At 68.9% G+C, this 55,508-nt stretch carries 50 protein-coding genes; 26 read left to right on the forward strand and 24 right to left on the reverse strand.

What is annotated here, in order from left to right; genetic code table 11:
- Positions 1 to 105: 105 nt before the first annotated feature.
- The 4 genes from pgl to tal form a co-directional block, all read right to left on the reverse strand.
- Positions 106 to 876, reverse strand: coding sequence for a 6-phosphogluconolactonase (pgl, locus tag NBW77_RS03845; protein ID WP_131746359.1), 771 nt, complete (start codon positions 874 to 876; stop codon positions 106 to 108).
- Complete coding sequence (locus tag NBW77_RS03850) at positions 876 to 1,859, reverse strand: glucose-6-phosphate dehydrogenase assembly protein OpcA (RefSeq protein ID WP_250279288.1); 984 nt, start codon at positions 1,857 to 1,859, stop codon at positions 876 to 878. Before NBW77_RS03850 ends, pgl begins: the two co-directional genes overlap by 1 nt.
- On the reverse strand, positions 1,856 to 3,388 hold the full coding sequence (gene zwf, locus NBW77_RS03855) for a glucose-6-phosphate dehydrogenase (protein ID WP_131746360.1): 1,533 nt from the start codon (positions 3,386 to 3,388) through the stop codon (positions 1,856 to 1,858). The genes NBW77_RS03850 and zwf overlap by 4 nt, the downstream gene beginning before the upstream one ends.
- Positions 3,389 to 3,459: 71 nt before the next feature.
- Positions 3,460 to 4,569 carry a transaldolase gene (tal, locus tag NBW77_RS03860; RefSeq protein ID WP_131746361.1) on the reverse strand — a complete coding sequence of 370 codons (1,110 nt, stop codon included), beginning with the start codon at positions 4,567 to 4,569 and terminating at the stop codon, positions 3,460 to 3,462.
- A gap of 593 nt (positions 4,570 to 5,162) precedes the next feature.
- Here tal and NBW77_RS03865 point away from each other — a divergent pair.
- Positions 5,163 to 6,089: a heme o synthase gene (locus NBW77_RS03865; RefSeq protein WP_131746362.1), complete on the forward strand. Its 927-nt coding sequence runs from the start codon at positions 5,163 to 5,165 to the stop codon at positions 6,087 to 6,089.
- Positions 6,090 to 6,285: 196 nt separating this feature from the next.
- On the opposite strand, the gene NBW77_RS03870 is transcribed toward NBW77_RS03865, so the two are convergent.
- Positions 6,286 to 7,299, reverse strand: coding sequence for a COX15/CtaA family protein (locus NBW77_RS03870; RefSeq protein WP_250279289.1), 1,014 nt, complete (start codon positions 7,297 to 7,299; stop codon positions 6,286 to 6,288).
- Between the two features lie 127 nt (positions 7,300 to 7,426).
- Between NBW77_RS03870 and NBW77_RS03875 the strand changes: the two genes are divergently transcribed.
- Positions 7,427 to 7,594 carry a hypothetical protein gene (locus NBW77_RS03875; RefSeq protein WP_175324683.1) on the forward strand — a complete coding sequence of 56 codons (168 nt, stop codon included), beginning with the start codon at positions 7,427 to 7,429 and terminating at the stop codon, positions 7,592 to 7,594.
- Between the two features lie 68 nt (positions 7,595 to 7,662).
- Here NBW77_RS03875 and NBW77_RS03880 read toward each other — a convergent pair whose 3' ends face one another.
- The 3 genes from NBW77_RS03880 to NBW77_RS03890 form a co-directional block, all read right to left on the reverse strand.
- Positions 7,663 to 8,493, reverse strand: coding sequence for an ABC transporter permease (locus NBW77_RS03880; protein WP_131746421.1), 831 nt, complete (start codon positions 8,491 to 8,493; stop codon positions 7,663 to 7,665).
- Positions 8,490 to 9,431 (reverse strand): ABC transporter ATP-binding protein, encoded by a 942-nt coding sequence (locus NBW77_RS03885; protein WP_250279290.1) that lies wholly within the window; start codon positions 9,429 to 9,431, stop codon positions 8,490 to 8,492. The genes NBW77_RS03880 and NBW77_RS03885 overlap by 4 nt, the downstream gene beginning before the upstream one ends.
- Before the next feature lie 85 nt (positions 9,432 to 9,516).
- Complete coding sequence (locus tag NBW77_RS03890) at positions 9,517 to 10,044, reverse strand: helix-turn-helix domain-containing protein (protein ID WP_502799433.1); 528 nt, start codon at positions 10,042 to 10,044, stop codon at positions 9,517 to 9,519.
- Between the two features lie 414 nt (positions 10,045 to 10,458).
- On the opposite strand from NBW77_RS03890, the gene NBW77_RS03895 reads away from it, so the two are divergent.
- Genes NBW77_RS03895 through NBW77_RS03930 form a run of 8 tightly spaced genes read left to right on the forward strand, consistent with a single transcriptional unit; the run spans position 10,459 to position 17,269 of the window.
- Positions 10,459 to 11,238, forward strand: coding sequence for a helix-turn-helix transcriptional regulator (locus NBW77_RS03895; RefSeq protein ID WP_131746363.1), 780 nt, complete (start codon positions 10,459 to 10,461; stop codon positions 11,236 to 11,238).
- Positions 11,235 to 12,659 (forward strand): Fe-S cluster assembly protein SufB, encoded by a 1,425-nt coding sequence (gene sufB, locus NBW77_RS03900; protein ID WP_131746364.1) that lies wholly within the window; start codon positions 11,235 to 11,237, stop codon positions 12,657 to 12,659. Before NBW77_RS03895 ends, sufB begins: the two co-directional genes overlap by 4 nt.
- On the forward strand, positions 12,659 to 13,906 hold the full coding sequence (gene sufD, locus NBW77_RS03905) for a Fe-S cluster assembly protein SufD (RefSeq protein WP_131746365.1): 1,248 nt from the start codon (positions 12,659 to 12,661) through the stop codon (positions 13,904 to 13,906). Before sufB ends, sufD begins: the two co-directional genes overlap by 1 nt.
- Positions 13,907 to 13,923: 17 nt before the next feature.
- The gene (locus NBW77_RS03910) at positions 13,924 to 14,223 is read left to right on the forward strand and encodes a non-heme iron oxygenase ferredoxin subunit (RefSeq protein ID WP_242605759.1); all 300 of its coding nucleotides are present in this window, start codon (positions 13,924 to 13,926) and stop codon (positions 14,221 to 14,223) included.
- 22 nt (positions 14,224 to 14,245) lie between these two features.
- The gene (gene sufC, locus NBW77_RS03915; protein WP_131746367.1) at positions 14,246 to 15,025 is read left to right on the forward strand and encodes a Fe-S cluster assembly ATPase SufC; all 780 of its coding nucleotides are present in this window, start codon (positions 14,246 to 14,248) and stop codon (positions 15,023 to 15,025) included.
- Positions 15,026 to 15,027: 2 nt separating this feature from the next.
- Positions 15,028 to 16,368, forward strand: coding sequence for a cysteine desulfurase (locus NBW77_RS03920; protein ID WP_131746424.1), 1,341 nt, complete (start codon positions 15,028 to 15,030; stop codon positions 16,366 to 16,368).
- Positions 16,365 to 16,826 carry a Fe-S cluster assembly sulfur transfer protein SufU gene (gene sufU, locus NBW77_RS03925; RefSeq protein ID WP_131746368.1) on the forward strand — a complete coding sequence of 154 codons (462 nt, stop codon included), beginning with the start codon at positions 16,365 to 16,367 and terminating at the stop codon, positions 16,824 to 16,826. The genes NBW77_RS03920 and sufU overlap by 4 nt, the downstream gene beginning before the upstream one ends.
- A complete protein-coding gene (locus tag NBW77_RS03930) occupies positions 16,823 to 17,269 on the forward strand; it encodes a metal-sulfur cluster assembly factor (RefSeq protein WP_502799430.1) in 447 nt (148 codons plus the stop codon). Before sufU ends, NBW77_RS03930 begins: the two co-directional genes overlap by 4 nt.
- 121 nt (positions 17,270 to 17,390) lie before the next feature.
- Here NBW77_RS03930 and NBW77_RS03935 read toward each other — a convergent pair whose 3' ends face one another.
- Positions 17,391 to 18,320, reverse strand: coding sequence for a type IV toxin-antitoxin system AbiEi family antitoxin domain-containing protein (locus NBW77_RS03935; RefSeq protein ID WP_131746369.1), 930 nt, complete (start codon positions 18,318 to 18,320; stop codon positions 17,391 to 17,393).
- A gap of 722 nt (positions 18,321 to 19,042) precedes the next feature.
- Here NBW77_RS03935 and NBW77_RS03940 point away from each other — a divergent pair.
- The gene (locus NBW77_RS03940) at positions 19,043 to 19,837 is read left to right on the forward strand and encodes a DedA family protein (protein WP_131746370.1); all 795 of its coding nucleotides are present in this window, start codon (positions 19,043 to 19,045) and stop codon (positions 19,835 to 19,837) included.
- Complete coding sequence (locus tag NBW77_RS22685; RefSeq protein WP_242605769.1) at positions 19,818 to 20,354, forward strand: substrate-binding domain-containing protein; 537 nt, start codon at positions 19,818 to 19,820, stop codon at positions 20,352 to 20,354. The genes NBW77_RS03940 and NBW77_RS22685 overlap by 20 nt, the downstream gene beginning before the upstream one ends.
- Positions 20,355 to 20,756: 402 nt before the next feature.
- On the opposite strand, the gene NBW77_RS03950 is transcribed toward NBW77_RS22685, so the two are convergent.
- Positions 20,757 to 22,172: a family 2B encapsulin nanocompartment shell protein gene (locus NBW77_RS03950; protein ID WP_250279291.1), complete on the reverse strand. Its 1,416-nt coding sequence runs from the start codon at positions 22,170 to 22,172 to the stop codon at positions 20,757 to 20,759.
- Positions 22,173 to 23,312: 1,140 nt separating this feature from the next.
- Between NBW77_RS03950 and NBW77_RS03955 the strand changes: the two genes are divergently transcribed.
- Positions 23,313 to 25,529: a family 2 encapsulin nanocompartment cargo protein terpene cyclase gene (locus NBW77_RS03955; RefSeq protein WP_131746372.1), complete on the forward strand. Its 2,217-nt coding sequence runs from the start codon at positions 23,313 to 23,315 to the stop codon at positions 25,527 to 25,529.
- 124 nt (positions 25,530 to 25,653) lie between these two features.
- Here NBW77_RS03955 and rfbB read toward each other — a convergent pair whose 3' ends face one another.
- The 4 genes from rfbB to NBW77_RS03975 form a co-directional block, all read right to left on the reverse strand.
- Positions 25,654 to 26,655 carry a dTDP-glucose 4,6-dehydratase gene (gene rfbB / locus NBW77_RS03960; protein ID WP_250279292.1) on the reverse strand — a complete coding sequence of 334 codons (1,002 nt, stop codon included), beginning with the start codon at positions 26,653 to 26,655 and terminating at the stop codon, positions 25,654 to 25,656.
- An 82-nt stretch (positions 26,656 to 26,737) separates the two neighbouring features.
- A complete protein-coding gene (locus NBW77_RS03965; protein ID WP_131746373.1) occupies positions 26,738 to 27,583 on the reverse strand; it encodes a transglutaminase family protein in 846 nt (281 codons plus the stop codon).
- Positions 27,580 to 28,524, reverse strand: a complete 945-nt coding sequence (locus tag NBW77_RS03970; protein WP_131746374.1) for an alpha-E domain-containing protein — start codon at positions 28,522 to 28,524, stop codon at positions 27,580 to 27,582. The genes NBW77_RS03965 and NBW77_RS03970 overlap by 4 nt, the downstream gene beginning before the upstream one ends.
- Positions 28,518 to 30,119, reverse strand: a complete 1,602-nt coding sequence (locus tag NBW77_RS03975) for a circularly permuted type 2 ATP-grasp protein (protein ID WP_131746375.1) — start codon at positions 30,117 to 30,119, stop codon at positions 28,518 to 28,520. The genes NBW77_RS03970 and NBW77_RS03975 overlap by 7 nt, the downstream gene beginning before the upstream one ends.
- Positions 30,120 to 30,411: 292 nt before the next feature.
- On the opposite strand from NBW77_RS03975, the gene NBW77_RS03980 reads away from it, so the two are divergent.
- The gene (locus tag NBW77_RS03980; RefSeq protein WP_131746376.1) at positions 30,412 to 32,025 is read left to right on the forward strand and encodes an ABC-F family ATP-binding cassette domain-containing protein; all 1,614 of its coding nucleotides are present in this window, start codon (positions 30,412 to 30,414) and stop codon (positions 32,023 to 32,025) included.
- An 86-nt stretch (positions 32,026 to 32,111) separates the two neighbouring features.
- Positions 32,112 to 33,089 (forward strand): cation diffusion facilitator family transporter, encoded by a 978-nt coding sequence (locus tag NBW77_RS03985; protein WP_131746377.1) that lies wholly within the window; start codon positions 32,112 to 32,114, stop codon positions 33,087 to 33,089.
- 73 nt (positions 33,090 to 33,162) lie between these two features.
- On the opposite strand, the gene NBW77_RS03990 is transcribed toward NBW77_RS03985, so the two are convergent.
- The gene (locus tag NBW77_RS03990) at positions 33,163 to 34,584 is read right to left on the reverse strand and encodes a hypothetical protein (protein WP_131746378.1); all 1,422 of its coding nucleotides are present in this window, start codon (positions 34,582 to 34,584) and stop codon (positions 33,163 to 33,165) included.
- A gap of 398 nt (positions 34,585 to 34,982) precedes the next feature.
- On the opposite strand from NBW77_RS03990, the gene NBW77_RS03995 reads away from it, so the two are divergent.
- The 3 genes from NBW77_RS03995 to NBW77_RS04005 all read left to right on the forward strand — a co-directional run bounded on the left by NBW77_RS03995 (position 34,983) and on the right by NBW77_RS04005 (position 37,935).
- On the forward strand, positions 34,983 to 35,201 hold the full coding sequence (locus tag NBW77_RS03995; protein WP_013873150.1) for a helix-turn-helix domain-containing protein: 219 nt from the start codon (positions 34,983 to 34,985) through the stop codon (positions 35,199 to 35,201).
- Between the two features lie 2 nt (positions 35,202 to 35,203).
- Complete coding sequence (locus NBW77_RS04000; protein ID WP_131746379.1) at positions 35,204 to 35,968, forward strand: enoyl-CoA hydratase/isomerase family protein; 765 nt, start codon at positions 35,204 to 35,206, stop codon at positions 35,966 to 35,968.
- Between the two features lie 74 nt (positions 35,969 to 36,042).
- The gene (locus tag NBW77_RS04005; protein ID WP_131746380.1) at positions 36,043 to 37,935 is read left to right on the forward strand and encodes an ABC transporter ATP-binding protein; all 1,893 of its coding nucleotides are present in this window, start codon (positions 36,043 to 36,045) and stop codon (positions 37,933 to 37,935) included.
- Positions 37,936 to 38,039: 104 nt separating this feature from the next.
- Here the strand turns inward: NBW77_RS04005 and NBW77_RS04010 are convergent, their stop codons facing one another.
- Entirely contained in the window at positions 38,040 to 38,186 is a 147-nt protein-coding gene (locus tag NBW77_RS04010) for a hypothetical protein (protein WP_165486008.1), read from the reverse strand.
- A 288-nt stretch (positions 38,187 to 38,474) separates the two neighbouring features.
- On the opposite strand from NBW77_RS04010, the gene pyk reads away from it, so the two are divergent.
- The 3 genes from pyk (at position 38,475) to NBW77_RS04025 (ending at position 42,858) form a co-directional block, all read left to right on the forward strand.
- Positions 38,475 to 39,890 (forward strand): pyruvate kinase, encoded by a 1,416-nt coding sequence (gene pyk, locus NBW77_RS04015; RefSeq protein WP_131746381.1) that lies wholly within the window; start codon positions 38,475 to 38,477, stop codon positions 39,888 to 39,890.
- A gap of 1,396 nt (positions 39,891 to 41,286) precedes the next feature.
- Positions 41,287 to 42,003, forward strand: a complete 717-nt coding sequence (locus NBW77_RS04020) for a hypothetical protein (protein WP_131746383.1) — start codon at positions 41,287 to 41,289, stop codon at positions 42,001 to 42,003.
- 45 nt (positions 42,004 to 42,048) lie between these two features.
- Positions 42,049 to 42,858, forward strand: coding sequence for a hypothetical protein (locus tag NBW77_RS04025; RefSeq protein ID WP_131746384.1), 810 nt, complete (start codon positions 42,049 to 42,051; stop codon positions 42,856 to 42,858).
- A 301-nt stretch (positions 42,859 to 43,159) separates the two neighbouring features.
- Here the strand turns inward: NBW77_RS04025 and NBW77_RS04030 are convergent, their stop codons facing one another.
- From NBW77_RS04030 to NBW77_RS04040, 3 genes are all read right to left on the reverse strand, one after another.
- On the reverse strand, positions 43,160 to 43,840 hold the full coding sequence (locus NBW77_RS04030; RefSeq protein ID WP_250279293.1) for a response regulator: 681 nt from the start codon (positions 43,838 to 43,840) through the stop codon (positions 43,160 to 43,162).
- Between the two features lie 94 nt (positions 43,841 to 43,934).
- Positions 43,935 to 45,971: a hypothetical protein gene (locus tag NBW77_RS04035; RefSeq protein ID WP_250279294.1), complete on the reverse strand. Its 2,037-nt coding sequence runs from the start codon at positions 45,969 to 45,971 to the stop codon at positions 43,935 to 43,937.
- 96 nt (positions 45,972 to 46,067) lie between these two features.
- Positions 46,068 to 47,264: an aminotransferase class V-fold PLP-dependent enzyme gene (locus tag NBW77_RS04040; protein WP_131746387.1), complete on the reverse strand. Its 1,197-nt coding sequence runs from the start codon at positions 47,262 to 47,264 to the stop codon at positions 46,068 to 46,070.
- 74 nt (positions 47,265 to 47,338) lie between these two features.
- Between NBW77_RS04040 and NBW77_RS04045 the strand changes: the two genes are divergently transcribed.
- Positions 47,339 to 48,241: a 2-dehydropantoate 2-reductase gene (locus NBW77_RS04045; RefSeq protein WP_250279295.1), complete on the forward strand. Its 903-nt coding sequence runs from the start codon at positions 47,339 to 47,341 to the stop codon at positions 48,239 to 48,241.
- 92 nt (positions 48,242 to 48,333) lie between these two features.
- Here NBW77_RS04045 and NBW77_RS04050 read toward each other — a convergent pair whose 3' ends face one another.
- A complete protein-coding gene (locus tag NBW77_RS04050) occupies positions 48,334 to 49,617 on the reverse strand; it encodes an L-2-hydroxyglutarate oxidase (RefSeq protein WP_131746388.1) in 1,284 nt (427 codons plus the stop codon).
- Positions 49,618 to 49,738: 121 nt separating this feature from the next.
- A complete protein-coding gene (locus NBW77_RS04055) occupies positions 49,739 to 51,571 on the reverse strand; it encodes a glycoside hydrolase family 15 protein (protein WP_131746389.1) in 1,833 nt (610 codons plus the stop codon).
- A gap of 219 nt (positions 51,572 to 51,790) precedes the next feature.
- On the opposite strand from NBW77_RS04055, the gene NBW77_RS04060 reads away from it, so the two are divergent.
- Positions 51,791 to 52,231, forward strand: coding sequence for a hypothetical protein (locus NBW77_RS04060; protein WP_131746390.1), 441 nt, complete (start codon positions 51,791 to 51,793; stop codon positions 52,229 to 52,231).
- A 1-nt stretch (position 52,232) separates the two neighbouring features.
- Here NBW77_RS04060 and NBW77_RS04065 read toward each other — a convergent pair whose 3' ends face one another.
- Complete coding sequence (locus tag NBW77_RS04065) at positions 52,233 to 52,730, reverse strand: PGPGW domain-containing protein (protein ID WP_131746391.1); 498 nt, start codon at positions 52,728 to 52,730, stop codon at positions 52,233 to 52,235.
- A 159-nt stretch (positions 52,731 to 52,889) separates the two neighbouring features.
- Between NBW77_RS04065 and NBW77_RS04070 the strand changes: the two genes are divergently transcribed.
- Positions 52,890 to 53,039 carry a hypothetical protein gene (locus NBW77_RS04070; RefSeq protein ID WP_502799431.1) on the forward strand — a complete coding sequence of 50 codons (150 nt, stop codon included), beginning with the start codon at positions 52,890 to 52,892 and terminating at the stop codon, positions 53,037 to 53,039.
- A 10-nt stretch (positions 53,040 to 53,049) separates the two neighbouring features.
- Here the strand turns inward: NBW77_RS04070 and NBW77_RS04075 are convergent, their stop codons facing one another.
- Positions 53,050 to 53,862, reverse strand: coding sequence for a carbon-nitrogen hydrolase family protein (locus tag NBW77_RS04075; RefSeq protein ID WP_131746392.1), 813 nt, complete (start codon positions 53,860 to 53,862; stop codon positions 53,050 to 53,052).
- A 63-nt stretch (positions 53,863 to 53,925) separates the two neighbouring features.
- On the opposite strand from NBW77_RS04075, the gene NBW77_RS04080 reads away from it, so the two are divergent.
- On the forward strand, positions 53,926 to 54,078 hold the full coding sequence (locus NBW77_RS04080) for a hypothetical protein (protein WP_165486009.1): 153 nt from the start codon (positions 53,926 to 53,928) through the stop codon (positions 54,076 to 54,078).
- 20 nt (positions 54,079 to 54,098) lie between these two features.
- Positions 54,099 to 54,872, forward strand: coding sequence for an enoyl-ACP reductase FabI (fabI, locus tag NBW77_RS04085; protein WP_131746393.1), 774 nt, complete (start codon positions 54,099 to 54,101; stop codon positions 54,870 to 54,872).
- 57 nt (positions 54,873 to 54,929) lie between these two features.
- Here fabI and NBW77_RS04090 read toward each other — a convergent pair.
- On the reverse strand, positions 54,930 to 55,508 hold a 579-nt coding region (locus NBW77_RS04090; RefSeq protein WP_250279296.1), incomplete at its 5' end, for an SDR family NAD(P)-dependent oxidoreductase.

Below are 55,508 nucleotides of genomic sequence, written 5' to 3' on the forward strand. Positions count from 1 at the left end.
CCTCACGGGGCCGTAGCTGTTCCTCAGCTGCCTAGCCGGTGTCGTGAAGGACCGTGCCTATTGGCATGGTCCTTCACGACACCGGTCCTTCAGCGCAATGGCCCCTTACGGCCGCGGCCACCTGGCCACGGCAGCGGTGTCCAGCAGCCACAGTGTCCGTGTCCTTCCGCGGGCGCCCACGGCCGGGATCTCGGCCGGGCTGGCACCGGCGAGCGCCCGGGCCACCGCGTCCGCCTTGCCCTCGCCCGCGGCGAGCACCCACACCTCGCGGGCGGCCTGGACCGCAGGGAACGTCAGCGTGATCCGGGCGGGTGGTGGCTTGGGGGAGTTCCGAACCGCTACCGCCGTCGCGGTGGCGTGGACGGCCGGGGACCCGGGAAAGATCGATGCCACGTGTCCGTCAGGTCCGACGCCGAGCAGCAGCACGTCGAAGGAGGGCACCGGCAGCCGTGCGCCCGCGGGCGCGTGGTCGGCGAGCAGCCGGGCGTAGGCGGCTGCGGCTGCGTCCACGTCCGGCTCCGAGCTGTCCGAACCGCCGTCCGCGCTGCCCATCGCGAACACCCGGGCCGGGTCGAGGGGCAGCGCGTCGAGCAGGGCGGCCCGGGCCTGGCCGTCGTTGCGGTCGGGCGAGTCGGCCGCAACGAACCGCTCGTCGCCCCACCACACGTCCACCCGCCCCCAGTCGACCGCACCGACGGTCGGACTCTCCCGCACCGCGCGCAGCGTGGCGCCACCGATACCACCACCGGTCAGCACCACCGATGCCTCGCCGCGGGCGGCCTGCGCGTCCACCAGGCTGGTGACCAGCCGGGCGGCGACCGAGGCTGCCAGCAGGTCCGCGTCCCGATGGACGACGACCTCGGGCGCCGCACCCATCAGTCGTCCGTCCCGGTGGCCGCGCTCGCCATCGGGTCACGCCAGATGTGTTCGCGCACCGGTGAGCGCGCGGTGAGGCCCGCCACGCCACTCCACGCCGACAGCGCGTCCGAGTAGGGCGGGTCGTCGTCGAGGCGGCGCAGCTCCTCGGCCAGCAGATCGCCGAGGCCACGTTCGGGCAGGGGTACGGCCCGGTCCGGTTGTCCGGGCCGACGCAGCACCGCCGTGTGGGGGTCGTGCCGGACGAGTGCCAGCTCGCCCTCGTCGAACGTGACACGTACCTCGGCCAGCCCACGGGGGGGAGCCTCGCGGACGGCCACAGGTACATGCAGCCGGTCGGACAACCAGCCGGACAGCAGGCAGACGCTGGGGTCCGCGGGGCCGCTGACGATGCTCACCGATCGCGGTGTCTCCGTGATCGAGTCGAAAGCGGCGGCGATCAGCGTTCGCCAGCCGGTCAGCCGGGTCCAGGCGAGATCGGTGTCGCCGGGCGCGAAGTCCGCCGCCCGTTGGCGCAGGGTCGCCACGGGATCCGTCGACGTGGTCGCGTCGGTGACCCGTCGGTCCGCGAAGACCCCGAGGGGGTCGTAGGCGATGCGGTCCGGGGACTCGCCCTGCCACCAGGTCACCACGGGTGCGTCCGGCGCGAGCAGGGGCAGCACCACCGACTCCGCATGCAGGCCGAGCCGTCCGTACATCCGCATGACCACGGCCTCGCCGGGCCCGAGTCGTCCACCGATGGAGACCTCGGCGTCCAGCCGCGAATTGGGCGCGTCCATCTGACGCCGTACGACGATGAGTAGCCGGCACGGGTGAGCCGACGCCGCAGCCGTCGCCGCGCTCTCGGCGACGCCGACGTGCTTTTCGTCCACCACGACCACGAGGGTCAGAGCCAGGCCGAAGGCGAGCGCGCCGGCCGAGCGCCGTTCGGCCGCGAGCGCCTTGACGACGTCGGAGCCGGTCGTGTCCCACAACGTCGTCATGGTCGCCTCCAGTGGCGCCCGTCACGGGCGAGCATCTCGTCGGAGGCGGCTGGTCCCCAGGTTCCCGCCCGGTAGCGGTGGGGGACGGTGCCGGCCCAGAACTCCTCCAACGGGTCGATCACCCCCCAGGACTCGATCACCTCGGCGTTGTTCGGGAACAGGGTCGCGTCCCCGAGCAGCACGTCGAGGATGAGCCTCTCGTACGCCTCGGGGAGGGCCTCGGTGAACGCCTCGCCGAACAGGAAGTCCATGGCGACGTCGCGGACCTCCATCGCCGAACCCGGCACCTTGGAACCGAACCGCAGTGTCACGCCCTCGTCCGGCTGAACCCTTATCACCAGCTGGTTGTGGCCGAGCTCGGTGGTGTCGGTGGCGTCGAACGGAAGGTGCGGAGCCCGTTTGAACGACACGGCGATCTCGGTCACACGCCGTGGCAGCCGTTTGCCGGTCCGCAGGTAGAACGGGACGCCTGCCCATCGGCGGGTCTCGATACCGAGGCGGACGGCGGCGTAGGTCTCCGCCCGGGAGTCCGGGGGGATGGCGTCCTCGTCGAGGTAGCCCTTCACCCGCCGGCCGGCGAGCCAGCCCTGCTCGTACTGGCCGCGCACCGCGTAACGGCCGAGGTCGGCCGGCAGCGACACAGCGCGCAGGACCTTGAGCTTCTCGTACCGGATGGCCTCGGCGTTGAAACTGACCGGCTCCTCCATGGCGGTGAGAGCCAGCAGCTGCAGCAGGTGGTTCTGCAGCACGTCGCGGGCGGCGCCGGTCTCGTCGTAGAACCCGGCGCGCGAGCCGATGCCGACGTCCTCGGCCATGGTGATCTGGACGGAGTCCACGAAGTGGGAGTTCCAGATCGGTTCGAACAGGGTGTTGGCGAACCGCAGCGCCAGCAGGTTCTGGACGGTTTCCTTGCCCAGGTAGTGGTCGATGCGGAAGACGTCGGCGGGGGTGAAGACGTCGTCGACGAGCTCGTTGAGTGCGCGGGCGGAGGCCTGGTCGTGACCGAAGGGTTTTTCCACCACGACTCGCCGCCAGCCGCCGGACGCCTCGTTGGAGGCCATTCCGGTGCGCTGCATCTGCTTGAGAACCACTGGGAACGCCGATGGTGGGATCGACAGGTAGAACGCGGCGTTGCCCTGGATGCCGTGGGTGTGCTCAAGGTCGAGCAGGGTCTGCGCCAGGGTGTCGAACGCCTGATCGTCGTTGAACGATCCGGGGACGAACTTCGCCGACGCGGCGAGGCGTTCCCACACCTCCTCACGAAACGGCGTGCGGGCACCGGCCTCGGCCGCTTCCCGGGCGATCTGCGCGAAGTCGCCGTCGGTCCAGTCGCGGCGGGCGAACCCCAACAGTGCGAAACCGGGTGGGAGCAGGCCCCGGTTCGCCAGATCGTAGATGGCCGGGATGAGTTTCTTACGGGCAAGGTCGCCGGTCACCCCGAAGACCACCAGGGCGCACGCGTCGGGAAGCCGTGGCAGCCTGCGGTCCCGCGGATCTCGTAGCGGGTTGGCGCTCACCGTTGGTGTCACCCGAACCTCCCTTTCGTCCCCTGGGGTCTGCGGTCTGCGGTCTGCGTCATCATCCGATCCACAGTGGCAGGTCAGCGCACAGTGGTTGCAAGCTGGTCATTTATCGCCGAGAGCAGCTGGTTCCAGGAGTCCTCGAACTTCTCGACACCTTCGCGCTCAAGCACGTCGATGACGTCGGTGTAGGAGATCCCGAGACCGGCCAGGCGGGTCAGTACCGTCCGGGCGTCGTCGTAGTTCGGCCGGATCGTGTCGCCTGTGACCACCCCGTGGTCGGCGAAGGCGTGGATCGTCGCTTCGGGCATCGTGTTGACCGTGCCCGGGGCAACCAGTTCGGACACGTAGATCGTGTCCGGCATGGACGGGTCCTTCGTGGACGTCGACGCCCACAGCGGCCGCTGCGGCTTGGCACCGGCCTTGGCGAGCGCCGTCCAGCGCTCGGTGGCGAACGCCTTCTCGTAGCGTTCGTAGGCTAGGCGCGCGTTCGCAATCGCGGCCCTGCCCCGCAGGGACCGGGCCTCATCGGTGTCGATCTTCTCTAGTCGGCGGTCCACCTCGCTGTCGACCCGGCTGACGAAGAACGAGGCGACCGAGGCGAGATCGGACACGTCCCGCCCGGCCGCTCGGGCCCGCTCGAGGCCGGTCATGAACGCGTCCATGACCGCGTCGTAGCGGTCAAGCCCGAAGATCAGCGTGACGTTGACACTGATGCCCTCGGCGAGCGTGGCTGTGATCGCTGGCAGCCCGGCGAGGGTGGCCGGGATCTTGATGAACAGGTTCGGGCGGTCGACCGTCCACCACAGTGCGCGGGCCTCGGCCAGGGTGCGTTCGGCCTCGTGGGCGAGGCGGGGATCGACCTCGATCGACACCCGGCCGTCCACGCCACCACTGGCGTCGTAGGCAGGTCGCAGTACGTCACAGGCGGCACGGACATCCGCCGTGGTGATCGCCCGGACGGCTTCGCCGACGTCCACCCCGCGGAGGGCCAGATCGTGGATCTGCTCGTCGTAGGCGGATCCGCTGGTGATCGCCTTCTGGAAGATTGTCGGATTGCTGGTGACGCCGACGACGCTGCGGGTACGTGTCAGTTCGGCGAGGTTGCCGGTCCGCAGACGATCCCGGCTGATGTCGTCGAGCCAGACCGCCACACCGGCGGTGGACAGCTGTGCCAAGGGGTCGGTCATCGCGGTGTGACGTCCTTTCCATGGGCGCCGGCACGGGCGCTGGTACGGGGTTCTGGCACGGGCGCTACGGGGCTGGCACGGGCGCTGGTACGGGGTTCTGGCACGGGCGCTATGGGGTCCGGCGCGACGGGCTGTCGAGTGGTCGGCGGATGCGTGGTGCCGGTCATCCTCGCCCTACCCTCTCTCGGTCGTCCCATCCCGGTGTCCGGACACTCGCGACGGTGCGGGAAAGTTAGCGAGAACACCACCTTTCCGCCTCTTCCGGTTAAGGATTCCGGCCCGCGCCGTGGCCGGCCGGCGGCCTGTAGTGATCCACCATCGGGTGGGTCATATCAGTCGATACGGTAAGTGTCGTCGTCGCCACCGGTCCCACCCGATGGCGAAATCCTGGCTGGATGTGGGTGGAGCGCCTGTCGCGGTGGTCGGTGGTTAGACTCCGACACGTCGTAGAACCACGCAGAGAGCCCCGGTGACGGGGCCTGAGTCTCCGCGGGTGTGTCCTTCCGCCTCCCGCCGATCGCGAGGTCGCCCTGTCCGCCCTGGCCGCGTCCACGTCGGTGTCCACTCTGTCGAAGCAGGAGCCGAAGCAGAACATGCCCGCGCGGCCGACGGCCGGCGGGCCGGCGGGTCCGGGGAGGTCCCGGCGCCCCGCCCTGGCGCTGGCCCGCTCCTACGTCGCCCTGACAAAACCCCGGATCATCGAGCAGCTGCTGATCACGACCGTTCCGGTGATGCTGCTGGCCGAGCGCGGCCTGCCGTCGGTGTGGCTCGTACTCGCGACGCTGGTCGGCGGCACGTTCGCGGCGGGCAGTGCCAACACGTTCAACTGTTACGTCGACCGCGACATCGACGAGGTGATGGCCCGCACGCAGCGGCGCCCACTCGTGCGGGCAAGCGTCACCCCCGCCGAAGCGTTGCGGTTCGGGATCCTGCTCGGTGTCGCAGCCACGCTGTTGTTCGGGTTCGCGGTCAACTGGGTGTCGGCCCTGCTCGCAGACGGGGCCATCATGTTCTACGTCTTCGTCTACACCCTGGGACTCAAGCGCCGCAGCCCGTCCAACATCGTCATCGGTGGCGCGGCCGGCTGTTTCCCGGTCCTCATCGGCTGGTCCGCGGTGACGGGCACGGTCGGCTGGCCCGCCGTGCTGCTGTTCGCCGTCATCTTCTTCTGGACCCCGCCGCATTTCTGGGCATTGGCGATCAAATACAAGGACGACTACGCCGCAGCCGGAATCCCCATGCTGCCGGTCGTCGCGTCACAGAAAGTGGTCAGTCGACGTATCCTCGGCTACTCCTACGCGATGGTCGCGGCGTCGTTGCTGCTGGTTCCCGTTGCCGACACGGGGTGGCCGTATCTGGCCGCCGCCGTGTTGCTCGGGGGTTGGTTCCTCGTGGAGGCACACCAGCTGGTCAGGCGTGTCCGTCGCGGTGGGGACGTCCGACCGATGCGACTGTTTCACATGTCGATCACCTATCTGACGCTTCTGTTCATCGCTGTCGCGGTCGCCGCCCTCACCTGAAAGCCCACGCGGTGTAGGTAGGAACCGTCACCATGACGATGGTTTCCACCTACAGCCGGCGGGGGTTCACCGACATCCGTAGGTAGAAACCATCACTATGACGATGGTTTCCACCTACAGCCGGCGGGGGTTCACCGACATCCGTAGGTAGAAACCATCACTATGACGATGGTTTCCACCTACAGCCGGCGGGGGTTCACCGAAGCGCGCTGATGTCGTCTCGGCTATCCGACGGGGGCTGCTGTCGGAGCCGGGGCAACCGCGCGTGCGCCGGGTCCGGCGACGCCGAGGTGGCAACGTCCGGGGCCGGGCGTTCGACGGTGGCGAGCCAGAGCCGCAGGGAGAAGATCCACAGTAGGGTGGCTCCGGTAACGTGCAGTTCCACCAGTACGACGGGCACACCGGTGAAGTACTGGGCGAATCCGACGCCAGCCTGCGCGATCACGATGATGGCGAGCGTGGTGGTCGCACGGACCGCATCCCGCGAAGCGCCGGCGAGGCGGACGGCGAAGACCGTGGCCACGACCAGCCCGACCAGCAGCATGGCCGCATCCGCGTGCAGCTGGGCGACGCCTGCGATATCGAACCCGAAACGCCTCGCCGTGGCCGAGTCCCCGCTGTGTGGGCCCGTCCCGGTGACCACTGTGCCGACGACGAGCGTCGCGCCGGCGACGAGCGCGAGCACCCGGGCCAGCCAGCGCAGCTCCGGCCGACCGGTGGGGCGCACCGGGCCTTTGCCCTGCCTGGCCCGGCGGTCGAGCACGACGACGTCCAGCAGCAGCACCATCGACAGCAGGAAGTGCCCGGCTACCAGGGCGGGATGCAGTTTGAACAGCACGGTCAACCCGCCGAGCACCACCTGGCCGAGAAAGCCGAGCCACAGGCCGAAGGCGAGTCCGACGAGGTCCGCCCGGCGTTCCCGAAGCCGTAGCGACACCAGCGGCAGCACCAGCATCACCAGCCCGACGGCGGTGGTCAGGAGCCGGTTGCCGAACTCGATCAGACCGTGCGCGGAGTACTCCGAGCGGGTGATGAACGAGTTGTCACCACACTTGGGCCAGGTCGGGCAGCCGAGCCCGGAGCCGGTCAGCCGGACCGCACCACCGGTGACCACGATGAGGGCGAGCAGGACCACGGAGATCCGGGTGAGTCGCCGGAAGACGATCAGGCTCACCGTCGGCATTCGCAGCGGTCGGTTTCGCTCACTCATCGCGGTTATACTACCGGCGGTAGAAGCCTGGCGCGGCCACAGCCGACGCGGCCGGCCCGGTAGGCCCGCCTGCGGTCCTGAGCAAGGTCCTGAACGAGTAACCGACCTCTGAGAGAGCATCCCGCTGATGCGGCTGCGCTACACCGGATCCGCCACCCACTGGGGATTCGCCCTCTACCTCGCGAGCAAAGACGGATACCAAGACACCCTCCTGCCCACCGGCACCTTCACCGGCACCCCCGAAGAAGCCCTCGACTGCGCCTGCGACCTGTACCTGTCCACCCCCGATATCTGATCATCTGGACCGGGCACTCCCTGCCCAGATGTCAACCCCCGAAGGACTTATGGGCGAGACCACTAAGGTCACTCCCACTTGAACGTCCGGGCCGCCAGCGTCAGCGAACCCACGGCCCAGGCAACGAGGACACCGAGGTCGGCGGCGGGCAGCCCCGAGGAATCCTGTAGCACCGCACGCAGCCCGTCCGACGCGGCCGCGGTAGGCAGCGCCCGGCCCACCCATTCCAGCCATCCGGGTAGTCGGGACAGCGGGAACACCACCCCGCCGATGAGTAGCAGCAGCAGGTAGACGCCGTTCGCCGCGGCCAGGGTCGCCTCCGCGCGCAGCGTGCCGGCCATCAGCAGCCCGAGGCCCGAGAAGGCGACGGTGGCGGCGAGCAGCAGCAGTCCCACCCACAGCGGGTTGCCATGCGGGTGCCAGCCGACGGCATACCCGACGGACACCACCAGCACGACCTGGATGATCTCGACGCCGACCACGGCCAGTGTCTTGCCCGCCAGCAGGATCGACCGTGGCAGGGGGCTCGCGCCGAGACGTTTGAGTACACCGTAGGAACGCTCGAAGCCGGTCGCGATCGCCTGCCCGGTGAACGCCGTCGACATGACCGCGAGTGCCAGGATGCCGGGGACGAGAAAGTCCACGGACCGGCCGGTGCCGCTGGGCAGCACGTCCACGGCGGTGAAGAACAGCAGCAGGCCCACCGGGATGATCAGGGTGAGCAGCACTGACTCACCGCGCCTCAGGGTCAGCTTAAGTTCGATCATGGTCTGGGCCTGCAGCATGCTCCGCCATGGCGCGGGACCGGGATCGGGACGAAGATCCAGCGGGCGCTGTGCGACCGGCACGTCGCCGATGGCGTCCTCGGTCACCTCGGTAGGTGCGTCGGTGTCGGTCATGGCCGCAGCCCCGAGCCGGTGAGGTCCACGAACACGTCCTCCAGACTGCGTTGTTCCATTCGGAGGTCCTCGGCCAGGACGCCGTTGTTCGCGCACCAGGCGGTCACCGCGGCCAGCAGGTGCGGGTCGACATCGCCGCGCACGACGTAGCGCCCGGCTGGTCCTTCCTGCGCGGCGGTGCCGTCCGGCAGGGCGAGTACAAGGCGGTCGACGTCAAGGCCCGCCGGTGCCCTGAAGCACAGCTGCCCCTCGGCGCCACCCCTGGTCAGCTCCGCCGGGGACCCGGTCGCGAGGACGCGGCCGCGGTCGACGATCACAACATGGTCGGCGAGCCGCTCCGCCTCGTCCATCGCATGGGTGCTCAGCACCACCGTCACCCCGGATACGCGCAGCTCCTCCACGAGCTCCCAGGTGGCCCGGCGGGCCTGGACGTCGAGGCCCGCCGTCGGCTCGTCGAGGAAGACCAGTTCGGGGCGACCCACCAGCGCCATCGCCAGGGACAGGCGCTGGCGCTGGCCGCCGGACAGACGACGGTAGGGCGTGCGGGCGGATTCGGACATGCCGACCCGGGAGAGCAGGACCTCGACGTCGAGTGGGTGACGGTGATGTGCGGCAAGCAGGGCAAGCATCTCGCCGGCGCGTGCTCCCGGGTACACCCCGCCGGCCTGGAGCATGACCCCCACCCTGGGACGCAGGGCGGACGCGTCGCGGCGGGGGTCGAGGCCGAGTATCCGGACGCTGCCGGAATCCGGCTGCCGGAAACCCTCGCAGATCTCGATCGTGGTCGTCTTCCCCGCGCCGTTCGGGCCGAGCAGAGCGGTCACCGAACCCGTTGAGGCGGTCAGCGAAAGATCGTCAACGGCGCGTAAGGGCTGGCCGGAACGTGGCCAATAGGTCTTGACCAGGTCGGTAACCTCGACTGCCAGGTCTTGCGCCACACAGGCGATCCTACGGACCACCGTGGGCGCGAGGTGCAGCCGGACCGGGCGCGAGGTGCAGCCGGACCGAGGGTGAGGGGGACGGTCAGGCGCGGGGCCGGCCTCGTGCCCCGCGGGTGCGGGGCTGGCTGGATCTCCCGCGGGCGGTCGCGGCCCGCTGCCCGGTGGCCGGGTCGGCGAGCGCGCCCCAGGCGCCGAGCCGTTCATACAGCAGCGGGGGAGTGGTGTTGTAGAGCCGGGCCAGCGAGTACAGGTCCGTGCGGCGCAGCCGCAGCACATCGTGGGCGGTTTCCGAGCGGAGCACCTGCACGATCGCGATCCATCGGCGCAACGGCCCGGTCCGGGTCGGCGGCAGCTTGCGCAGCCGGTGCAGGTCGATGACGAGCGGGGGCAGACCGACCACTTCGGATCGGTTGGACGGCGGTGGCACGAGCATGATTGCGGCTACGTCGTAGAGTTCGGCCAGTTCGACCAGACGATGAACCCGCAGCGATCGGTGTCCCCGTTCGTAGGCGCCCAGGGTGCCGGCGGTCCAGCGTCTGTTCGTCCGTTCCTGGACGTCGATCAGGGACATTCCGCGACGCAGACGGGTGGCCCGGAGGCGGCGTCCCAGTTCTGCGGCGTAGCCGTCGGCCTTGTCGGCAACCGCCCTGTCCGGGCTGGCGCTGTCAGTACCGTGGTCGGCCTCGGTCACGCTCTCCGTCCGGGTCACGTCGAACCGGAGACGCCATCCGCCCCCTGTCGCAGCCTGTCAGGAGTTCGTCGATGAGACGACCACTTCACTCATCATGACACGTCGATGATCGTGGTCTGTGTGTGGTACAGCCCCTGCCGCGATCGGCCGTGACCCGGGTCGCGGCCGTGGACGTGACCCGGATGTGGCGCATCAGACGCTCGGCTCGACGGCACCGTGAATGCCCAGGTCGGATGTCACGATGGTCGAGTATTTCGACGGATCCGGTCGTACCGGCAGGTCGACCCGTTCGACCCCTGGCAGGAAATAAGGCACAGTGGTGTTGTGAAAAGCATGCCCGACACATCAAGCGGCACGGCGGCCGACGGCCGGACCCGTGACCGTGTCGCGCGTCTGCTCCTGGAAGTCGGTCCCTCGACCGCCGTGACCCTCGCCGCTCGTCTCGGCCTGTCGCCGGCGGCGATCCGCCGGCATCTGGACGCGATGCTCGCGGAGGGCGCGATCATGACCCGTTCGGCCCGGCCGGCGGGTCCGCGGGGTCGGGGTCGTCCCGCCCGGTTGTACCAGCTCACCGCCGCCGGTCATGCGGCCGGCCCGACCGCCTACGAGGACCTTGCGACCAGTGCGCTGAGTTTTCTCGCCGACGTCGGCGGTCACGATGTCGTCGCGGAGTTCGCCGAGGCTCGCGCCGCCGACCTGGAACGGCGGGTGAAAGACGCGGTCGCCGAGGTGGAACCGGCCGACCGGCCGGCGGCGCTGGCCGCGGCGATGTCCGCCGCCGGCTACACGGCGAGCACCTCACAGCTCCCGACGGGTGTCCAGATCTGCCAGCATCACTGTCCGGTCCAGCACGTCGCGGAGCGGTTTCCCGAACTCTGCGGCGCCGAGACCGCCGCGCTCGCGAGGTTGCTGGACTCCCACGTCCAGCGGCTGGCCACGATCGCGCATGGCGACGGTGTGTGCACCACCCACGTCCCACTGGGCGATCCGGTTCACGCCGACACCCACGTTCTCCCGGCCGGGGGCTCTCCATCGGCCGGTTCGCCGACATCCATCTCTCCTGTTTCCCGCACCCTCACCACTTCCACCTCCGCGGAGGGTCCTGCCATATGACCACAACTCCTGAGACCGAGATCGATACTCGACTCGACGGTCTGGGTTCCTACAAGTTCGGCTGGTCCGACACGGACGCGTATGCGGCGACAGCCGAGCGCGGGTTGTCGGAGGCCGTAGTCCTGGGCATCTCGGCCAAGAAGAGCGAGCCGGAGTGGATGACGCAACTCCGGCTCAAAGGCCTCAAGTTGTTCGGTCGCAAGCCCATGCCCAGCTGGGGCGCGGACCTGTCCGGGATCGACTTCGACAACATCAAGTACTTCGTCCGTTCGACGGAGAAGCAGGCCGAGACCTGGGAGGATCTGCCCGAGGACATCCGCAACACCTACGACAAGCTAGGGATCCCCGAGGCGGAAAAGCAGCGTCTCGTCTCCGGTGTCGCGGCTCAGTACGAGAGCGAGGTCGTCTACCACAAGATCCGTGAGGATCTTGAGGAGCAGGGCGTCATCTTCCTCGACACCGACACCGGCCTGCGTGAGCATCCGGAGGTCTTCCAGGAGTACTTCGGTTCGGTCATCCCGGTCGGAGACAACAAGTTCGCCGCTCTCAACACCGCGGTGTGGTCCGGTGGTTCGTTCATCTACGTTCCGCCGGGTGTGCACGTGGAGATTCCGCTGCAGGCCTACTTCCGGATCAACACCGAGAACATGGGCCAGTTCGAGCGGACTCTGATCATCGTTGACGAGGGTGCCTACGTGCACTATGTCGAGGGCTGCACCGCGCCGATCTACTCCTCGGACTCGCTGCACTCGGCGGTTGTCGAGATCGTGGTGAAGAAGAACGCCCGCTGTCGGTACACGACCATCCAGAACTGGTCGAACAACGTCTACAACCTGGTGACCAAGCGGGCCGCCTGCCAGGCCGGTGGCACCATGGAGTGGATCGACGGGAACATCGGTTCGAAGGTGACGATGAAGTACCCGGCGGTGTGGCTGCTCGGTGAGCACGCCAAGGGCGAGGTGCTCTCGATCGCGTTCGCCGGTCCCGGTCAGCACCAGGACGCCGGCGCGAAGATGGTCCACGCCGCGCCGCGGACGTCGTCCACGATCGTGTCCAAGTCGGTGGCCCGTGGTGGTGGCCGCACCTCCTACCGGGGGCTCGTCCAGATCCAGGAGGGTGCGCACAACGCGCGGGCGACCGTGAAGTGCGACGCCCTGCTGGTGGACACGGTCAGCCGCTCCGACACCTACCCCTACGTCGACGTCCGGGAGGACGACGCGTCCATCGGGCATGAGGCGACCGTGTCCAAGGTCGGCGAGGACCAGCTGTTCTACCTGATGAGCCGTGGCCTGTCCGAGGACGAGGCCATGGCGATGGTCGTACGCGGTTTCGTCGAGCCGATCGCCCGTGAACTGCCGATGGAGTACGCCCTCGAGCTCAACCGGCTGATCGAACTGCAGATGGAAGGCGCGGTCGGCTGATGGTGACAGCTCCCATCCACAACGACTCGCGGGACGGCTCGTCCTCCGCTTCCGGTGCTGCCGGTTCGGCCGTGCTGGTTCCCGGGTCGTCGACCGGTTCACCGCTGGGGTCAAAGCCCGGCGTGTCCGCCGGTACCGGGCGGCCCGACAGCCGGCCGCGGCTCGTGCGTTCCCGTGATCCAGAGGCACACCCGGTACCGACCGGGCGTGAGGAGGAATGGCGGTTCACCCCGCTGCGCCGTCTGCGTGGACTGCTGACCGGTCCGGCCGCCGACGCCACCGTCGAGGTGAGCGTCGACGCACCGGCGCCGGTCACGGTCGAACATGTCGGCTCCGGCGACAAGCGTGTCGGACGGGTCCTCACCCCGGCCGACCGGGTGGCCGCATTCGCGATGACCCGCGCCGAGGATGTCGTGGTGGTCACCGTTCCCGCCGAGGCCATGCCGGACGAGCCGGTGGTCGTGCGGGTGCACGGCACCGGCGGTACCGTCTACGGCCACCTGGTCGTGGAGGTCGGGGCGTTCGCGTCCGCGACGGTGGTGCTCGATCACACCGGGACCGCCACGTTCGCGGGCAACGTCGAACTGTCGGTCGGTGACAGCGCGTCGCTGACGCTGGTGTCCCTGCAGGACTGGGACGCGGGCGCGGTGCACGTCGGCGCGCACGCCGCCCGTGTCGGGCGTGACGCCCGGTTCCGCTCGTTCACCGTGACCCTCGGCGGAGACCTGGTACGGCTGTCCCCGACGGTCACCTACGCAGGGCCGGGCGGGGACGCGGAGCTCTACGGGCTGTTCTTCACCGACGCCGGCCAGCACCAGGAACATCGACTGCTGGTCGACCACGGGCCGCGCTCGTGCCGCAGCCGGGTCGCCTACAAGGGTGCCCTGCGGGGCGAGGGCGCGCACGCGGTGTGGATCGGTGACGTGGTGATCGGGGCGGATGCCGTGGGCACCGACACCTACGAGCTGAACCGCAACCTCGTCCTCACCGACGGAGCGCGGGCGGACTCAGTGCCGAACCTGGAAATCTCCACCGGAGAGGTCGTCGGGGCGGGGCACGCCAGTGCCACCGGGCGTTTCGACGACGAAGCGCTGTTCTACCTGATGGCCCGGGGCATCCCGGCGGACGAGGCGCGGCGCCTGGTCGTCCGTGGCTTCTTCGCCGAGATCGTCGACCGGATCGAGATCGACTCGTTGCGGGAGCGGATCACCGCCGCTGTCGAGGCCGAGCTGGGCGGGGCCGGTTAGTGGGGGGTTTCCAGCGCGTGTGCGCGCTGTCCGATCTCAGCGAGGAGGCCGCGTTCGGTGTGGAGGTCGACGGGCAGCCGGTGTGCCTGGCCCTTGCGGGCGGCCAGGTCTACGCGATCCGTGACGAGTGTTCCCACGCCGACGTCATGCTCTCGCACGGTGAGGTCGAGAACAGGAAGATCGAGTGTTGGCTGCACGGCTCGCAGTTCGACCTCGAGACAGGTGAACCCATCGGGCTACCGGCGACCGAGCCGGTGCCCGTCTATCCGGTGAAGATCGACGGCGACGACGTGCTCGTGGACGTCGGGCAGTCATAGCGGTTTATAGGAGACTGATCAAGTGTCGACCCTGGAGATCCGTAACCTCCACGTCTCGGTGGAAACCGATTCCGCCGAGGGGAGGGAGATCCTTCGCGGCGTGGATCTGACGATTCGCCGCGGCGAGACCCATGCGATCATGGGGCCGAACGGCTCGGGCAAGTCCACGCTGGCGTATTCCATCGCCGGCCACCCCAAGTACACGATCACCAGTGGGACGGTGACGCTGGACGGTGTCGACGTCCTCGCGATGAGCGTGGACGAGCGTGCCCGTGCCGGCGTCTTCCTCGCCATGCAGTACCCCGTCGAGGTGCCCGGCGTGTCGGTGTCGAACTTCCTGCGGTCGTCGGTGACCGCCGTCCGCGGCGAGGCGCCCAAGCTGCGTACGTGGGTCAAGGAGGTCCGTGACTCGATGGCGGCGCTGGAGATGGATCCGGTGTTCGCCGAGCGCAGCGTCAACGAGGGCTTCTCCGGTGGTGAGAAGAAGCGCCACGAGATCCTTCAGATGGCCCTGCTCAAGCCGAAGATCGCGATTCTGGACGAGACCGACTCGGGCCTGGACGTGGACGCGCTGCGGATCGTCTCCGGCGGCATCGAGTCCGTCCGTGCCGCCGGGCAGACCGGCATTCTGCTGATCACCCACTACACCCGCATCCTGCGCTACGTGAAGCCCGAGTTCGTCCATGTGATGGCCGGTGGCCGCATCGTCGACTCGGGTGGCCCGGAGCTCGCCGCGGTCCTGGAGGACAGCGGCTACGACCGGTATGTGAAGACGACCGAGCCGGCGGGGACGGCGGCGTGACCATGACCTCCACGAGGCCTTCGTCCGGGCGGCAGTCCGTCCGCCCCGCCACGGGCGGTCCGGGGGGCGGGTATGACGTCGAGCAGGTTCGCAAGGACTTCCCGATCCTCGCGCGCCGGGTCCACGATGATCGTCCGCTGGTCTATCTGGACAGTGCGGCGAGCTCGCAGAAGCCGGTGTCCGTCCTGGACGCCGAGCGGGACTACTACGAGCTGCACAACGCCAACGTGCACCGGGGCATCCACGTGCTCGCCGAGGAGGCGACCGCGCTCTACGAGGCGGCCCGGGACAAGGTCGCCGCGTTCATCGGTGCCCCCCGGCGCGACGAGGTCGTCTTCACCAAGAACTCCTCGGAGGCGCTGAACCTCGTCGCCTACGCGATGAGCAACGCGGCGACATCCGGCCCGGAGGCGGAGCGGTTCCGGCTCGGGCCCGGTGACGAGGTCGTCGTCACCGAGATGGAGCACCACTCCAACCTGGTGCCCTGGCAGATGCTGTGCCGGCGCACCGGGGCGACGCTGCGCTGGATCGGCCTGACCGACGACGGACGCCTCGACCTCGCCGATCTCGACCAGGTGATCACCGGGCGGGCGAAGGTCGTCTCGTTCGTGCACCAGTCGAACATCCTGGGTACGGTCAACCCGGTAGAGAAGATCGTCTCCAGGGCGCGTGCGGTCGGCGCGCTGACCGTGCTTGACGGGTCCCAGTCCGTGCCGCACATGCCGATCGACGTGACCGCGCTTGGCGTGGACTTCCTCGCCTTCACCGGCCACAAGATGTGCGGTCCTACCGGTATCGGCATCCTGTGGGGCCGCCATGAGCTGCTGGAGGTCATGCCACCCTTCCTCGGTGGCGGCGAGATGATCGAGCTGGTGACGATGGAGGAGTCGACCTACGCCGTCCCGCCACACCGGTTCGAGGCCGGCACGCCGATGATCGCCCAGGCGGTCGGCCTCGGCGCCGCCGTCGACTACCTGACCGACCTGGGCATGGACGCGATCGCCGCGCACGAGCACGACATCACCGCCTATGCGCTTGACGGGCTCTCCGCGGTGCCGGGGCTGCGGATCATCGGCCCGCCGGACGCGGTCGACCGGGGTGGTGCCGTCTCGTTCGTACTCACCGGAACCGACGACCGGCCGTTGCACCCGCACGACGTCGGGCAGCTGCTCGACGAGCTGGGTGTGGCCGTGCGCGTCGGGCATCACTGTGCCCGCCCGGTCTGCCTGCGCTTCGGCGTCCCGGCTACGACACGGGCCTCCTTCCACCTGTACTCGACCCGTGGTGAGGTCGACGCGCTCGTGGAAGGTCTGGGGCATGTACGGAGGTTCTTCGGGACGTGAACCTTGACTCCATGTACCAGGAGATCATCCTGGACCACTACCGCAACCCGCACCATCGCGGGCTGCGGGAGCCGTTCGACACCGAGGTCCACCATGTGAACCCGACCTGCGGGGACGAGGTGACCCTGCGGGTCAAGGTGGCGGACGGGGTGGTGGCGGATGTCTCCTACGAGAGCGAAGGCTGTTCGATCAGTCAGGCGTCCGCGAGCGTGATGACCGATCTTGTGATCGGCAGGTCTGTGCACGACGCGCTTGAACTGGGCCGGGAGTTCCTGGCGCTGATGCAGTCTCGGGGCACCGTCGAACCGGACGAGGACGTGCTGGAGGACGCGGTCGCGTTCGCGGGCGTGTCCAGGTACCCGGCCAGGGTCAAGTGCGCTCTGCTGTCGTGGATGGCCTGGAAGGACGCGACCGCGCAGGCGCTGGGCGGCATCCCGGAACAGGAGGTGGATCGGTGAGCGAGACCGTTGTCACGGAGCAGGAGGTGGCCGGGACGGAAGCGGTGGACGTTGCCCCGGCGGTGGACGTTGCCCCGGCGGTGGACGTTGCCCCGGCGGTGGACGTTGCCCCGGCGGTGGACAAGGCGGCTGTCGACGACGTCGAGGAGGCCATGCGTGACGTCGTCGACCCGGAACTCGGGATCAACGTCGTCGACCTGGGCCTTGTCTATGGCATCAACGTCCACGACGACAACACGGTGACCCTGGACATGACGTTGACGTCGGCGGCCTGCCCGCTGACGGACGTGATCGAGGACCAGACCCGCTCGGCCCTGACCGACGGGCCGGACGGACTGGTCAACGACGTGACCATCAACTGGGTCTGGATGCCGCCGTGGGGTCCCGACAAGATCACGGATGACGGTCGCGAGCAGCTGCGCGCACTCGGCTTCAACGTCTGACCCGACGCTTGGCCCGACGCTTGGCCCGATCGAGCGCATTCTCTTTTCGTGATCAGTGTGACTTTGTCGGTATGCACGCTTTTCTGGTCGATTCACGTGCATACCGACAAAGTCGCGCCGATCATGGTTGTCGGCTGTTTGCGGCAAGGGTGTACGCCACGGTTTGTGTCACATAGTCGGCATGTCGTGTCACATCGACCCAGGTGAAGCGGAGCACGGTCCAGCCCAGCGTTGTCAGCATGTTCTGCCGGTGGCGGTCGCGGTAAAGCGCATGTGGATCGGCGTGCACGACCCCGCCGTCGGCTTCGACGTCGAGCCGGAGGCTCGGCCAGGCCAGGTCGAGGCGGGCGACGATGCGTCCGGCTGTGTTCCTGACCGGCCACTGGAGTTGTTCCGGGGCCAGTCCGGCGTCGGCGAGGAGCAGTCGTAGCCGTGTTTCAAGGGGGGACTCGGCCCGGCTGTCGGCGCGCTGCCACCAACCCGACCGTGCCGCCGCCCCCCGTCTACCGAAGACGAGCGACCGGGCCACAGCAAGATCGGCGATATGTCCGGCGTGCAGCGTTGCGTCCATGAGTGCAACGGCGTCAGCGCGTTCACTGCGTAGCACCATGTCGGCGAGCGTGCGGGTCGGCGAGGTGGTCGGAATACCGGATGCATCCGTGACGTGGGCGGGCGGTATGTCCCCCCAGCGCAATACGACGCCATCTGGCTGCCTCCGCGCGGATCGGCATGGCAGCAGAAGATGCACGGGTTCGTCGCGCACTGCCGTCGGAAGGCTGTCGAACCCGAGAAGCCGTGCCGCGGTGATCTCGCAGGCAACGGCATCCGGGCGGCGCAGCAGGGCCGCGCGTACCGTCCCGCGAAGCGGATCGGCGCCGGGTACCAGGTACGCGCCTGGGCCCGCCGGCTGCCACTGACCGGTTCGGACGAAACGCGCGATCTGCCGGCGGGTCAGCCCGAAGGCCTGAGCCTGGGAACTACTGATCATTCCGTCCTGCCGCCGTGCCTGACGGAGCAGAGCCGGGGTTGGACCGGGACAGGGGTCAACCATGACAAGATCATGCTTGGTCTGGCCGAAACGGCGCCATACCTGAGCTGTGTCTGTGGATAACCATCGATCAAGATTGCTGCAAGTTTGTTGCCACGTACGCAAAACAGCAGCTATTGCGTATCGAACAGCAAAGTCGTCGAGATCATCTAGTGCCGGGTCGGGCAACGTTGGCCGTCGCGAGCCGTGTCCGGGTGGATGCATGGCGAGGCGGAGGAGGCCCAGGCTGCGGTGTTCTACCTGGGCCGACGGAGCCGGGGTACCCCGTGCATCGCGAAGCGATGGATGGGGAGGCGATGAAGCCAGAGGCCGGCTGGACGTGGTGTAGCAGGGCAGACGTTGCCTGATGCGGCGCTACCGCCACAGCTGTCATGGTGCGACTCCTCCCGGGTCCGGATGGTATGTTCGCTGTAAAGCAAACGTCATAGTATGACTTACTTATGGCGGTGTGTGTAAGGATTCCTGCCGGGTAGCAATAGGTCGTGGGTGTTCCACTGAGCTCTGACCGGCATCCGGAGGTCGGCGATCACATCCGCCTCGGATGCGATCTTTCGTGTGGGGTCGACCCGCGTGGATTCGCGGATTCCCGCGCGTGTCCTACCTGGTCGGGCTGAGGATGGTGAGGTGGACGACCTCGTGGTTCCTCTCGCAGCCAACGGGCGGGAAGCGCGGGAAGCGCGGGAAGCGCGGGAAGCGCGGGAAGCGCGGGAAGCGCGGTGACTGCCATGGTGCCGGAACCCACCGGGCAGCGGCGGCGGATACGGCCGGCGGACGTCGTGTGCGTCGGCGGCCTGGCCGTCCAGACGATCTGGGGATCGGTCAGCGTCCTGTTGATCCCGCAGCTCATCGGTACTCATCCCGTGCTGCTCGAACTGCTGAGCGCGACATCGCCGGCCATGGTCGCCGCGGGAGCGTTCGCGCGGGCGGGCCACGCCGCCCTGGTCACGGCCCTGGCCGCGCCCACCGTCGGCTGGGTGCCCCTGGACGTGTTCGGCTGGTGGGCGGGCCGCCGCTACGGCCGGTCGGCCGTCGACCTGCTCACCCGCGGGCGGCCGAGGAGCGCGCAGTTCGCCGGCCGCGTCGACGGGCTGGTGGGGCGGTGGGGGTTCGGCGTCCTTGTGCTCGCACCGTGGTTACCGATCCCGAACCAGCTGATCTACGCCGCTGCGGGATGGTACGGAATGTCGCTGCCGTGGTTCCTGATCGGTGACATCCTCGGCACGTTCCTGCGGACCGTCGTCGTCGTCGGTCTTGGCTACGCGCTCGGTGACCAGGCTGTGGGGGTCGCCACCGCGATCTCCCGCGACACCGTGCTGAGTCTCGTGGTGCTACTCGTCGCACTGATCGTCTGGGTGGGCCTGCGGCGCTGGCAGGGTTCCGGCCGGTCGACGACCGCCCGCCCAAGGTGGCGGTGGTGCGCGTCGCGGCATCTCGGACCGGAAGCCGCCGACCGTTGCCCCGACGAGTCGGCCGGCGTCGACGGACCCGTGCTCGCCTGTCATCCGACGGTGGACGAATAACCGACCGCGTGTTTCTGACGCCCGTGTTTCTGACGCCCCGCCGCCGGATGTATGGTCACCGGCCTCGTCCGGTTGGGTCTCGCTCGCACATCAGGCCGTGCCCGACCTCGTCCCGGACGAGGGGCCGAGCATGGCCAAGACCCCGCTTGTCATCGCGATGCCGGAGCCGATGGCCCGCGCGCTCGGCTGGCTGAAGAGGTCTGTCGGCTGGTCCGACCTGCGTGGCCTTGCCGACGATCCGCAGGGCTGGGGCAGGTACGGGCATCCGGAGTGGGGTCCGTTTCGCCTGGGTAAGACCAACCCGACGGTGTCCACCGCGGGTCTCAATGCCACGGTTTTCGCGTTCGCGGCGGCCGTCGGTCGCCAGACACCGACGCTCGTCCCGGCGGACATCGCCGACCGGAACGCATGGGGAACTGCGACAGCATCCGAGTCTGTCGGACCCGCTCTCCGCACCTGTGGACATCGGGTGGCCCAGACTCGAGATGGGCCGCCGGGACCCGATCCTCATGAATGAGGATCATGGCTCTGACCTGCGACGTTGCACTACCGCCGGACCGCTGCAGAACGAGCCCCGGATCGGCCCCGCAAACACCCAGTGACCTGCGGGTTCACACTCGCATCCGCGATCATCCCTGGAGGGATCGAAACAATGAGGGATACTCCGTCCACTCGTCTTCCTCTGAACCGCGCACCAATTTGAAGATGCCCTCTCAACCCGATGAGCCGAAGTGTCGGAAACTTCGGTTTTCCCGGGCTGGAGGGCGCCTTCATATCTGCGATGCCGTTGTCGCCAGTATTTATCCGACATCCGTGAAATAGGAAATCATCTATCTGTCGCTACGCCTGACGTCAATTCCCTGGGTGGCTGACGGCTCCCGGAACGGGATCGTTCACATTCGGGTCGGGCTCGGTGACGTCAGTCATGAAAGCGTCCGACCTCGACGTTCTCCAGAATGCCGAGGGCGTCGGGCACGAGGACCGCCGCCGAATAGTAGGCGCTCACCAGATACGAGATGATGGCCTTCTCATCAATACCCATGAAACGGACGGACAGGCCGGGAGAGTACTCATCCGGTATTCCGGTCTGGTGCAGGCCGACGACACCCTGGTCCTCCTCGCCGGTACGTATCACGATGATTGAACTGGTGCGGGCCGCGGTGACCGGGATCTTGTTGCAGGGCAGGATGGGCACCCCGCGCCAGGCCGGCACCATGTTGCCGGTGATATCGATGCTCTGCGGGTAGATGCCCCGATGGGTGCATTCCCGGCCGAAAGCGGCGATGGCCCGTGGGTGTGCCAGGATGAAGCGTGTGCCGCGCTGCCGGGAGAGCATCTCGTCAAGGTCGTCGGGGGTGGGCGGCCCGGTCCTGGTCTGCACCCGGTGTTTGAGATCGGCATTGTGCAGCAGGCCGAACTCCCGGTTGTTGACCAGCTCGTTTTCCTGCCGCTCGCGCAGTGCCTCGATGGTGAGCCGCAGCTGCTGTTCGGTCTGGTTCATCGGCTCGTTGTAGAGATCGGCCACCCGGGTGTGCACCCTGAGGATGGTCTGGGCGACGCTGAGCTCGTATTCCCGTGGCGTGAGGTCGTACTCGACGTAGGTGCCGGGCAGGTCCGGCTCGCCGGTGTGCCCGGCGGCGAGCGTGATGGCGGCTTCGCCGTACTTGTTGCGGGGTGGTTCCGGCTGGTTCTGGTGTTGTTCGAGCTGGCTGCGCAGGGCTTCGGAGCGGTTGCGGAGCTCCTCGAACGCGGCCCGGGGGAGCGTCAGCACCGTACATCCGGTGATCGCTCGGACGGTGAACTCCCAGTCGCCGGGTGGGTCGGTCAGGATCTGCTCACCGAAGTAGTCGCCGTCGGAGAGAGTCCCCAGAGCGGCTTCTGCCCCGTACGCGCCGTTGCCGATCTTGTTTACCTTGCCGTGCGCGATGAGATGGACGGTGTCGGCCGGCTGGCCGGTCTGCACGAGCACGTCCCCGGATGCGTACTCCCGCTGGACGAACCGGTCAGCCAGCGCGTCGAGTATCTCGACATCATCGAACCCGCGCAGCGCCGGCAGTTCGCCGAGTTCCCGCGGGATGACGCGCACCTCGGCACCGACGTTGGTGAAGGTGACCCGGCCGTCGCCCACGGTGTAGCTCAACCGTCGGTTCACCCGGTACACACCGCCGGCCACCTGAACCCAGGGGAGCACCCGCAGTAGCCAGCGCGAGGAGATCTCCTGCATCTGCGGGACGGACTTCGTGATCGTGGAGAGATTACGTGCGGCTGCCGTGCCCAGGCTCAGCGGAGGCTGGCCGCCCGCGGAGCCAGGTTCTGAATCCACCAGTTCGGTCATGATCTACCTCTTCTTTCCGGTCATAGGCTGACCCGACACCAGGCATCGGGTCATTGATCGGGTAATTTCCGGGAGCGGAGGGCTGAACGAATGCTGCCGGAAATCCGGAGGGCCGGACGGACGGACGCCAATATGCGGGCGTACGGGAAAGTGCCCTGTCCCGGCGTCGCAGACAGGCGAGTGCAGTACCGGTCAGGAGAGAGCCGGAGGTCGGGATGCGGCTTGGGCGTGATCGCACCCCGATGGCCGGGGGTGCGAATAGCTGCGGCGAGGAAGCTGAACTGAACCTACTCGATCATGATTGTTCGTGGAGCGTGATCCGAGGTTCTGACGGAACGGCAAAGATGTTCGCGTCCACGCGGCCCGATTTCCACGTCACACTACCGTGAATCTTTCGGCGCGGACGGGACACGGCGGGATGTTGCCGGATATTAAAAGGTGGCTGTAGGAACCATTTTCGCGTGTCGCAGACCCGGAGCAAGAACCTTCGAGGTAAGTCCGGGCTGGACTCGGAGAACTGTCGGCGCAGGTGGGCGCCAGCCAATCTGGTGCATTCGTACCCCCGTCTCGATGCGCCTCCTATCGTCGCACAGTCATGCCTGTGCGCGTCAAGTCCGTTGCGGGCGGTTTTTGTTCTGGATGAACTCTTGACGGCGGCATCCAAGGGATATAAATTATCTCGGCCTACTCGAAATGATCATCGTTGTCGCGTGTCGTGTGGAGGCGCTCCCTGGGCCGGGCGGCCGGATGCGGGCTCTGTCATATCGGGCGCAGGCGAGATATGGTGAATCCCGTTTCGGGTGAGTGATCTGGTGGCCAGAGCAAGCCCGGTGAAGGTTGCGGAAGCTGATCTCGGGGTCCGCCCTCCCGCATCCTCCATATCTGTCTGTCTTCTATCCGTATGTCCGGTCGAACCGGGCCGGGCATGTTTCCTCGACCAGCTCGACCATGGTGACAGCGGTGCTGGAGGTAAACTTCTCACATTTTCCCGGGGCTTCAACAACCCCTGAGAACCAGGAGAACCACCTTTGGTGACGGCGTCACGGTAGATTCGATCGACAATTCATGGACAATGGCTTCCGAAAAACTTCGACAAGTCGGGACCGCCGGTCCGCGACAGAGGAAGGCTAGGTGCCGGTCATGCAGCCATTCGAGCTCCCGGAATTCTACATGCCCTACCCGGCACGGCTGAATCCGAACCTGGAACGGGCCCGCGAGCACAGTAAAGCCTGGGCTTACGAGATGGAAATGATCGACGCGCCGCAGAACGGCGCCGTAATCTGGTGTGAGCGCGACTTCGACTCCCACGACTATGCGCTGCTCTGTGCCTATACCCATCCGGACGCGATGGGTCCGGAGCTTGACCTGGTAACCGCCTGGTACGTCTGGGTGTTCTACTTCGACGACCACTTCCTGGAGTTCTTCAAGCGTACCCGTGACATGGCTGGCGCCAGGGATTACCTTGATCGGCTGCGGGTGTTCATGCCGGTGGAAGGTGCGATCATCGAGACGCCGATCAATCCGGTGGAACGCGGCCTTGCCGACCTGTGGACCCGCACCGTCCCGGCGAGGTCCGCGGACTGGCGACACCGGTTCACGGACAGTACCAGGAACCTCCTGGACGAATCCCTGTGGGAACTTTCCAACATCAATGAGAGGCGGGTTGCCAACCCCGTTGAATACATCGAGATGCGGCGTAAGGTCGGCGGAGCCCCCTGGTCGGCGAACCTCGTCGAACACGCTGTGGATGCTGAAGTACCCGCCGAGATCGCCGCGACCCGGCCGATGCAGGTACTCAGGGACACTTTCTCCGACGGAGTGCATCTGCGCAACGACCTGTTCTCCTACCAACGCGAGGTCGAGGACGAGGGCGAACTCAGCAACAGCGTGCTGGTATTCGAACGATTCCTCGGCTGCGGAACCCAGGACGCCGCCGATGCCGTCAACGATCTGCTCACATCCCGGCTGCATCAGTTCGAGCACACCACCTTCACCGAGTTACCTCCGATCCTCGAGGAACACGGCATCGACCCGAAGACCAGAGCGGAGGTCCTGGCCTATGTGAAAGGACTACAGGACTGGCAGTCGGGTGGTCACGAATGGCACCTGCGGTCGAGCCGCTACATGAATGGCGGTTTCCAGGACGCGAGCGGCGTTCTGGGCGGTCCGACGGGCCTGGGTACCTCGGCGGCGCGCGTCGTGTCCTCGCTCGTCTCGACGGCACCGCAGAGGCTGAGGAGTTTCACGCACGTTCCGTACCAGGTCATCGGGCCGGTACGACATCCTGATTTCTACATGCCGTTTTCCACCGGGCAGAGCCCGCACCTGCACGTTTCGCGTCGCCACATCGTGGAGTGGGCACGTCGGATGGGGATGCTGGACCCGGTGCCCGGAATCTGGGACGAGCACAAACTCAAGGCGTTCGACTTCGCTCTGTGTTCGGCCGGGATCCACCCGGACGCGACCCCGGATCAGTTGAACCTGACGACGGGCTGGCTGACCTGGGGAACCTACGGGGACGACTATTATCCGGTGATCTTCGGTCGCACCCGTGACATCGGGGGAGCGACGGCATCCAACAAACGACTGTCGGAATTCATGCCGGTGGAGTCCACCGTTGTTCCGGTCCCCGTAAATGCGCTGGAACTCGGCCTTGCCGACCTGTGGGCCCGGACCGCGGAACCCATGACCGTAAGCGCGCGCCGCACCTTCCGCCATGCGGTCGAGGACATGATCGATAGCTGGTTGTGGGAACTCGCCAACCAGATGCAGAACCGTATTCCCGACCCGATCGACTACATCGAGATGCGCCGAAAAACCTTCGGTTCGGATCTCACCATGAGCTTGTCCCGGCTGGCTCACGGGCAGGCGGTGCCACCCGAGATCTACCGGACCCGGCCGATCAGAGCACTGGAGAACTCGGCTGCGGATTACGCCTGTCTGCTCAACGACATTTTCTCCTACCAGAAGGAGATCCAGTTCGAGGGGGAGATTCACAACTGCGTTCTCGTCGTCCAGAACTTCCTCGACTGCGATCTGAAAAATGCCGTCGGCATCGTCAACGATCTGATGACCTCCCGAATGCGCCAGTTCGAACATGTCGTCTCCACCGAACTGCCCGCTCTATTCGACGGTTTCAACCTGGACACCGATGCGCGTAGTACGCTGATTGGATACGCCGAGGAACTCCAGAACTGGCTGGCCGGAATCCTCGTATGGCATCAGGGAACCCATCGATACGAGGAATCCGAGCTGCTGTACCATCCGGCAGCCGGGGTACCGCCATTCGGTGGCCCCACGGGGCTGGGTACATCGGCGGCCCGCATCGGACAGCTCCACGGTATTGCGGTGTCATAGAGCGCCGAACGCGCAGGTGACCGCCTGGAAGCGCTCCGGCTGTGCGGAGATGCCGCAATCCGCACAGCCGGAGAAGAACACGGCCGGAGAACAGCACAGGCCGAAGGCGGGACCTGAGGGTCCGTCAGCGCCAGGCGGTCTCCGACACGGGGGAGCGGCCGATGAGTGGGCGCCACCAGGACTCGTTCTCGCGGTACCAGGCGACGGTGGCCTTCATCCCGTCGGCGAAACCGATCTCGGGTGCCCAGCCGAGCTCGTCGCGCAGCTTGGACGAGTCGAGCAGGTAGCGCCGGTCGTGGGACGGGCGGTCCGGCACGATTGTCTTCAGCGACCCCGGCAGGCCCAGCTCGGCGAGGATGGTGTCGGCGATGGTCTCGATGTCGGCCTCGACCCCGCTGCCCACGTGGTAGGTCTCGCCGACCCGTCCGCGCTCGAGTACCGCGTCGATGGCGCGGCAGTGGTCGGCGACGTGCAGCCACTCCCGGCGGTTGCGCACCGACGCATACAGCGGCAGGTTCTCGCCCTGTAGTGCCCGGGTCACGAACAGTGGGATGACCTTCTCCGGGAACTGGTACGGCCCGTAGTTGTTCGAACAGTTCGTGATGGTCACCGGCAGGTCGTAGGTGAGGCCGTAGGCGCGCACCGCGTGGTCACCGCCGGCCTTGGCCGCGTTGTACGGCGTCCGGGGCAGGTAGGGGGAGTCCTCGGTAAACGCGCCCGGATCGTCGAGGTCCATGTCGCCGTAGACCTCGCAGGTCGAGATCTGGTGAAAGCGTGCCACGCCGACGGTGCGGGCGGCCTCCAGCAGCGTCTGTGTCCCGATGACGTTGGTCGAGAAGAAGTCACCCGGACGGATGATCGCCAGGCTGTTGTGCGACTCGGCGGCGAAGTTGACCACGACATCGACCTGGTGCTCGCGCAGCAGCGACTCGATCAGCTCGCGGTCGCGGATGTCGCCGTGCACGAAGGTGATCGTTTCCAGGACGTCGGTGAGGTTCTCGCGGCAGCCCGCGTAGGTCAGGGCGTCCAGGGCGACCACCTGGTCTCCCGCGTGGTGCTCACGCCAGTAGCGGACGAAGTTCGACCCGATGAACCCGGCGGCCCCGGTCACCAGCAGCGTCGACATTGTGTGCGCGTCCCCCTTGAGAGAAGTCGAGGTCGGCGGCCCCCGGGGGGCCGTCCGGGCGCCAGCCTCTCATGCGGGGGGCTCAGCCCAGCCGGGTGACCGCGACGGTGACGCCCAAGGAGGTGGACGAACCGCCGGAGTAGACGCCGAGCAGGGGCGGGACGTCGTTGTAGTCACGTCCACGGGCGACGATCACATGCTGTTCCCCGACGGCGACGCCGTTGGTCGGGTCGAAGCCCCACCAGTCACCGAGCCAGCCCTCCACCCACGCGTGGCTCTGGCCGACGACGGTCTCGCCGACCGCGGCGTCGGCGGACGGGTGCAGGTAGCCGGACACGTAGCGGGCCGGCAGGCCCGCCGCCCGCATCAGGACCAGCGCCAGGTGCGCGAAGTCCTGACAGACACCCTCGCCCTGCTTCCACGCGTCCACCGCGGAGGTGTGCACGCCGGTGGTGCCGTGGCGGTAGGTCAGGCGTTCACGCACCCAGTCGCCGACGGCCGGCACGAACTCGTCCGGGGTGTGGCGTGCGGCGAGCTCGCGGGCGGTGTCCGCAAGTTCGGGATGGTCGGGGGCGGAGTGGCTCGGGCGGATGAACTCGACGAACCGGTCCGTGACCGGCTCGTCGGCAAGCGCCGTCCACCTCGGCACGTTGGTCGGGCGGCCCCGGCCGGACGCGGTCTGGACCACCGACCGGCCGGTGACGATCAGCTCCTGGTGCGGGCCGTGGATGTCGAACGCGGTGACCTGCGTACCCCAGTAGTCCCAGTAGCGGTAGGTCGTCGCGGCCGGTTCGGTGCGCACGTCCGCCTCGAGGGTGACCTGGCCGGACGCGGTCTGCGGGACGATCCGGGCCTCGTTGTAGGAGGAGATCACCGGGTTCCCGTACCGGTAACCGGTGGAGTGTTCGACACGGACCTGCCAGCTCATGCCGGCACCTCCGTCGCCCACGACCGCGGTGCGTCCCGGGCGAAGTAGCGGGTGGTGACCGCCTCGCTGACGGTGGAACAGGTGCGCTGCAGGGACACCAGCAGGTCGGGCATGTCGTCGACGAGCTCGTCCACGCTGCGGAACTCAAGTTCCGTGCGGGTCCGTCCGACGATCCGCCGTGCTTTGTCGTCGAGGGTGAACCGGGCCCGGCCACGGGCGCCGTCGAGTTCGGCGAGGATCTGTTCGGCCATGGACAGCGACCAGTACACCGACCGGGGGAACAACCGGTCGAGCAGCAGGAACTCGGCGACACGGCTGGCGTCCACCGCCCGCCGGTAGGTCCGCAGGTAGGCCTCGTGCGCTCCGCAGGAACGCAGCAGGCTCACCCAGCTCTGGGAGGCGGGATCCTCGCTGATGCTCGACGACAGCAGCCGGCCGGTCATGTCGACGCGTTCCAGGCTGCGGCCCAACACCAGGAAGCGCCACCCGTCGTCGCGGGCGAGTGTCGCGTCGACGAGACCGGCGAGCATCGCGGTGCGTTCCCGGATGGTGCGGAAGAAGACGTGCGGGCCGAGCCGGCGGGCGAGCTGTTCGGAGTGCGACAGGTCGTTCCAGGTCGCGTTCAGGCATTCCCAGACCTCGCTGGACACGACGTCACGGGCGCCGCGGGCGTTCTCCCGGGCGGCGCAGATCGCGCCGGTGATGCTGGAGGGGTTGTCCGGGTCGAACGCGAGCAGCTCGGTGACCCCTCGCGAGTCCGTCTCGCCGTCGGGTGCGGGCAGCCCCATCACGGCCAGTAGTTCCCGACCGGCGGACGCCTCGTCCAACCACGGGTCCTCCAGCACCCGCTGGACGTGGACGTCGAGGATGCGTGCGGTGTGTTCGGCGCGTTCGGAATAGCGGCCGATCCAGAACAGCGACTCGGCGACACGGCTCAGCACGGACGCACCACCACCAGCTGCCGCCGTTGCTGTTGTTGCTGTTGTTGCTGCTGGTCGGACGATGCGGACGGGCCGATGTCAGGGCCCTCGGCGACCGGTGGCGACATGCCCGCCGGCCGGTTGCGTATGGAGACGCTCTCGCGGGTGGACGCCTCCGGCGCGAGTACCCAGGTGTCCTTGGAACCGCCGCCCTGACTGGAGTTGACGATGAGGCTGCCGCGGGGGAGCGCCACCCGGGTCAGTCCTCCCGGCAGCACCCATATCTTCGTGCCGTCGTTGACCGCGAACGGGCGCAGGTCCACGTGCCGCGGCCCGAGCCGGTCATCGGCGAGGGTCGGCGAGGTCGACAGCCGCACGACCCGCTGGGCGATCCAGCCGCGGGGATCGGCCTCGATCTTCGCTCGCAGGGCGTCGAGTTCGGCGGCGGACGCCTGCGGGCCGATGACGATGCCCTTGCCGCCGGAGCCGTCCACCGGTTTGAGCACGAGCTGGTCGAGCCGTTCGAGCACGTGGGCACGCTGGTCGGGTTCTTCCAGGCGGTAGGTGTCGACGTTGGCCAGGATGGGTTCCTCGCCGAGGTAGTACCGGATGAGGTCGGGGACGTAGGTGTACATCAGCTTGTCGTCGGCGACGCCGTTGCCCACCGCGTTGGCGATGGTGACCCGGCCGGCCCGTGCCGCGTTGAGCAGCCCGGCGCAGCCGACCACGGACTCGGGACGGAAGTGCAGCGGGTCCAGCCAGTCGTCATCGATCCGGCGGTAGACGACGTGGACGGGTTTGTCACCCTCGGTCGTGCGCATAGTGACGTTGTTGTTGCGGACGGTGAGATCGCGTCCTTCGACGAGTTCGACGCCCATCTGGCGGGCGAGCAGGGCGTGCTCGAAGTACGCCGAGTTGTACACGCCAGGTGTCAGCACGACCACGGTCGGGTCTGCGACGTCCGGCGGCCCGGCGGCACGCAGGGCGTACAGCAGGTGGGCGGCGTAGTCCGCGACCGGGCGCACCCGGTGGGTGGCGAACAGTTCCGGGAACACCCGGGTCATCGCGCGCCGGTTCTCGACCACGTAGCTGACCCCGGACGGGACGCGCACGTTGTCCTCGAGGACCCGGAATCCGCCCTGCTCGTCACGGATCAGATCGATGCCGCTGACGTGCGCGCGGACGCCGTTCGGCGGGTCGATGCCGTGTGCGGCGCGGTGGAAGTGCGCGCTCGACAGCACCAGCCGGCGGGGGACGATGCCGTCCTCCAGCACTTCGGCACGCCCGTAGACGTCGGCGAGGAACGCCTCCAGGGTCCGTATCCGCTGGGTGATCCCCCGTTCGATGATCTCCCACTCCGGATTGTCCAGCAGGCGCGGGACCAGGTCGAGGGGGAACGGCCGTTCCTCGCCGAAGAGGTTGAAGGTGATACCGGCGTCGCGGAACGCCCGGTCGAGCGCGGCCTTGCGGCCGGCGAGGTCACTGCTGCTGAGCGGTTGCAACGCGTCGTAGAGAGAGGAGTACACCCCCCGAGGGGTGTCGGGGGCTTCGAACACCTCGTCCCACGCAGCCGTGGCCTCGGCCTCCGCCGCATACCCTTCGAACAGGTCCGCCACGGCTTGAGCCTAGATTGCCCGTGTTACCACCACATGACGGTTCTCCTGACCCGCAAGGTGTGGAAGTGACCATTCCGGCTTCCGCCGGAGGCCGGGGAGGGCCGAGGTCCGTGCCGGGTGCGTAACCGTACTCTGGGACAATGGGCTCGGTGGTGACGTTCGCAGCGTCGAGGTCCGCCGTCCTAGAAAGTTCCCGGCGTTGACGTTCACGGCTTCGTGAGAGGCCGTGACGCGGGCCGTGCCGTCCTGCTGCCGCGTTTGCTGACGTCTTCCCGGAAGGCCACGTGCACATATGATCATCGCGTCCGATCTGGAGTTGCGGGCCGGCGCCCGCACACTCATCGAGGCGGTGTCGTTCCGCATCCAACCGGGTGACCGGATCGGGCTGGTCGGACGCAACGGCGCGGGCAAGACGACCCTGCTCAGGACCCTCGCCCGCGAGACCCTGCCGTTCGCCGGCAAGATCGACGTTCGCGGTGAGCTGGGCTACCTACCGCAGGATCCCCGGGCCGGCGACCCCGCGGACACGGCTCGTGACCGGGTGCTGTCCGCCCGTGGCCTCGACGCGTTGCTGCGTGAGATGGAGAAGCTCCAGCTGGAGATGGCGGAGCTGGTCGACGAGGCCGCGCGGGACACGGCCATCCGCCGCTACGGTCGCCTCGAGGAGCGCTTCGGCACCCTCGGCGGGTATGCGGCCGAGGCCGAGGCGGCCCGGATCTGCTCCGCGCTGGGGCTCGCAGACCGGGTGCTCGGCCAGCAGCTCGGGACGCTGTCCGGTGGCCAGCGGCGCCGGGTGGAACTGGCTCGCATCCTGTTCGCCGGGGCCGGTGACAACGAGGCCACCCTGCTGCTCGACGAACCCACCAACCATCTCGACGCCGACTCGATCGTCTGGTTGCGCGAGTTCCTGCGCTCCCATGACAGCGGGCTGGTCGTCGTCAGCCACGACGTCGACCTGTTGGACCGCTGCGTCAACAAGGTCTTCTACCTCGACGCCACCCGCGCCGCCCTCGACGTCTACAACGTCAACTGGAAGACCTACCTGTCGCAGCGGGAGCTCGACGAGCGTCGCCGCCGCCGCGAGCGGGCCAACGCCGAAAAGAAGATCGACGCGCTGAAGGTCCAGGCCGACAAGATGCGGGCCAAGGCGACCAAGGCCCGCGCCGCCCACCAGATGGACCGTCGCGCCGAGCGGCTCGCCGCCGGGCTCGCCGCGGTACGGGTCGCCGACCGGGTCGCCAAGCTGCGTTTCCCCGACCCGGCCCCGTGCGGACGCACCCCGCTGACCGCAACCGGGCTGTCCAAGTCCTACGGGTCGCTGGAGGTCTTCGCCGGGGTGGACCTGGCGATCGACCGCGGTGCGCGGGTCGTCGTGCTCGGCCTCAACGGTGCCGGTAAGACGACGCTGCTGCGGATGCTCGCCGGTGTCGAGGTCCCGGACACCGGCGAGGTCCACCCCGGTCACGGGCTGCGGCTCGGCTACTACGCGCAGGAGCACGAGACCCTCGACACCAACCGGTCGGTGCTGGACAACATGCGTGCCGCCGCGCCCGGTACCTCCGACGTGGAGCTGCGGCGCATCCTCGGCGCCTTCCTGTTCAGCGGGGACACCGTCTCCCAACCGGCCGGCACGCTGTCGGGCGGGGAGAAGACCAGGCTGGCGCTGGCCGGGCTGGTGTGCAGCGCCGCGAACGTGCTGCTGTTGGACGAGCCGACCAACAACCTCGACCCGGCGTCCCGGGACGAGGTACTGGCCGCCCTCGCCACGTTCCGGGGGGCGGTCGTGCTGGTCACCCACGACCCGGGCGCGGTCGAGGCGTTGGCGCCCGACAAGGTGCTCATGCTCCCGGACGGCGTCGAGGACTCCTGGTCCGCGGAGCTTCTCGAGCTGATCACGCTCGCCTGACCGGATCCGGCCACACCGAACCGGTTCACCCGGCGGCCGGTTCACCCGGCGCCAACTGTCGAGGAGTGCTGCATCAGGATGGTCGCGTGAGCACGGAAGGCGGCACAAAGGCGGTTCTGGCCGCGCTGACGGCCAATCTGGGGATCGCGGTGGCGAAGTTCGTCGCGTTCCTCATCACCCGGTCGTCGTCGATGCTGGCCGAGTCCATCCACTCGGTCGCCGACTCCGGAAACCAGGCCCTGCTTCTGCTCGGCAAACGGCGCGCCACCCGGCCGGCCGACGAGGAGCACCCCTTCGGCTACGGCCGGTCCCGTTACATTGCCGGTTTCCTCGTCGGGATCGTGCTGTTCAGCGTGGGTGGGCTGTTCTCGGTCCACGAGGGCGTGGCGAAACTGCGCCACCCCCACCAGCTCGACAGCGCGGCGGTGGCGGTCGTCGTCCTGCTCGTGGCGATCGGCCTGGAGGGATTCTCCTTCCGCACCGCCATCCGCGAAGCCCGTCACCTCAAGGGCGACGCCTCGTGGTGGGGGTTCGTCCGGGGTGCGCGCGCCCCTGAACTGCCCGTGGTGCTCCTGGAGGACCTGGCCGCGCTGGTCGGTCTCGCGCTGGCCCTCGGCGGGGTCGGTCTCACCGTCGTCACCGACGATCCGGTCTGGGACGGCGCGGGTACCCTCGCGATCGGCATCCTGCTGCTCGTGGTCGCGGTCATCGTGGCGGTCGAGACCCAGGCGATGCTGGTCGGGGAGGCCGCTACCCCGGCGATGGTCGCTACCATCCGCGGCGTCCTCGTGGGGTCGCCGCACATCACCCAGGTCATCCACGTGCGCACGCTGCATCTGGGACCCGACGAGCTGCTCGTGGCCGCCAAGATCGGACTGGACGTCGAGCTGACCGTGCCCGCTGTCGCCCGTGCGATCGACGACGCCGAGGCGCGGCTGCGGGCCGCCGTGCCGATCGCGTGCCGGATCTACCTTGAGCCCGACATTCCACACCAGCGCGAGCAGCAGCCGATCGCCGGCCGGCCCGAGTCCCCGCGGGTCGCCGGCACGGGCGGGCCCCACTGACCGGTCTCACCGACCGGTCTCACCGACCGGTCCCACTGACCGGTCTCACTGACCGGCCCCACCGGCGAGCGGGTCAGGGTGATCCGGGCAGGCAGGCGCGGGCGACGATCGCGGTGAGAGCTCCGACGCCGGTCAGGCCCAGCGGCAGGGTTCCCGCCCGAGCGGTGTCGCCCGGACCGTCCGGGCGAGGGTCGGGCGCCAGCGCCGGTACCAGCAGCCAGCAGTAGAACGGCAGCCAGGCCCGTGCCGCCTCCCCCGGAGCAAGGCCGGTCAGCATCCCGAATCCGATCGCGGCGACCGCGCCGAGCAGAAGGGGCCAGCCCGGCGTGAGCCGAACGCGCCGCGCCGCGCGCACGACCAGCGGCCCGCAGGCGACCAGGACGACCGCCAGGCCGACCGGAACGAGCGTCATCCATCCCCGGCCGGCCGTGGTGGAGCCGGCGGCCCGGGTACCTGCCACGGCGAACCCGTCCGGCCAGGAGTAGCCGCAGAACGCGGCGAGTGAGAGCGGCACCAGGAAACACGCCCCTGTGATCATGTTGAGCAGTGGTCGTCGGCGGACGAAGTACGTTGCGACGACCGCGATGCCAAGCCAGGGCACCCCGTAGTTGAACAGCGTGGCCATGCCGAGCAGCAGGCCGGATGCCGCGGACCACCCCAGCCGTCGTCCCGGTTCGGAGCCGATGACCCCGAAGGTGACGAAAGCGGCGGCCAGCGTCGCGGCCACGCCGTCCACCGACGCCACCATCCACACCGCCCAGGGCGCGAGCGCCAGTATCGGGACCAGCCGGCGGGCAGCGGTCTCGTGGCACAACGACCGGACCGCGATCGCGGCGAGGGGGAGCGCGGCGGCCCCCAGCGCCGTCAGGACGAGGCCCAGCGTGCCGGGTGCGGTGATCCCTAGCCGGGTCAGTGTCCACAGCAGCAACGCCGGTCCAGGGGGGTGGGAGCGGGTGTCGGAGCCGTAGGCGGACGCGTGGCCGGTGAACGTCCGCAGGAAGCCCAGCGGATCGTGGTCCACGGTCCCCAGCTCCGCCAGGTAGCCGTCCGGGCCGCTGAGCGGGCCGCTGAGGCCCGTCCGGCCGGCTGCCGCCAGGGCCACCGTCCATCCCAACGACGCGACGTAACCCGCGAGGAGGAGCCGGCCCCACCGCATCCGGCTATGGACACCGCGCCATGCGCCGACGACGACCACGGCGGCGACTGCCGGGGCGAGGAGGGACACCGGTGAGAAATGCGGACGTCGGGCCGCGGTGAACGGTACACCGGAGAACATCTCCGGCAGCGGTTCCAGGCCGCGGCCGCCAGTGCGCAGCAGCGCGGTCAGACCCAGGCAGGAAATTACCGCCCCGATCCACATCGTGATTTCCACGAACCGGGTGGGGTCGAGGCTGCGGGAGGACAGCCGGGGCATACGTCCGCGGGTACCCGCCATCCGAGTACCCGCCATCCGGGCGGCAAGCCGGACATCGGCCGCCTTCACAGCCGCCTTCACGGCTGCTTGTCCGGCGCGATGACCACATGTGCACCGTAGCCACGGCGGCAGCGCCGCGAACAGGTGGTGCACGATGTTCACCGGCGCGGATTCGACGATGTTCGTCGCGACGCGCCGTGACCCCTGTCGGACCAGGCAGGGGGCATTGGGGACACTGGTCTTCGCTGACGTTGGCGGACGCGTCGTTTCACCCGTTCCGGTGGGCGAAACGGCGTCGGGACCCGTGGCCGGGCGATAGCGGCTCGGCGGCGGGAAGAAGGGAAAGACGAGTGCAACCGGGTGACCGGTCGCGTGTGCAAAAAGGATCAGTGTGATGGATCACATGCGCTTCGAGTGGCGCGTTCACCGCGACTGAGTGAAGATCGGTTCGCAGATCATCTATCACGGAGGGGGCCACATTGGCCGAGCTTAGGAAAGGAACCCGGATCACCGGCGCGGAGCGCGACAAGCTTGCATCAGAGCTTCGGAAGAAGTATGAGGCTGGGCAGAGCATCCGCCTCCTCGCCGAGTCGTCGGGTCGTTCGTACGGGTTCGTTCACCGGATCCTCTCGGAGTCCGGTACGACTCTGAGAGGTCGAGGCGGCGCTACCCGAGGCAGCAAGAAGAAGAGCGCCTGACCATGTCGGTTCCGGCCGCCGCCGATCTGGCGGCGGCCGGTCTGGTCCTGACGATCGACGGCCCGAGGGTGACCATCGCCGTCGATCGCCAGGATCGCGTCATCGCGGGCGTTACCGCGGGTGCGTCGGTTCTGTCCGCCGCGTTCGCGGACATCGGACGATCCCTGCCGGGCAACGTCCGCCTGGTTGTTCTGCGGGTCGTCGGGGGCCCGCCGCCGTCCGGTCATCCCCGGGTTGATCCGGGGGTTCACGACGGGTTGGACGGTGCCGACGAGGATCTCCTGACCGAATGGCAGGCCGCGTTCGGCTGGTTGTCCCGCCCCGACCTGTTCAGCATCGCGGTCGTCAGCGGGTACGCCGTTGACGGTCTTCATCTTGCGCTCGCCTGTGACCTGCGTGTTCTCTGCGACGACGCGTATCTGACCCTGACCGGCATACATCGGGGCCGCATTCCGGCGTTCGGCGTCTCCCACGCCCTGGTCGACCTGGTCGGTTACGGTCGGGCGCTGGACCTCTGTGTGACGGGACGCGGGGTTCGCGCCCCGGAGGCCGTCGCGTTCGGGCTGGCGGACCGGGTGGCAGCCCCGGCCGATCTCGGCCGAGCAGTGGAGGATCTCGCTGCCGCGCTGCTTGCGGCGCCGCGGGAGCCGGCTATCGAGGTGAAGGCGTTGTTGCTCCGAAGCCGCGAACGGTCCCGGCCGGATCAGCAGCGCGCTGAGCGGGATGCCCAGTTGCGCTGCTCGTGGGAGACTGAGCCACCTGCGTGACCGCTCGGGAATGACTCTCCGCCTCGCTTGCTTACAGTGTTGCAGTTGTAATAGCTGGCTGTGGGGGTCGACTGATGAGATTCGAAGCGGGCGGGTCGCCCATGAGCGCTCGGGCGTTCCAGCGTGACCGTTCGGTCGCGCATCAGAAGCTGCGGCCAGGCACCCTGCGCAGGATCGCCGGGTTCGCGCGTCCGTACCGGCGGATGCTCCTGGGCTTCCTCGCCCTGATCGTGATCGATGCGGCCCTCGGCGCGACGCCCCCCCTGATCTTCCGGGCGATCATCGACGAGGGCATCATCCCCGGCCGGGTGGGCATCGTGGAGGCGCTGGCCGCGCTGGTCGGGGTGATCGCCCTGGTCGACGCGTTGCTGGCACTCGCGCAACGGTGGTTCTCCGCCCGCATCGGCGAAGGTCTGATCTTCGATATGCGGGCCCGTGTCTTCGACCATGTCCAGCGCCAGCCCCTCGCCTTCTTCACCCGCACCCAGACGGGTGCCCTGATCTCACGGCTGAACAACGACGTCCTGGGTGCCCAGTCGGCCTTCACCGGCACGCTGTCCTCGGTCCTGTCCAACTTCGTCTCCGTCGGTTTCGTGCTCGCCGCGATGATCGTGCTGTCCTGGCAGATCACGCTCGTCTCACTGGTCCTGCTGCCGGTGTTCATCGTCCCGGCCCGGCTGCTCGGCCCGAAACTCGCCGCCCTCACCCGCGAGGGCTACGGGCTCAAGGCCGATATGAACACCACGATGACCGAGCGCTTCAACGTGTCCGGGGCGATGCTCGCCAAGCTCTACGGCCGCCCGTCGAACGAGAACGGCGGGTTCCAGGCGAAGGCCGGCCGGGTCCGTGACATCGGCATCACCCAGGCCATGTACGGCCGGATCTTCTTCGCCTCGCTGACCCTCGTCGGGTCCCTGGCAACCGCGATCGTCTACGGGGTGGGTGGCCGGTTCGCGGCCGAGGGCGCGCTGCAGGTCGGCACGGTCGTCGCGCTGACGTCCTACCTCTCGCGTCTCTACGGCCCGTTGACCCAGCTGTCGAACGTCAACGTCGACGTGATGACCGCGCTGGTCTCCTTCGAGCGGGTGTTCGAAGTGCTTGACCTGGTGCCGGCGATCTCCGACCGGCCGGGCGCGGTCGATCTGCCGTCAGGACCGGCCACGATCGAGTTCGACGACGTCGGGTTCGGGTACCCGGCGGCGGCCGATGTGTCGCTCGCGTCCCTTGAGTCCGTGGCGGTGCTCGACCGGCGCTCACCCGAGCCCGTCCTGCACAACGTCTCGTTCCGGGTCGAATCCGGTGAACTGGTCGCGCTGGTCGGTCCGTCCGGTGCGGGCAAGACGACGATCAGCCAGTTGGTGCCCCGGATGTACGACGCGCGCACCGGCACGGTTCGCATCGGTGGCCACGACGTCCGCGACGTCACCCTCCAGTCGCTGCGGGACACCGTTGGCGTCGTCACCCAGGACGCGCACCTCTTCCACGACACGATCCGGGCGAACCTCGCCTACGCCCGGCCGGAGGCGACCGACGAGCAGATGTGGTCCGCCATGGACGCGGCCCAGATCTCCACTGTCGTGCGGGCGCTGCCGGACGGTCTCGACACCGTGGTCGGTGACCGTGGCTACCGTCTCTCCGGCGGTGAGAAGCAGCGGCTGGCCATCGCGCGGCTGCTGCTGAAGGAGCCCTCGATCGTGGTTCTGGACGAGGCCACCGCCCACCTCGACAGCGAGTCCGAAGCGGCGGTACAGCGCGCGCTGACCACGGCTCTGGAGGGCAGGACGTCGCTGGTGATCGCGCACCGACTGTCAACGGTTCGTGATGCCGACCGAATCCTCGTGATCGACGGCGGGCGGGTGGTCGAAAGCGGGCGGCATACGCAGCTGCTGGCCTTCGGTGGCCTGTACGCCGAGCTTTACCGCACCCAGTTCGACGGTCAGCGCCCGGCGCAGCCGGCGGCCGTCTGACCCGTTCGGTCCCTCGCCCGGGCCGCCCGGGCCGTCCGGGCCGTCCGGGCCGTTGTTCGGGGACGGCCGGCGACCGGGGACCGGCGCGCCGACCGTCCCGCCGGCTAGCCCGGCTGCGCTTTGCCGCTGTCGGTCGGCGTGTTGTCGGCCGGGGCGTCGCTACGGACAGCGTCCGCCTCCGGCTCGTCGTTCGGAAGGGCGATGTCGACATCGCCGGATGGATGGCGGTGGATCGCCGGGTTTTCGGTCATCTGCCTGCCCGCCGTGACCAGGGACGTTGCTTCACTTGCCGACCTCCGCGCGCTCTGGGGAGCTCGTCCGGGGGGACCGTCCGGCTCCCGTGCCGCCGTCCCGCTACGGTTCCTGCCCGCGCCGTCCGTAGCGGTGCAGACGCAATCGATCATACGCCGGTCGGTCGCATACCGCAGGTGGCAGACAGGAGGGTCTTTTTTCCTGTAGACGTAATACGTTCCGAGTGTCGATCGACGGAAAACGGGGGTGGGGTCGAAGTCGCCCCAGCTGTTTCCTAGGCTTATCTCGTGTCTCGCCGCGCGAAAATTGTATGTACACTCGGTCCCGCCACGAGCTCGCCTGAGATGATCAAGTCTCTGGTCGAAGCCGGGATGGACATTGCCCGCCTCAACCTGTCGCATGGCTCACATGAGCAGCATGCCGAAATCTACCGGCGCATCCGCGCCGCCGCCGACGCTGCCGGACGCAGCGTCGGCATCCTCGTCGACCTCCAGGGCCCGAAGATCAGACTCGGGAAGTTCGGGTCGGGGCAGGTCACCCTGCTTCCCGGCCAGCAGTTCACGATCACGACCGACGACGTGGTCGGCGACCAGCACCGGGTCGGAACCACCTTCTCCGGGCTGACCTCGGATGTGTCCAAGGGGGACAGCATCCTTGTCGACGACGGCCGACTGGCGCTCGAAGTCACCGATGTGATCGGCTCCGACGTCCACACCACGGTTGTCATCGGCGGTCCCGTCAGTGACAACAAGGGGATGAACATCCCCGGTGCGGCCCTCGGCGTACCCGCGTTGACCGACAAGGACACCGAGGATCTCCGCTTCGGCCTCGGACTGCCCGCCGACATGATCGCCCTGTCGTTCGTCCGGTCGGCCGCCGACATCGAGAAGGTCCGGGCGGTGATGGACGAGGTCGGGGTACGCCTTCCCGTCCTCGCCAAGATCGAAAAGCCGCAGGCCGTGGACCAGCTCGAGGAGATCGTGGAGGCGTTCGACGGTGTGATGATCGCCCGTGGTGACCTGGGTGTGGAGCTGCCGTTGCAGGTAGTGCCACTTGTGCAGAAGCGCGCCGTGTCCTGGGCGCGTGAACGCGCGAAGCCTGTGATCGTTGCCACCCAGGTGTTGGAGTCGATGGTCCACGCTTCCCGCCCCACCCGGGCGGAGGCCAGCGACTGCGCCAATGCCGTTCTGGACGGCGCCGACGCGATCATGCTGTCGGCGGAGACCAGCGTGGGTGAGTATCCGATCGAGGCCGTGGCCACGATGGCCCGAATCATCGAGACGGCCGAGGTGGATCTCGCCCGCATCCCGCCGCTGCGTACCCGTCCGCGTACGGTCGGTGGTGCTCTGGCGGAAGCCGCCGCGAACGTCGGCGGTGCCATGGGCGCCCGCTACCTGGTCGCCTTCACCCAGAGTGGCGACACCGCACGTCGCCTCGCCCGTTACCGCAGCCCCATCCCACTGCTCGCCTTCACGCCGGTGCCGGCCGTCCGCAGCCAGCTGGCGCTGTTGTGGGGCGTCGAGACCTTTCTGGTCCCGTTCGCGCACAGCACCGACGAGATGGTGCGGCAGGTCGACAGCGCACTCGTCCAGCTGGAACGTTGCAGACCCGGCGAGCTTGTCGTCGTCGTGGCCGGAACCCCACCCGGCGTAGCCGGGATGACCAACACCATCCGGGTGCATCGCATCGGTGAGGAGGTCTAGAGCCGATCGGAGGCGGTGCGATCATGGCATTGTTCGCACCACCCTGGAAACGTCCCATGCCCTGGACATGTGCCAACCGATCGGGTGAACGTGTGGGTATGGCTGTATACGACGTGTTGTGCGGCGGCTACTGCTGCGGTGCGGGCATTCCGGTTCGCGTTGGACCTGACCCGGCCCAGGTGACCCGGGAGTGTGCGCGATGACCGAGCAGCCGCCGCCGCAGCGACCTCGCCGGACCGGTCCGGAGGCCGATCGGCAGACGGCCTCCGGCTCCCCCCCGGCCGAGAGCCCGTCCGAAACCGACCGTGGGAAGAGGACTTTCGTACCTGCGGGGGTACGACCGCCGCGAACCGGCCCCGCCGGGGCCGCGCCTTCTTCCGGGGCCGTTGCGCCGCCGAGCGTTGCGCCGCCGCCGAGCGTTGCGCCGCCGCCGAGCGTTGCGCCGCCGAGCGGGCGGGGCAACGGCGGGCGGAGCAGTCCCGACGGGCCGGTTACCGGCAGACCGGCGGCCGGGGGCCAGCCGCAGCCGGCTTCTCCACCGGTGGATCGGGGGGTGCACGCGGCACCGAACCAACGGCCGGCGACATCCCCGCGTCCCGCGGCAACGACCGGTATGCCTACCCCAACCGGTCAACGCGGCAACGTGCTGTCATGGCAGGGATCGGTCATGCGGCCGGTGATGCGCCCTTCACCCGACCATGCTCCGGTCCGACCGAGGGAATCGGAGGGCATCCGGCCGGTTGACGGACAGCCCGCCGAGGTCAAGCCGATCGAAGCGAGGCCGGTAGAAGCGAGGCCGATCGAAGCGAGGCCGGTCGAAGCGAGGTCGGTCGAAGCGAGGCCGGTCGAGGTCAAGCCGACCGATGCAAGGCCAGGGGCTGGCACGCCGGCCGGGGCCACGGACTTCGCCGGCCGTCCCGCCCGGCCTGGGCCGGTGCGACCCCACCCGGAGCGTCCACGGGATTCGCCGGGATTCCGGCCGGTGTCTCCGCCTGTTGCGGGGCCGTCCGCGCCCGTGGACCAGCCCCGATCACACGGGCCGCGCCCGGACGGCTTTCCCGCTACCCGGCCGTCGGCTGCCGAGGATCGTCCGTGGTACCCGCAGCCCGCTGATCCGGGTGGGCGTTGGACGGCGGGCGCGGATCTACCGGACACGTCGCGTCAGCCGCATGCACGTGACACCCAGTACCGGGACCACAGAGGTCCGGCTCCCGTATCCGCGCCTGCGCCACCGATCGAGAACAGGCCACCGATCGAGAACAGGCCGCCGATCGAGAACAGGCCGCCGATCGAGAACAGGCCACCGATCGAGAACAGGCCACCGATCGAGAACAGGCCACCGACGGCTCCAGGCCCAGCCCCTGATCGTGGGTGGCCGGGTGAGACCGCACGACCCGTGAACGGGCACCGGTCGGCCTACCCGATCGCCGAGTCCATATCGGGCTATCACCTGTTGCGGACGGACGACCGGACCGATCCTGGTCGTCACGCGCAGGCCAGCTCGGGTGAGCCCGGGCCGGCCTGCGTCACCACGGACGTCGAGGACGTCGATGTTGATTTCGGTAGGGACGTCGACGATTTCGACGACGTCGGCGACCTCGAATCCAAGCGGGTCGAACTCGGGCACGCGGCGAACCGGGAGCCCAGGTCGACCGGCAGAGGTGGTTCCGTGGCCACCCGGCCGCGGGTCGGCGGACGACTGGGCGGTCTTCTTCTCGCCGCCGGAGGCTGCGCCGCGGGAGTTGCCGCGGTGTTGCCGTGGAGCACGTTGAGCAGCGGCGACGAGACCCGCACCTTCACCGGCCTGACTGTTGGTGATGGTCGGATCACGTTGATGGTCGGTGCTGTCCTGTTGGTGATGGGTGTCGTACGCCTGGTCGGCCGCCGCACGGGTGTGGCAGCCGCAACGATCGCGGTTGTACTGGGGGCGGGGGTCGCGGCCCTCGCTGCCTTCGATCTTGCGATGGGCCCGCCGTCACTGGCCGCGATCCGCGGCCTGTCCGCAAATCAGTTCAGCGTGGTTCCCGAGCGTGGGCTCATCTTGACTCTGGCCGCCGGGTTGGTCGCCCTTGCCGGCGGTTCGTTGGTGCGGCGAGCGTGTTCGGATCGGTAGCGCTCGCGTTCCGGCGAGCCCCTGTCCCGGTGGCATCGTGGGAACGTGCGCATCGAACGGCAGGACGGTTCGTCCAAGCAGGATCCGAGCGGATGGGCGCGTCCGCCGGACAGGCCCACGGCTGATGCCGGTCCAGCGGACCAGCATGCGGACCAGCATGCCCAGTGGCGTGCGGCGATGGCCTCGACGGCCGATCCACGGTGGGCCCGACCGGCCGAGGATGGTACGTCGCCCGTTGCCGGCGCGCAGGCCACGGATCGGGTCCATATCTCCCCCGTCGCCTCCGGGCGTGCGCCGTGGTCGGCGAACGCCGTCATGGACGAGCTGACGAGCACCGGCCATCGTTATCTGTGGGGGGCGCCGCTGGTAGGCGGGGACGAGGGCGCGGTGCGGGCGGCAGGTATCCAACTCGGGTCGGCACGGGTGACGGGTGGTCTGCTGGTGGTTGCGGCCGGCGTCATGACCATCGTGGGTTCGGGCATGAGATGGGCGACCATCCGAGCTCTCGGACTTGTCGAGATCCCGCTCCGGGGAACCGACGCCGACCAGTTCGGCGGGACGACGCTGTTGCTCGGTGTCCTGTCCGTCCTGCTGGGTGGCCTGCTGGTCGGGTGGGGCCGGGCCGGCTGGGGGTGGATACTTGCCGCGGTCACCGGGTCAATGATCGTCCTGATGGTCGTGGTCGACCTGTTCCGGCTGCTGCGCGACAGCCGGTTGGCCGGCGTCATGCCGGACATCTCGGTCGAGGTGGGGCCAGGCTTGTGGATCACACTGGTGGGCGGGCTGCTCGTCGTCGCCGGCGCGGTGCTGGCACGGCTCGGCGCTCGTTGCGACAGGCCGGCGCGGATGCCCTGACCGGCCCATGTCGGTATTGCGGTCGCATCGTCCCCTGTTTGGGGGTCATGACACCGCGTGTCGCTGCGGCCAAGCTGGGTACCGGTCGCCGGATCTCGCGGTCCTGCCACGTCTACGGGGGACGTCGGTGGTTTTCCCGTATGGGTCCGGCGGTCCCGGACGGCACGCGTTCCACCCTGAAACGGGGGGCGGGGTGGGACGCGGCCGATCTGGTGGTGACGCGAACGAAACGAGGGACATGCAGGCGTGGGCGGGCGCACGGGTGCCGGCCGTGGATGCGGCGAGCCGGTCGGCGTATCGGCTATTCGGGGCTGAGGTAACCGTCTTCCACGGCTCGCCGGTACAGGTCGATCTTGGTCGTCGCGTCCCGGCCGACCTTACGATATTTCAGCCTGACCCGTTCGATGTACTGCTTGGCGGTTTCGGTGCCCACGTTCATCCGCCGGCCCACCGACTTCATCGGCATTCCCGCCGCGTAGAGGCGCAGCGCCTCCCGTTCCTGCGCGGACAGTTCCGGACGGTCGGGGGAGTCGTCGGTGAGTAGGAAAAAGGCGAGCTGGGGCGACACCCAGCCGTTTCCGGCCGCCGCTGCCCGGATTGCCGTGGCCAGGTCGTCCGCGGTGTCGGTCTTCGGTACGAAGCCGCACGCGCCCGCGCGCATCGCGGCGCGGACCGTGGACGCAGTGGCGGTCGCGCTGAACACGACCACCGCCGGCCCGGCGTCGATCAGATGCCGGATGTTGTCCGGCGCGGCGCTGCCGTTTCCGAGGTCCAGATCGAGCAGAACGACATCGGCGTGTCTGCCCGGGCCGGCAAGAAGCTCCGCCAGGCTGGACGCTTTCGCCACCAGCTTGCAGTCGGACGTCGCCGAAAGTAACCCCTCAAGCCCGTGCAGCACAATGGGATGGTCGTCCACGGCCGCAACGGAGATCACCCGAACTGCGGCGCAGAAGTCCGGGCCGCCAGGCCGGGACGGGTACACCGCTTCACCCTTTCGAACATGAGTTCCCCTCTGGTGGGACAGGCCGCTGGGACGGTCGCTGGGTCAGGACAAAGTGCTGATCATGACAGGGGCTTTAGACGCCTCCGCCGGTCGGTGGTCTGCTCCATCGCAGTTGCAGGCAGCTCCGTCCGTCCGCCAGGTCGGTCACCACGTCGAGCTGATCGTCGGGCTGATCGTCCGAGTGGCGATCCAGATCACGGTGCGCGGGGATGACCGGCGTGGCCCGTGTCGCACCCGCGGCCCGCACATCGTCCGGGGGAGCGGGGAACGACATGAACACATGCGCCTCGTCGGTACCGCCCAGCACCGTGAGCAGGACCGGACCGGTCGTCACCGCGGTCAGGAACTTCTCGACCACGCGGGCGATCGCCACGCGAGCGTCAGCCGGCACGTGGCGCAGGTCTCCGGACAACTGGGTCTCGACCTGAAGACCCCTGCGTTCCGCGGCGGCGATCACACGCTCCAGGTCCGGGGTGGTCGTCCCGCCGAGCATCCGGCGTAGCGTCGCAGCCTGGGTGGCGCAGCGTGTGCGCACGGCGGCGTCGGACGGGTCGAGCAGACCGTCGGCGATCGCCCGCAGGAGGGGCAACGCGTGGGTGGTCAGTACGTCCCACCGGCGGAAACGATCGGTCCGGACAGCTTCGGCGGAGATCTCCATCGCGCTCAGGTCGGCGTTCGTCGCGACCGTCCGGGCAGTGGTGAGGGATGCGATGACAAGGGCACGACGGACCACCACCACCGCCAGCGGTCCGACCCACAGGCCCCAGATCGCCGCCACCAGCCGTGAGAGTGCCAGCGCCGCGGGTCCGACCTCGTGCATGCTCAGCGCGGTGGCCATGACCGTCACCGCGGCGGCGCCCAGAAACGCCTCGTGCGCCGGGCGGTTCACCGCAATGATGATCAGTAGCCAGCCTGTGCCGAGCAGCGCCCAGTTGGCGAATCCGACCACGTTGTATCCACGGCAGGCCAGACCGACGAGCAGCTCGGCGAGCACGGCCGCGGACACCAGGCCCAGGCACTCCCGGCCGCGCAACCGCCGCCGGATCGAGACGGGGAGGGCAGCGGCGGCGACACCTGCCAGGGCAACCCACACCCCGACGGACACCAGTGGCCAGCGGTATCTGTCAGTCATGGTCACCGCGGGCAGGACCATCGCCACGTGCCAGCAGACGGCGAACGTGGCAACACCGAGGGTCACACCCGTCGCGTAGCCGGTGCGGAGCAGCCGGCCGCCCTCGCGGGCGAGCGACGCCCGCCCGGACGACCCGGATACCTCCGGGTCGTCCGGGTCGTCCTCCAGGGACGGTCCCCGAGCCAGGAAGGTCTCCAGAACTGACAGGTCGCCGGCGCAGCGCCGGCGAACATCGTCGCCGTGGTCGGAGTCGCCGCGGATCATGCCGTTCATCGCGATCCCGGTGAGGGTGTTGACGACCGTGTCGTGGACGAGGCGCTCCTGCTCCCGACGGTCCCGGACCCGGGCGCGGGCGATCAGGGCGACGCGGTACTGGCGTACCGACGCGACCAGCCGGATGTCCGCGTCCACGGCTCGACCATGACACGTCCGGACAGCCACCGCCCATGCCGTCGTGACCACGGCGAGCAGCACCACGGAGCGCACCGGCACCCCCGGAGCCGGGCCGGACGGCCCGACCAGGGCCGCTCCGGCCCAGTACGCCGCCGCGACACTGCCGACAGCCGGCACCGCGGTCCGTACCGGCAGGCACCATGCCGACGTCACCGTGATCCCACCGAGAGTGATGAAGACCCAGTTGGCGCCGTCGCCGACCGTCGAGGGCGGGACGAGCAGCCCGCCGCAGCAGCCAAGTGGTCCGGCGAGTGCGAGTTCGAGCGTGCTCAGGCGTGGATCCAGACCGTGCCGGGCGATGACGGCGGCGGCGAGCACGGCCCATCCGGTCGAGGTGAGCGGGCCGGCGATCGTCCACGGGTGGGCACAGAACCATGGCCACCAGATCACGAGCTGCGCAAGGCCCAGGGCACCCGTCAGGACGCGGAAGAGTACGGCCGCGCGTGCCATCACCGCGTCGTGTGAGGCCACTGCTGATGTGATCGCGGGGTTCCTTCGGATGCCGGCGGCGCGAGTGGAAGTCATGAGCGCGCCTCCCTTGGCCGGGGACCCGGGCGCTCTTATTTCAGCAGATCGAAACCCTGGTGACTTTCCGTTTCCATAACGGGTGGTGGGTGTGGGTCATCCTGGTCGGGTGTGGCTACCCAGAGCGTCGGCGAGAGCGTCGATCTCGCTGACGTCGGTGTACACGTGTGGGCTTGCGCGCAGCAGCGGTCCGGTCATGTCCCGCGGCGCGCGGCTGGTCGGGAAGGCGCTGGTCAGGATGCCGGCGTCGGTGAACAGACGGTCGCGGACGGCATGCGGGTCCACCCCGTCCGGCGGGACCAGGGTGACGATCCCGGTGGCCTCCTCCAGAGGTTCGCGCACCTGCCAGCCGGCCACCCCGTCGAGACGTCGGCGTGCCAACCTCCCGAGAGCCGCGATCCGCGTCGTCACCGCCTCCGGTCCGGCGTCGAGAAGTTCACCGACGGCGACGGCGAGGCCGATCCGGGCTGCTGCGGCCGACTCCCCGATCCCCATCCGGGCGATCCCGCCGAGTGGGACCGGCAGCCCGTGCCCGTCCCAGGTCGCGGTGTACAGGTTCGGAGACGACGGGATCAGCCGCTCGACGATCCGTGGCTCGACGGCGAGGATGCCCACCCCGCGCGGTCCGCACAGCCACTTGCGGGACGTCCCCACGTAGGCCGCCGCCCCCAACCCGGTCGTCAGGACCTGCCCCAGGGACTGCGCGACATCGAGCACGACCGGGACGCCGGCCGCGGCGGCCCGGGCGGCGACCTCGGCGGCCGGCTGGATGATCCCCCGCTGGGACGCAATGTGGGGGAAGGTCACCAGGTCGAGGTTCAGGCCGGTGACGCCGACGCGGTCCAGGGCGTCGAGGTCGATGTGCCCGTCGCCGTCCACCGGCAGGTCCACCAGCTCGATGCCGTCACGGGCCGCGCGGGCGGCCAGCGCCATCGCGTTGGAACCGAACTCGCTGCGGACCACACCGATCCGTCCACCCGAGGGCAGGGGCCAGGCTTCGACGAGCGCGGCGAACGCGGTGGACGCCGAGTGGTGGAAGGTCACGTCGTCCGCGGTCAGACCTGGGCCGAGCAGCCGCGCGAGGTCCGTGCGGGCCCGTGCCAGCGGCTCGCTGTGGCGGATCTCGGCGACGTACCCGCCGACCCGGCTTTCGGCGGCGAGGTACTCGCGGCAGGCGTCGACGGTGGCCCGGCTGGCCAGCGCGCACCCGGCGGCGTCAAGGTGGATGACCCCGCCCGGTTCGCGGGCGGTGCGCCAGCGACCGGCCAGCTCCGGTTGCGGCGGGTCTGTCATCGGAGACACGACGGTGAGCCTCGCATCCCGCCGTCGGTTCGTGTCGGGGTTCGCCGAACTGCCACACTGCGGGGATGGCGCAGCGGCTGGCGGTGGTCGGGGTCGGCGCGGTCGGCGGGTTCTTCGCCGCGAGAGCGGCAGCCGGCGGAACCGACGTGCGGCTGTGTGTGCGCCGGCCGTTCGACGAACTCGTCGTCCGCAGCCCGGACGGGGTGTACCGGGCCGAGTTGCCCGTTCTGACAGACCCCGAGCAGGCCGAACCCGTCGACTGGGTACTGCTGGCGACCAAGACCCAGCAGACACCTACGGCCATGCCCTGGCTGCGCCGCCTGGTCGGCCCGCGGACCGTTGTCGTCGTCGCCCAGAACGGTGTTCGCCATGCCGAGCGGGTCGCGGACGCGGTGTCCGCCGACCGGGTGGTCCCCGCGGTCGTCTACGTCAACGCCGAACCGGTCGCGCCCGGGGTCGTCGAGCACCGCAACTACGGGTTCATGCAGGTTCCGGCGGGCGTTCTGGCCGACCGGCTGGCGGTCGTCCTACCCGGCGGGGGGCTGGTCCGGTCGGTGGACGACTTCGCCGTCGCCGCGTGGACGAAACTGACCGCGAACACCGCGGCGAACTCGCTGACCGCCCTGACCGGCCGCCGGCTGGAGGTGCTGCGTCGTGACGACATCGGCCGGCTCGCGGTGGCGATGATGCGTGAAACGGTCGCCGTCGCCCACGCCGCCGGTGCCGCCGTCCCTGACGATCTACCCGAGTCCACCATCGACCGGCTGCGCGATCAGCCCGGTGATGCGGGGACGTCGATGCTCTACGACCGGCTGGCGGGCCGACCTCTGGAACACGAGGCGTTGATCGGCGCGGTGGTGCGCATCGGTGCGCAGTACGCAGTACCCACTCCGGTGTCCGCGCACATTCTCCCGATGCTTGCGGCGATCAGCGATGCGGCGATCAGCGATGCGGCGGCTGGTCCGTAGGCCGCGGGCGGGTCCCTGGCCCCGGCCTACGGAAACCTCCGGCCCGGCCGGTGTGAGACCTGACCGCGACGCCGTCCCGAGCGCCGATGACGTTACGCGGCCGGCTCGGGGACGACCTTGCTGACGATGTGCTCGGCGATGGCCAGGGACGCGGTCGCGCCCGGTGACGGGGCGTTGCGGACATGCACGATCCTGCCGTTGATCGACAGGACGAAGTCGTCCACCAGGCTGCCGTCGCGCGTGACCGCCTGGGCGCGCACGCCGGCCGGGCCCCGGACGACGTCGGCGGCCTCTAACTGCGGGACGTAGCGCCGGGCCTCGGCGATGAACGCCCGTCGACTCGCCGTCCGCAGGATCTCGCGGGCCCCGGTCTTCCAGTGCGTGCGGGCCATCTTGTGGAAACCCGGCCAGGCAAGGGTCCGGCGCAGCTCCGATCCCTGGACGGTCGACAGGGTGTACCCCTCGCGGGCGGTCGCGAGAACCGCGTTCGGACCGACCAGCACCTCGCCGTCGACCCGCCTGGTCAGATGGATGCCGAGGAACGGGTAGCGCGGGTCCGGTACCGGGTAGATCAGCCCGTGGACGAGGCCCCGCCGTTCAGGACGCAGCAGCCAGTAGTCGCCACGGAACGGGACGATCTGCGGCGAGGGATCCTCGCCGGTGAGCGCCGCGACCTGGTCGGACTGCAGGCCCGCGCATGCGATGAGCAGATCGAACGGCCCGACCGTCTCGAACACCTCCGCGACCGTGCCGCCCGCCCTGGACGCGGTCGCATGGTTGCCGTTGGGAGTCACCCGGGCCGTCCCCCGGACGCGCAGGCCCAGGTGAACGCCGTCGCCGCGGTCGTCCACGGCCGTGACCTCGGCGCCGGTGCGGACCGATCCGCCGGCGTCCCGCACGTCTTCGCGCAGCGCCCGCGCCACCGCCGGGTAGTCGACGATCGCGGTGGTGGGGGAGTGCAGCGCCGCCACCCCGCGGGCGTGCGGTTCGTAGCGGCGCAGGCCGACGGCGTCCAGCATGCTCGTGCCCGGGACGCCGTTGGCCTGGGCCCGGCTCTCGATGTCGGCGAGCCGGTCCAGCTCGCTGTCGTCCACCGCTATGACGATCTTGCCGCATTCCTCGTAGCGAACGTGGTGGGCGGCGCAGTACTCCTTCAGCAGCCCCACACCGCGCCGGCACAGGGTGGCCTTCAACGAGTCGGGCTTGTAGTAGAGCCCGGCGTGGACGACGCCGCTGTTACGCCCGGTCTGGTGGCGGGCGACGTCCTGCTCCTTTTCGAAGACCGTCACGGTGGCGTCCGGATCCACCTGCCCGATCCGCCGGGCCACCGCCAGCCCCAGGATGCCGCCGCCGATCACCGCGACCCGACCTGCCACGTGTCACCCGCTCCTTATGCCCACCGGTGGATATGGCTCGTCCGTGGCTGTTCTGCCACGGTCGTTGCGTTCCGTACCCAGTATCGGTGGGCGTCCATGCCGGCGGGCGACCGGACAGGCACTAACCGAAGAAGTGGCCGGGGGGATAGGCGCGGTCGGTGCGGGAGCGCGGCATGCCGCGCAGGGCGTCCGTCAGCGTCCGGGCTGTGTTGACCAGCGGCACGTGACTGAACGCCTGCGGGAAGTTGCCGACCATTCGCCCGAGGTGTGGGTCGTACTCCTCGGACAGCAGCCCCACGTCGTTGCGCAGCGACAGCAGCCGTTCGAACAGCTCCTGCGCCTCGCGGACCCGCCCGGACAGGGCGTAGTTGTCGGCGAGCCAGAAGGTGCAGGCAAGGAAGGCGCCCTCCCCGGCGGGCAGGCCGTCCACGGCGCCGTCCTCGGCGGTCGGGTAACGCAGTACGAACCCGTCCTGCATGAGCTCGCGTTCGATGGCCGCCACCGTGCCGACCGCTCGCGGATCCGTCGCGGGCAGGAAGCCGACCAGCGGCATGTACAGCAGGGCCGCGTCGAGTTCCTTCGAGCCGTAGAACTGGGTGAAGGTGCCTCGTTCGGTGTCGAAGCCTCGGGCGCAGACCTCGTTGTGGATCTCTGTTCGCAGCGCCGTCCAGCGGTCCAGCGGGCCCGGCAGCCCCGACTGGGTGATGCCTCGCACGGCCCGGTCCGCAGCCACCCAGGCCATCACCTTGGAGTGGACGAAGTGCCGCCGTGGCCCGCGGACCTCCCAGATGCCCTCGTCGGGCTTGCGCCACCCGGTCTCCAGGAAGTCCATCAGCTTGGTCTGCAGCGCCCAGGAGTCGTCGTGGCCGTCCACCTCGGTGGCCATCCGGGCGACGTGCAGCGCGTCGAGCACCTCGCCGTACACGTCGAGCTGGAACTGTTCGACAGCGCCGTTGCCGACCCGGACGGGAGCGGAGCCCTCGTAACCGGGCAGCCATGGCACCTCGTACTCGGTGAGGCGGCGCTCGCCGGCGACCCCGTACATGATCTGAACCCGGGATGGGTCACCGGCGACCGCGCGCAGCAGCCATTCCCGCCAGGCCGTGGCCTCGCTGGTGAACCCGGCGTCGAGCAGGGCGAGCAGGGTGATGGTGGCGTCACGCAGCCAGCAGTAGCGGTAGTCCCAGTTGCGGACTCCGCCGATCCACTCGGGCAGGGATGTGGTGACCGCCGCGACGATGCCGCCGGTCGGCGCGTAGGTCAGCGCCTTGAGGGTGATCAGGGAACGCCGCACGGCGTCCTGCCACTGCCCGTCGTAGGTGCAGCCGGCCATCCACTCCGCCCACCACGACTCGGTCAGGTCGATCGCCCGGCGGACGTCGATCTCGGCCGGCGCCGGGCGGTGCGACGGGCACCAGGTCAGGGAGAACGGTACGGACTGGCCGACGGAGACCGCGAACTCGGCGTAGGTGGCCATGTCGTGGCCTTCCATCGGAGCGGTCGTGCGCAGGGTCACCGCGTCGGGTCCCGCGACCGCGACCATGGTGTGGTCGTCGAAGCGCCGTACCCACGGGACGATCGACCCGTAGTCGAAGCGGATCCGGGTCTCGCTGCGCATCCGCACGGTGCCCTCGATGCCTTCGACGAGTCGCAGCACGAGGTGTTCACCGGACCGCGGGTACATGGCGTCGACGATCCGCACGGTGCCGCTCGCCGTGGTCATGTCCGTCTCGAGGACGAGGGTGTCACCGCGGTAGCGGCGGCTGACCGAAAGAACCGGATCGACCGGCGCGATCTTCCAGTGGCCGGAATCGTTGTCGCCGAGCAGCGCGGCGAAGCAGGCGGTCGAGTCGAACCGGGGAAGGCACAACCAGTCGATGGAACCGTCCCTGGAGACCAGCGCGGCCGAATGAGTGTCACCGATCAGCGCGTAGTCCTCGATGCGGGAAGGCACGGTCTCTCCTTGGACGGTCAGGTCTGGGATGGATGCTCAAGATTGTGACGGACGCTCGAGATTGTGACGAAGGTCGCTCGCGTCCGCACGGACGAGACCGCATACCTTACGGGGTCCTCCGGCGGGCTACGTTGGGGACACCCCGCCCCGCAGTGGTCCGGGGAGAGCCCGGCGTCATACCTGCCCGGACAGACCGCAACCACGTTCTAAGGAAGGTCCGTGACCTCGCAGGACGTCCCCCACCAGGCGCCACGGGCGGGTACCCGACGGCCGGTCGGGCCGGCCGTGGCACGACTGCGCCGGACTTTGACGGACCGACATAACAGGCGTTGGGTCATACTGGGTGCTCTTGTGTTCGTCGGCCTGTCCGCCTTCGGTGTCTACGCCACGGTCGCCGGGCCGCCACCGCGTGTCGAGGCGGTGGTCTACTTCACGCCGGCCGCCACCGATGCCCAGAAGGATGCCGTCCGTGCCGCGTGCCCGACCGCCGGCCGGGCTGTTCAGGAGCCGCCCGACCACAACAGGCTCGAGTCCAGTCGCGTCTATCCGTTGCGTTACGACTTCACGGACGCGTCCACGGTGGACAGGGCCGAGGTCTTCCGGTGTGTGCACGCACAACCGAACGTGATCGGGATCAGTGTGTCCACCCAGGGCCAGTGATTCACCGGTCTGATCGCTGATCCCGGACAACCCCGGCTGGACGGGTGCCGTCCGCTGCGAGGTCGAGCAGTTCGGCAGGGGTCGGCCGGCCGGCGTCGCGGGCCTGCTTGGCCTGCCACAGGCTGAACAGGATCGTGGCGAGGATCACCAGGCCGCCGAGGATCAGACTTCCGCCCGTCCACGGCGAGGAGAACGGCAACGTGTCCACGATGATCCAGGCGACGCCCATCGCGATCATGCCGAGTCCGAACATGATCGTAAATGCGGACGACCACACGCCCGCGGCCGCCTGGTCGGCAAGGTCGGCGGCCTTCTGTCGCGCCTGTTCGAACTGTCGGCGGGCCCAGGCGTACTCCAGGCTCAGGATGAAAAAGCCCAGTGCGATGACGAGAAAGCCGGGTCCGGGCAGGGCGAGCAGCGCGACGCCGACGCCGAGCACGGCCATCCCGACCGTGGTCACCATGATCCGTCGGACGAGGCGGGCACCTCTGTTCAGCAACGTGGTACCGCCTCCTTCTGGAACCACCCCGTTCGCCGGTCACCGCGGAGTCCATACGGTCGGTTCAGTCCATCCAGTGTCGCTGACGGGAAGGGCCTGAAGTGAACGTCGAGGGGACCGTGCCGCCCGGCATCGGGCTGCGCCACGATTTCCAGACCCGTGCTGGCCGAGCTGCTGGGCGCTCCGCACATCGTCGAGCGGCTGGCCGACCTCGGTAGGGCGTTCGCGGGCATCGTCGGCGACCAGATCAGGATTGCTCCCGGTTCGCCGTACGACGGCCCCCATGCGGCGGATGCCGTTGCCGCCTGACCGCCGTGGCCTACGCGGGTGGCTCGGGCCACCCGAACCGGCGGTTCTCCAGCACCGGGACCTTCTGGCGCATCGCCGCGACCTCGTCGATATCCAGGTCCGCTATGATCATGCCGGGTTCGGCGCCGAGCTGCTCACGGATCGAGCCGTCGGGACCGACGACGGCGCTGTAGCCGATGCCGGTGGGAGCGGTCGCGGACACCTCGACGCCGACCGAGATCGGGTCGGCCTGGCCCACGGCGGCGAGCCAGAGGGTGGCGTCGAGTGCCCGAGCGCGGATCAGCAGGTCCCATTGCGCACGCTTACCCGGCCCTGCGCCCCACGACGCCGCAAGCAGACAGACCAGCGCACCGGCGTCGGCGTGGGCCCGGAACAGTTCGGGGAAGCGCACGTCGTAGCAGGTGGCGAGGCCGATCCGTACCCCGTCGACGTCCACGGTCACCACCTCGGATCCGGGGGCGACCGTGCGGGATTCGGTGAAGCCGAACGCGTCGTACAGATGGATCTTGTCGTAGCTCGTGTCGACTCCGGGCCCGGTGACCAGCAGCGTGTTCGTGACGCGCCCGTCGGGCGCGGGCGTGAACATCCCGACGACGACCACGATGCCCGCATCCGCCGCGATCCGGCGTACCTCGCGGGCCCAGGGTCCGTCCAACGGCTCGGCGATCGGTTGCAGCCGCACCCCGAAGCGGGCCATCGCCCCCTCGGGGAAGACCACGATCCGTGCGTCCCGCTCGGCCGCGTGGAGCGCCTGCCCACGGATGATGTCGAGGTTCGCCTTCGGGTCGACGTCGGCGACGATCTGGCTGAGCGCGATGCGCACGGGACTGCCACCTCCGGTTCCAGGACCTTCAGTAGTACTTTTGGTGGTATTTTTGGTGGATCGATGATCGGCGGGGTCCTGCCCGCCTCGACCGCGGCCGGCCTGCCCACCGTCGTCACCCTGCGGGTGTTCGGCCGCCGAGGCAAGAGGCAAGGGGAGACCGACAGTTTCCGCGGGGTGAGTTTGTCGGTGCGGCGGCTCGCCAGTGCCTGGTGATGTTTGGCAGGATGCGGCCTGTGAGTGGACTCCTTGCAGGCAAGCGCATTCTCATCACCGGCGTCCTGACCGACGCGTCCATCGCCTTCGGGGTTGCCCGTATCGCTCAGGAGCAGGGCGCCACGGTGGTACTGAGTGGGTTCGGCCGGGGGTTGTCGCTGACCCGGCGGATCGCCAGGCGGCTGCCCGGCGAGGCTCCCGTCATCGAGCTGGACGTGACCGACGAGGAACATCTCGGCGCCCTTTCCGACCGGATACTCGAACACACCGATGGGCTGGACGGTGTGCTGCACGCGATCGGGTTCGCACCCGAGTCCGTGCTCGGCGGGAAGCCGTTCGTGGAGGCGTCCTGGCCCGAGGTCGCCACCGCGGTGCAGGTGTCGACCTGGTCGCTCGCGTCGCTGTGCCGGGCGACGCTGCCGCTGTTCGGCGAACGGGCCTCGGTCGTCGGGCTCGACTTCGACGCGACCGTGGCCTGGCCCTCCTACGACTGGATGGGGGTGGCCAAGGCCGGTCTGGAGTCCGCCACCCGCTACCTGGCCCGTGATCTCGGGCCGCGCGGGGTGCGGGTCAACCTGGTCGCCGCGGGACCGCTGCGCACCATGGCGGCCAAGAGCATCCCCGGCTTCGAGCGGTTCGAGAGTGTCTGGAGCGAGCGCGCGCCGCTCGGCTGGGACATCCAGGACACGGGCCCGGCCGCCCAGGCCTGCGTCGCGCTGCTGTCGGACTGGTTCCCCGCGACCACCGGGGAGATCATCCACGTGGACGGCGGAGTGCACGCGATCGGTACCTGAACGCCGCGTCCGAGCGCTCGGGCCCGCCGCCGCGCGGACGGGTCCGAGCGGCGGCGGTCAGCGCAAGAACGCCTGGCCGCCGTCGAGTGCGATGGTCGTGCCGGTCATGTAGCCGGCGGCGTCACTGCACAGGAACGCGACCGCGCGGCCGATGTCGGCCAGCGGGTCGCCCAGCCGGCCCAGCGGGACGGTGCTGAGGCTACGGGCGTACTCCTCGGGTTGGGCCGCCGCCCATGCCTCTGCCGCCGGGCTGGTCGACGCCGGCAGGACCGTGAGCACCCGGATGCCGTCGGAGCCCCACTCGGTGGCCGCTACCCGGCTCAGGGTCTGGGTCGCGGCCTTGACGGAGGCGTAGACACCCCGGCCGATCGGCATCGGGTTCACCGACGTCGAGCTCCCCATGTTGATCACGACGCCGCCGTTGCGCAGATGCGGGTGGGCCGCGCGCATCAGCCGGAAGGTGGCGAGCGGCCCCGACTCCCAGCATGCCTGGAGAACGTCCTCGCCGACGTCGAGGATCGAGCCGAGCGCGGTCTGCTGGGCGTTGTTCACGAGGATGTCCAGACCGCCGAGCCCGTCGACGGTCGCGGTCACGGCCCGGACGACGTCCTGCGCCCGGGTCACGTCGGCGGGCAC

Source organism: Frankia sp. Cppng1_Ct_nod (assembly GCF_920656135.1).
Lineage (GTDB): Bacteria > Actinomycetota > Actinomycetes > Frankiales > Frankiaceae > Protofrankia > Protofrankia meridionalis.

Coding starts and splice junctions, on each gene's coding strand:
- pgl (WP_131746359.1), bottom strand. CDS start 876: ATGGGTGCGGCGCCCGAGGTCGTCGTCCATCGGGACGCGGACCTGCTG.
- NBW77_RS03850 (WP_250279288.1), bottom strand. CDS start 1,859: ATGACGACGTTGTGGGACACGACCGGCTCCGACGTCGTCAAGGCGCTC.
- tal (WP_131746361.1), bottom strand. CDS start 4,569: ATGACCGACCCCTTGGCACAGCTGTCCACCGCCGGTGTGGCGGTCTGG.
- NBW77_RS03865 (WP_131746362.1), top strand. CDS start 5,163: ATGCCCGCGCGGCCGACGGCCGGCGGGCCGGCGGGTCCGGGGAGGTCC.
- NBW77_RS03870 (WP_250279289.1), bottom strand. CDS start 7,299: ATGAGTGAGCGAAACCGACCGCTGCGAATGCCGACGGTGAGCCTGATC.
- NBW77_RS03875 (WP_175324683.1), top strand. CDS start 7,427: ATGCGGCTGCGCTACACCGGATCCGCCACCCACTGGGGATTCGCCCTC.
- NBW77_RS03880 (WP_131746421.1), bottom strand. CDS start 8,493: ATGACCGACACCGACGCACCTACCGAGGTGACCGAGGACGCCATCGGC.
- NBW77_RS03895 (WP_131746363.1), top strand. CDS start 10,459: ATGCCCGACACATCAAGCGGCACGGCGGCCGACGGCCGGACCCGTGAC.
- sufB (WP_131746364.1), top strand. CDS start 11,235: ATGACCACAACTCCTGAGACCGAGATCGATACTCGACTCGACGGTCTG.
- sufD (WP_131746365.1), top strand. CDS start 12,659: ATGGTGACAGCTCCCATCCACAACGACTCGCGGGACGGCTCGTCCTCC.
- NBW77_RS03920 (WP_131746424.1), top strand. CDS start 15,028: ATGACCTCCACGAGGCCTTCGTCCGGGCGGCAGTCCGTCCGCCCCGCC.
- NBW77_RS03935 (WP_131746369.1), bottom strand. CDS start 18,320: ATGGTTGACCCCTGTCCCGGTCCAACCCCGGCTCTGCTCCGTCAGGCA.
- NBW77_RS03940 (WP_131746370.1), top strand. CDS start 19,043: ATGGTGCCGGAACCCACCGGGCAGCGGCGGCGGATACGGCCGGCGGAC.
- NBW77_RS03950 (WP_250279291.1), bottom strand. CDS start 22,172: ATGACCGAACTGGTGGATTCAGAACCTGGCTCCGCGGGCGGCCAGCCT.
- NBW77_RS03955 (WP_131746372.1), top strand. CDS start 23,313: ATGCAGCCATTCGAGCTCCCGGAATTCTACATGCCCTACCCGGCACGG.
- rfbB (WP_250279292.1), bottom strand. CDS start 26,655: ATGTCGACGCTGCTGGTGACCGGGGCCGCCGGGTTCATCGGGTCGAAC.
- NBW77_RS03965 (WP_131746373.1), bottom strand. CDS start 27,583: ATGAGCTGGCAGGTCCGTGTCGAACACTCCACCGGTTACCGGTACGGG.
- NBW77_RS03980 (WP_131746376.1), top strand. CDS start 30,412: ATGATCATCGCGTCCGATCTGGAGTTGCGGGCCGGCGCCCGCACACTC.
- NBW77_RS04000 (WP_131746379.1), top strand. CDS start 35,204: ATGTCGGTTCCGGCCGCCGCCGATCTGGCGGCGGCCGGTCTGGTCCTG.
- NBW77_RS04005 (WP_131746380.1), top strand. CDS start 36,043: ATGAGATTCGAAGCGGGCGGGTCGCCCATGAGCGCTCGGGCGTTCCAG.
- NBW77_RS04010 (WP_165486008.1), bottom strand. CDS start 38,186: ATGACCGAAAACCCGGCGATCCACCGCCATCCATCCGGCGATGTCGAC.
- NBW77_RS04035 (WP_250279294.1), bottom strand. CDS start 45,971: ATGACTTCCACTCGCGCCGCCGGCATCCGAAGGAACCCCGCGATCACA.
- NBW77_RS04040 (WP_131746387.1), bottom strand. CDS start 47,264: ATGACAGACCCGCCGCAACCGGAGCTGGCCGGTCGCTGGCGCACCGCC.
- NBW77_RS04045 (WP_250279295.1), top strand. CDS start 47,339: ATGGCGCAGCGGCTGGCGGTGGTCGGGGTCGGCGCGGTCGGCGGGTTC.
- NBW77_RS04080 (WP_165486009.1), top strand. CDS start 53,926: ATGATCGGCGGGGTCCTGCCCGCCTCGACCGCGGCCGGCCTGCCCACC.